The 57455-nt window shown below is 65.6% G+C and carries 50 protein-coding genes (2 of these 50 cut by a window edge); 18 read left to right on the plus strand and 32 right to left on the minus strand.

The genetic code is table 11. The annotated features are described in order from the left end of the window. Window positions 1–506, plus strand: partial view of an Nramp family divalent metal transporter gene (locus tag R2669_RS15100; RefSeq protein ID WP_316900958.1) — the 3' portion only. It extends 790 nt beyond the left edge of the window; only the last 506 of its 1296 coding nucleotides appear in the window; the start codon falls outside the window, past its left edge; the stop codon is at window positions 504–506. Window positions 507–540: 34 nt separating this feature from the next. Here the strand turns inward: R2669_RS15100 and R2669_RS15105 are convergent, their stop codons facing one another. Both R2669_RS15105 and R2669_RS15110 read right to left on the minus strand, forming a co-directional pair. Beyond that, window positions 541–1410 (minus strand): NmrA family NAD(P)-binding protein, encoded by an 870-nt coding sequence (locus R2669_RS15105; RefSeq protein ID WP_147215288.1) that lies wholly within the window; start codon window positions 1408–1410, stop codon window positions 541–543. 138 nt (window positions 1411–1548) lie between these two features. Then, a complete protein-coding gene (locus R2669_RS15110; RefSeq protein ID WP_316900960.1) occupies window positions 1549–2751 on the minus strand; it encodes a DUF2252 family protein in 1203 nt (400 codons plus the stop codon). Window positions 2752–2943: 192 nt separating this feature from the next. On the opposite strand from R2669_RS15110, the gene R2669_RS15115 reads away from it, so the two are divergent. Beyond that, the gene (locus tag R2669_RS15115; protein WP_232039144.1) at window positions 2944–3369 is read left to right on the plus strand and encodes an HU family DNA-binding protein; all 426 of its coding nucleotides are present in this window, start codon (window positions 2944–2946) and stop codon (window positions 3367–3369) included. Between the two features lie 114 nt (window positions 3370–3483). Here the strand turns inward: R2669_RS15115 and R2669_RS15120 are convergent, their stop codons facing one another. The 4 genes from R2669_RS15120 to R2669_RS15135 are packed head-to-tail and all read right to left on the minus strand — an operon-like array spanning window position 3484 to window position 7812. Then, window positions 3484–4116, minus strand: a complete 633-nt coding sequence (locus R2669_RS15120; RefSeq protein ID WP_316900962.1) for a DUF2894 domain-containing protein — start codon at window positions 4114–4116, stop codon at window positions 3484–3486. Continuing rightward, entirely contained in the window at window positions 4103–4756 is a 654-nt protein-coding gene (locus R2669_RS15125; RefSeq protein WP_009239900.1) for an OmpA family protein, read from the minus strand. Before R2669_RS15125 ends, R2669_RS15120 begins: the two co-directional genes overlap by 14 nt. Further along, on the minus strand, window positions 4753–7059 hold the full coding sequence (locus tag R2669_RS15130) for a DUF802 domain-containing protein (RefSeq protein WP_316900964.1): 2307 nt from the start codon (window positions 7057–7059) through the stop codon (window positions 4753–4755). Before R2669_RS15130 ends, R2669_RS15125 begins: the two co-directional genes overlap by 4 nt. 18 nt (window positions 7060–7077) lie before the next feature. Further along, window positions 7078–7812 carry a DUF3348 domain-containing protein gene (locus R2669_RS15135; RefSeq protein WP_316900966.1) on the minus strand — a complete coding sequence of 245 codons (735 nt, stop codon included), beginning with the start codon at window positions 7810–7812 and terminating at the stop codon, window positions 7078–7080. A gap of 286 nt (window positions 7813–8098) precedes the next feature. Between R2669_RS15135 and R2669_RS15140 the strand changes: the two genes are divergently transcribed. Next, window positions 8099–9253 (plus strand): methyltransferase, encoded by a 1155-nt coding sequence (locus R2669_RS15140; protein ID WP_430708798.1) that lies wholly within the window; start codon window positions 8099–8101, stop codon window positions 9251–9253. Window positions 9254–9262: 9 nt separating this feature from the next. On the opposite strand, the gene R2669_RS15145 is transcribed toward R2669_RS15140, so the two are convergent. Continuing rightward, entirely contained in the window at window positions 9263–10525 is a 1263-nt protein-coding gene (locus R2669_RS15145; protein WP_316900968.1) for a BaiN/RdsA family NAD(P)/FAD-dependent oxidoreductase, read from the minus strand. Between the two features lie 219 nt (window positions 10526–10744). Here R2669_RS15145 and R2669_RS15150 point away from each other — a divergent pair, with 219 nt between their 5' ends. Beyond that, on the plus strand, window positions 10745–11587 hold the full coding sequence (locus R2669_RS15150) for a class I SAM-dependent methyltransferase (protein ID WP_147215302.1): 843 nt from the start codon (window positions 10745–10747) through the stop codon (window positions 11585–11587). Between the two features lie 44 nt (window positions 11588–11631). Here the strand turns inward: R2669_RS15150 and R2669_RS15155 are convergent, their stop codons facing one another. Beyond that, on the minus strand, window positions 11632–13104 hold the full coding sequence (locus R2669_RS15155) for a sensor domain-containing diguanylate cyclase (protein ID WP_147215304.1): 1473 nt from the start codon (window positions 13102–13104) through the stop codon (window positions 11632–11634). 566 nt (window positions 13105–13670) lie between these two features. Between R2669_RS15155 and R2669_RS15160 the strand changes: the two genes are divergently transcribed. Next, window positions 13671–15911, plus strand: coding sequence for a M1 family metallopeptidase (locus R2669_RS15160; protein WP_316900972.1), 2241 nt, complete (start codon window positions 13671–13673; stop codon window positions 15909–15911). A 107-nt stretch (window positions 15912–16018) separates the two neighbouring features. Here R2669_RS15160 and R2669_RS15165 read toward each other — a convergent pair whose 3' ends face one another. From R2669_RS15165 to R2669_RS15235, 15 genes are all read right to left on the minus strand, one after another. Beyond that, window positions 16019–16342, minus strand: coding sequence for a P-II family nitrogen regulator (locus tag R2669_RS15165; RefSeq protein WP_147215307.1), 324 nt, complete (start codon window positions 16340–16342; stop codon window positions 16019–16021). Next, on the minus strand, window positions 16339–19488 hold the full coding sequence (locus R2669_RS15170) for an efflux RND transporter permease subunit (protein WP_316900974.1): 3150 nt from the start codon (window positions 19486–19488) through the stop codon (window positions 16339–16341). Before R2669_RS15170 ends, R2669_RS15165 begins: the two co-directional genes overlap by 4 nt. Then, entirely contained in the window at window positions 19485–20705 is a 1221-nt protein-coding gene (locus R2669_RS15175) for an efflux RND transporter periplasmic adaptor subunit (RefSeq protein WP_316900976.1), read from the minus strand. Before R2669_RS15175 ends, R2669_RS15170 begins: the two co-directional genes overlap by 4 nt. Next, window positions 20702–22048, minus strand: coding sequence for a TolC family protein (locus tag R2669_RS15180; RefSeq protein WP_316900978.1), 1347 nt, complete (start codon window positions 22046–22048; stop codon window positions 20702–20704). The genes R2669_RS15175 and R2669_RS15180 overlap by 4 nt, the downstream gene beginning before the upstream one ends. Before the next feature lie 113 nt (window positions 22049–22161). Beyond that, entirely contained in the window at window positions 22162–22689 is a 528-nt protein-coding gene (locus R2669_RS15185; protein WP_316900980.1) for a hypothetical protein, read from the minus strand. A gap of 64 nt (window positions 22690–22753) precedes the next feature. Then, window positions 22754–23155, minus strand: a complete 402-nt coding sequence (locus R2669_RS15190; RefSeq protein WP_147215317.1) for a winged helix-turn-helix transcriptional regulator — start codon at window positions 23153–23155, stop codon at window positions 22754–22756. A 70-nt stretch (window positions 23156–23225) separates the two neighbouring features. Continuing rightward, window positions 23226–24695: an NAD-dependent succinate-semialdehyde dehydrogenase gene (locus tag R2669_RS15195; RefSeq protein ID WP_147215319.1), complete on the minus strand. Its 1470-nt coding sequence runs from the start codon at window positions 24693–24695 to the stop codon at window positions 23226–23228. 27 nt (window positions 24696–24722) lie between these two features. Beyond that, window positions 24723–25811 (minus strand): tartrate dehydrogenase, encoded by a 1089-nt coding sequence (locus R2669_RS15200; RefSeq protein WP_316890793.1) that lies wholly within the window; start codon window positions 25809–25811, stop codon window positions 24723–24725. Window positions 25812–25832: 21 nt separating this feature from the next. Continuing rightward, on the minus strand, window positions 25833–27470 hold the full coding sequence (locus tag R2669_RS15205; protein ID WP_316900982.1) for an ABC transporter ATP-binding protein: 1638 nt from the start codon (window positions 27468–27470) through the stop codon (window positions 25833–25835). Between the two features lie 2 nt (window positions 27471–27472). Further along, the gene (locus R2669_RS15210; RefSeq protein WP_316901474.1) at window positions 27473–28387 is read right to left on the minus strand and encodes an ABC transporter permease; all 915 of its coding nucleotides are present in this window, start codon (window positions 28385–28387) and stop codon (window positions 27473–27475) included. 28 nt (window positions 28388–28415) lie between these two features. Continuing rightward, the gene (locus tag R2669_RS15215; RefSeq protein WP_316900984.1) at window positions 28416–29372 is read right to left on the minus strand and encodes an ABC transporter permease; all 957 of its coding nucleotides are present in this window, start codon (window positions 29370–29372) and stop codon (window positions 28416–28418) included. Window positions 29373–29417: 45 nt separating this feature from the next. Next, window positions 29418–31037, minus strand: coding sequence for an ABC transporter substrate-binding protein (locus tag R2669_RS15220; protein ID WP_316900985.1), 1620 nt, complete (start codon window positions 31035–31037; stop codon window positions 29418–29420). 82 nt (window positions 31038–31119) lie between these two features. Then, window positions 31120–32409: an NAD(P)/FAD-dependent oxidoreductase gene (locus R2669_RS15225; protein WP_316890791.1), complete on the minus strand. Its 1290-nt coding sequence runs from the start codon at window positions 32407–32409 to the stop codon at window positions 31120–31122. Window positions 32410–32442: 33 nt separating this feature from the next. Then, on the minus strand, window positions 32443–33108 hold the full coding sequence (locus tag R2669_RS15230; RefSeq protein WP_147215329.1) for a haloacid dehalogenase type II: 666 nt from the start codon (window positions 33106–33108) through the stop codon (window positions 32443–32445). A 204-nt stretch (window positions 33109–33312) separates the two neighbouring features. Next, entirely contained in the window at window positions 33313–34794 is a 1482-nt protein-coding gene (locus R2669_RS15235) for an aldehyde dehydrogenase family protein (RefSeq protein ID WP_147215331.1), read from the minus strand. 243 nt (window positions 34795–35037) lie between these two features. On the opposite strand from R2669_RS15235, the gene R2669_RS15240 reads away from it, so the two are divergent. From R2669_RS15240 to R2669_RS15265, 6 genes are all read left to right on the plus strand, one after another. Further along, window positions 35038–35925: a GNAT family N-acetyltransferase gene (locus R2669_RS15240; protein ID WP_316900988.1), complete on the plus strand. Its 888-nt coding sequence runs from the start codon at window positions 35038–35040 to the stop codon at window positions 35923–35925. 28 nt (window positions 35926–35953) lie between these two features. Next, on the plus strand, window positions 35954–36886 hold the full coding sequence (locus tag R2669_RS15245) for a 2-hydroxyacid dehydrogenase (RefSeq protein WP_316900990.1): 933 nt from the start codon (window positions 35954–35956) through the stop codon (window positions 36884–36886). Window positions 36887–37042: 156 nt separating this feature from the next. Continuing rightward, entirely contained in the window at window positions 37043–38443 is a 1401-nt protein-coding gene (locus R2669_RS15250; RefSeq protein WP_316900992.1) for an aspartate aminotransferase family protein, read from the plus strand. Window positions 38444–38533: 90 nt separating this feature from the next. Then, window positions 38534–39028, plus strand: coding sequence for an Lrp/AsnC family transcriptional regulator (locus R2669_RS15255; protein ID WP_027679989.1), 495 nt, complete (start codon window positions 38534–38536; stop codon window positions 39026–39028). 49 nt (window positions 39029–39077) lie between these two features. Beyond that, entirely contained in the window at window positions 39078–39797 is a 720-nt protein-coding gene (locus tag R2669_RS15260) for a cupin domain-containing protein (RefSeq protein ID WP_316900993.1), read from the plus strand. A gap of 20 nt (window positions 39798–39817) precedes the next feature. Next, the gene (locus tag R2669_RS15265) at window positions 39818–41143 is read left to right on the plus strand and encodes an NAD(P)/FAD-dependent oxidoreductase (protein ID WP_316900995.1); all 1326 of its coding nucleotides are present in this window, start codon (window positions 39818–39820) and stop codon (window positions 41141–41143) included. A 38-nt stretch (window positions 41144–41181) separates the two neighbouring features. On the opposite strand, the gene R2669_RS15270 is transcribed toward R2669_RS15265, so the two are convergent. Then, window positions 41182–42375, minus strand: coding sequence for an amidohydrolase (locus R2669_RS15270; RefSeq protein WP_316900997.1), 1194 nt, complete (start codon window positions 42373–42375; stop codon window positions 41182–41184). Further along, window positions 42372–43070, minus strand: a complete 699-nt coding sequence (locus R2669_RS15275; RefSeq protein ID WP_316900999.1) for an HAD-IA family hydrolase — start codon at window positions 43068–43070, stop codon at window positions 42372–42374. The genes R2669_RS15270 and R2669_RS15275 overlap by 4 nt, the downstream gene beginning before the upstream one ends. A gap of 324 nt (window positions 43071–43394) precedes the next feature. Between R2669_RS15275 and R2669_RS15280 the strand changes: the two genes are divergently transcribed. The 4 genes from R2669_RS15280 to R2669_RS15295 all read left to right on the plus strand — a co-directional run bounded on the left by R2669_RS15280 (window position 43395) and on the right by R2669_RS15295 (window position 45609). Continuing rightward, window positions 43395–43724 (plus strand): DMT family transporter, encoded by a 330-nt coding sequence (locus tag R2669_RS15280; RefSeq protein WP_024541774.1) that lies wholly within the window; start codon window positions 43395–43397, stop codon window positions 43722–43724. A gap of 19 nt (window positions 43725–43743) precedes the next feature. Next, entirely contained in the window at window positions 43744–44388 is a 645-nt protein-coding gene (locus R2669_RS15285) for an FMN-dependent NADH-azoreductase (RefSeq protein WP_316901001.1), read from the plus strand. Between the two features lie 74 nt (window positions 44389–44462). Continuing rightward, window positions 44463–44900, plus strand: coding sequence for an Rrf2 family transcriptional regulator (locus R2669_RS15290; protein WP_316890776.1), 438 nt, complete (start codon window positions 44463–44465; stop codon window positions 44898–44900). 97 nt (window positions 44901–44997) lie between these two features. Continuing rightward, window positions 44998–45609 carry an NAD(P)-dependent oxidoreductase gene (locus R2669_RS15295; protein ID WP_316901003.1) on the plus strand — a complete coding sequence of 204 codons (612 nt, stop codon included), beginning with the start codon at window positions 44998–45000 and terminating at the stop codon, window positions 45607–45609. A gap of 36 nt (window positions 45610–45645) precedes the next feature. Here the strand turns inward: R2669_RS15295 and R2669_RS15300 are convergent, their stop codons facing one another. After that, window positions 45646–47133: an ATP-binding protein gene (locus R2669_RS15300; RefSeq protein ID WP_316901004.1), complete on the minus strand. Its 1488-nt coding sequence runs from the start codon at window positions 47131–47133 to the stop codon at window positions 45646–45648. Continuing rightward, window positions 47130–47807, minus strand: a complete 678-nt coding sequence (locus R2669_RS15305; protein WP_004631528.1) for a response regulator — start codon at window positions 47805–47807, stop codon at window positions 47130–47132. Before R2669_RS15305 ends, R2669_RS15300 begins: the two co-directional genes overlap by 4 nt. 234 nt (window positions 47808–48041) lie before the next feature. Here R2669_RS15305 and R2669_RS15310 point away from each other — a divergent pair, with 234 nt between their 5' ends. The 3 genes from R2669_RS15310 to R2669_RS15320 all read left to right on the plus strand — a co-directional run bounded on the left by R2669_RS15310 (window position 48042) and on the right by R2669_RS15320 (window position 51790). Next, window positions 48042–49361, plus strand: a complete 1320-nt coding sequence (locus tag R2669_RS15310) for an Nramp family divalent metal transporter (protein ID WP_316901007.1) — start codon at window positions 48042–48044, stop codon at window positions 49359–49361. A 141-nt stretch (window positions 49362–49502) separates the two neighbouring features. Continuing rightward, window positions 49503–50603 carry a GGDEF domain-containing protein gene (locus tag R2669_RS15315; protein WP_316901009.1) on the plus strand — a complete coding sequence of 367 codons (1101 nt, stop codon included), beginning with the start codon at window positions 49503–49505 and terminating at the stop codon, window positions 50601–50603. A 53-nt stretch (window positions 50604–50656) separates the two neighbouring features. Continuing rightward, window positions 50657–51790, plus strand: a complete 1134-nt coding sequence (locus tag R2669_RS15320) for a mechanosensitive ion channel family protein (RefSeq protein ID WP_316901011.1) — start codon at window positions 50657–50659, stop codon at window positions 51788–51790. On the opposite strand, the gene R2669_RS15325 is transcribed toward R2669_RS15320, so the two are convergent. The 5 genes from R2669_RS15325 to R2669_RS15345 form a co-directional block, all read right to left on the minus strand. Further along, entirely contained in the window at window positions 51780–52667 is an 888-nt protein-coding gene (locus R2669_RS15325) for a hypothetical protein (RefSeq protein ID WP_316901013.1), read from the minus strand. The genes R2669_RS15320 and R2669_RS15325 overlap by 11 nt on opposite strands. A gap of 2 nt (window positions 52668–52669) precedes the next feature. Continuing rightward, the gene (locus R2669_RS15330) at window positions 52670–54385 is read right to left on the minus strand and encodes a DUF2334 domain-containing protein (RefSeq protein WP_147215356.1); all 1716 of its coding nucleotides are present in this window, start codon (window positions 54383–54385) and stop codon (window positions 52670–52672) included. A gap of 23 nt (window positions 54386–54408) precedes the next feature. Beyond that, window positions 54409–54861: a hypothetical protein gene (locus R2669_RS15335; protein WP_147215358.1), complete on the minus strand. Its 453-nt coding sequence runs from the start codon at window positions 54859–54861 to the stop codon at window positions 54409–54411. Between the two features lie 9 nt (window positions 54862–54870). Continuing rightward, window positions 54871–56130: a non-hydrolyzing UDP-N-acetylglucosamine 2-epimerase gene (gene wecB, locus R2669_RS15340; RefSeq protein ID WP_316901016.1), complete on the minus strand. Its 1260-nt coding sequence runs from the start codon at window positions 56128–56130 to the stop codon at window positions 54871–54873. Window positions 56131–56377: 247 nt separating this feature from the next. Further along, window positions 56378–57455, minus strand: the 3' portion of a protein-coding gene (locus R2669_RS15345; protein WP_316901018.1) for a bacteriophage N4 adsorption protein A. The gene runs 656 nt beyond the window's last position; only the last 1078 of its 1734 coding nucleotides appear in the window; its start codon lies beyond the right edge, outside the window; the stop codon is at window positions 56378–56380.

The following is a 57455-nucleotide window of genomic DNA, read 5'->3' on the forward strand; positions in this document are numbered from 1 at the left end:
CGCTGGCCGCCGCAGGCTGCATCAACCTCGCCATGGTGGTGGTATCTGCGGGCGCGTTTCACGGCACACATGCGGAGGTGGCCGGCATTGAGGATGCCTATGTCACGTTGGCGCCGTTGTTCGGCGCATCTGCCGGGCTGGTGTTTCTGGTTGGGTTGATCGCGTCGGGGTTGTCCAGCTCCGTGGTCGGCACACTGGCGGGGCAGATGGTGCTCCAGGGCTTCCTGCGCGTGCGCTTGCCGGTGTGGGTGCGCCGGCTGATCACCATGGTGCCGGCGTTCGTCGTCATCGGGGCGGGCATGGATGTCACGCGCGCACTCGTGCTCAGCCAGGTGATTCTGAGCATGGTGGTGCCGTTTCCCATGGCGGCATTGATCTGGTTGGCACGCCGGCCCGACCTGATGGGACAGCATGCCGCCGGTCACCGCCTGGTTCTACTGGCGACGGTGAGCGCCGTGCTCGTGGCAGGATTGAACGGCGCGCTGCTCGTCCATCTCATTGCATAGCGCGGCGCGCCGGGCGCGCATGCCGGCGCGTCAATCACGCGTAGGCCGCCTGTACCGCCGCCGCTGCAATGAAATCTGCCAGAGAGACATGGCCGCGCACAACGTCGCCCGGCTTGTCGAAATCCTCGTCCAGGGTCACGGCCGTCATCCGCACATAGGCGCGGGCCGCTTCGTCGGAGAAGCCGAGACCTTTGTAGACCGCCTCCCAGCGGTCTCGCGGCACAACGTCCACCGTCACGCCACGGCCGAGCGTGCGCGACATGGCCTGCGCAACATCCTGCGGCGTGTAGCGCTGCGGGCCCTCCACGTAGCGCACGCCCACATCGTCGAGCGGCGCGAGAAGCCGTGCGGCGGCCGCCTCGCCGAGGTCTGCGGGGGCCACCATCGGCATCGGCATGTCGGCGGGAAACATGCTCGGCAGCTTGCCTGTCTGCGCAACTGTTTCCAGCAGGCCTGCCCAGTTGGTCATGTAGTAGGCACCCCGGTTGATGGCTGCCGGGATGGGCTGGCGCCGCAACCCCTCCTCAAGCTCCCACAGCGTGGAAAGGTCGCCGATGCCCTGTCCCGGGCGCGCCCCATAGGTGGATGCGGCCACCACTTTCTCCAGGCCGGAGTCCTCCAGCGCAGCCAGAATGTTGGCGATCGTCCGGCGCTCCGTCGCGTCGGTGTCACCGGCAGTATCGGCAGGCGGGTTGAGGAGGAATGCACGTCGGCCGCGTCGGAATGCCGCCCTGAGCGAGTCGACGTCCTCCGCATCGGCCATCGCCACCGATGCGCCTTTGTCCCGCCAGCGACCTGCGCGCTCGGGCCGCCGCGTCAGGATCGTTACGTCCTCACCGGTCGCCAGCAGCGTCTGCGCAACCGCAGCCCCCACATGTCCGGTTGCACCCATCACCACGTACATCGCGCCTCCTGTTGATGTCTGGACCGCGGCTGGACTGCGCCCCTGGGCCGGCGGGCGCCGTCCGCCATCGTCGCCTCACGACGGCCTGGAAGCCTCGCCAGCAGCGTTTGTGCCCGTCGATGCAAGCGACGCGGCGGATCAGCCGGCCCACGCGCGGCAGTGTTCGAGATACTGCCGCTCGTGCAGCCCAAGCAGATCGACGATCGAGGACCAGAGCCAGAATGGCGCATCGATGGAACGTCCATGACGCGCCCTCAGCTCACGGTGCCATGCCCTGGCGACATCCCGCGGCATCTGGCTGCCATGGGCCAGGCCGACGATATTGCCGAGGTAGGCAGCCAGGACCGTGGCATCTTTCTGCTCCAGCTTGTCGACCGACAGCTTCAGGTCTTGCGGTTGCAGCTCACGCATGAAAAAGCTGCTGCCCAGCATGCGCCCCCACGCCATTCGGTCTCCAAGGTCGGGAGACAGACGGCGCGCGCCAGTGACCACGCGCTCGGCGTTGATCCTCGGCATCTGGCCGGCAGACGCACTGGGCGCTGCGGCCTTTCCTGCCTCCTTGATGTCAATCAGCCGATACCGCGGCCCGCGATCCTGCTCGACTGCCAGCAAGACGGCATAGCGCCGCTGCCCGAGCGAGCTGCAGCCTTTGACCCAGTACGCCGCATCCACGATGCTGACAGACGCTTCGCCGGGCATCTCGTAAAGGCGTGCGATCAGGTCCAGCACCTCATGCTCGCTCACCAGCAGTTTCAGTTCGCGCCGTTCCTCTCTTGAGAGCGGCCAGAAATGGCGCCCCAGCGGAATGGTGGGAGACGTGTCGTCAAGCCGCTCCCTGGCCAGTTGTTTCCACGTACGCGCGGTCGCCGCCTTCATGGCGGTGCGCACCGATGCGGGGCGCGGAGGCAAATGCACGGCGGCATCCGGGTCGATGCCGTGGAGGTAGCCCGCCATCAGCGCTTCCACCATTCTTGCCGTCACGATGCCCGGCAGGTCGGATCCCCGCGCGGCCGTGGCCAGCGACACACCAAGCCGAATCAGGTCGAGCGCCGGATTGCCCAGCACCGTCTGGTCCAGATCCCGGATTTGTATGCGCGTGGCGCCAGAAGCATCGCCGATCGGGCCGAGGTTGCCGACATGGCAATCGCCGCAAATCCAGATGGTGGGCCCCTCGGGAAACGTGTGCGACTGCACCTCGCCCAGCCACTCGTAGAACTTCACGGTACTGCCGCGAACGTACGCATGGGTGGAGCGCGTCATCTTGGATTGGCGCAGCCGGGCGAGCACGGGCGCGCGGTTTTTGGGGCGCACCGCGCTCTGCGACGATTTTTGTTGGGGCATGTCTGTGCTGAACCTGGGATGCTCAGCGGGGGAATACACGCCCCAAACCGCATGCAATAAGCGTTCCGCGGCCTCAAAACAGCGTAGATAACGCTTCCACGGCGCTCAACCTTTGCTATGCTTGCTCGAAGCGCGCTGCACAGGCGTCGCTTCCATTGAATGGTCAACTTTACCCAACCATCTATTTTCACTATGGCCACCAAAACCAAGACCGCTGCCAAGACCGCTGCAAAGAAGGCCTCGCCGGCAAAGAAGGCCGCGCCAGCAAAGAAGCCTGCTGCAACGACGCCGACTCTCAAGCCCTTGAAGGACACGTTCACCAAGGCGAGCCTGGTGAGCCATCTGGCTGAACAGGCTGCCGTCGACGCCAAAGCGGTGAAGGCGGTGCTGCTCCATCTGGAGAACACCATCGTGGCTTCGCTGCACAAGAAGGGCGCTGGCGAATTCACGCTGCCGGGCCTGTTCAAGGTGACGTCGGTCAAGGTGCCGGCAACCAAGCGTCGCTTCGGCAAGAACCCCTTTACCGGCGTGGACCAGTGGTTCGAAGCCAAACCGGCAACCGTGCGCGTCAAGGTCCGCGCCTTGAAAAAGGTCAAGGACGCAGCCATCAACGGCTGATCGCCAGCGCAAAGAAAAAGGGAGCCTTGGCTCCCTTTTTTGCGTGCTTGCCGGTCGGAAGACGCTACAGGCGCAGACCAATCGGCGTGGCCGAATGGCGCTGTGCTGTGATGCTTAGCGCGCCTTCCGCGCCGTCTTTCCGCCGCTGCGTGCCGCATCCTGGCCACCGGCGGCGCCGTCTCCGCTCATGCGTTCCAACCACGAAAGCGCGTCCACATACGACAGAAACTGCCGCAGATAATCGGGCGACACCTCGCGCATCAACAGCAATGACCGATGCACGAGACTGCTCGAATTCAGCGGACCGGCATTCACCGGCACTTTGTCCAGGGCGTCCCGCAACTGTTTCTCGGCGCTGACGCGGGACCACGTGTCGCGCACGTCTTCAAGAATCTTCAGCTCCGGCAATGCACGCGGATGAGGCCCAGACCCGCCATCCGCAGCCTTGCCGACATCCGTGCGTTGCCGGCCGGCAATATCACGCAGCAGTTCGGCCAATGCGCTATCGGCACGCGCTTTTGCGTCGCTCGCGCCGGACGTTGCCGTCGTGCGATCGACGTCTTCCGCGTAGGCCGCGATCAGCTCGTCGAGCCGCGCGTCGAGAAGGCGCCGCGCCTCGCCGGTTTGTCCGGCCGTACGCCGATGCAATGCCTCGATGAAGCAGAAGCGCACGCGGTCAAGCTGGTCCGCGCCGCTTGCGCGCCAGCTGTCGAGCGTGGCCCGCGTGGACGCCTCAATGCGGCTCACGACGTCCACCGTTGGAAGCAGCCTGCCTCGGCACAGGTGCGATTTCCACACGCCGGTTCTTGGCGCGCCCGACGTCGTCTGCATTGGAACTCACCGGCTGCTGCGATCCAAACGCTGCCGCGAACACGCTCGACGCCGGAATGCCCTCGTCGATCAACGCACGCGTCACCGTCAAGGCGCGCTTGGCGGACAGCTCCCAGTTATCGGCAAACAGCCGGTTACCGGCACGCACCTGCTGGTCGTCGGAAAAGCCGCTCACCATGAGGATTTCTTCACGCGAGGTGAGATACGCCGCCAGGGGCCCCGCCAGGCTCTTCATCAAGGCGCGGCCTTCCGGCTGCAACTGATCGGAGTTGATCGCGAACAGCACATTGCCGTTGATGCCGATGCGCCCGTTGACGAGCGTCACGCGCCCGGCGGCCAGCGGGCCGGCCAGCGCCTGCTCCAGCGTCTTGCGGCGCTGGGCTTCGGCCTCGCGCTGCTTGACCTCGTTCTCCAGCTTGGACGACAGCTCCAGCTGCACGCCGATCACACCGACCAGAATCAGCACAAACGCGCCCAGCAGCACCGACATCAGGTCGCCAAACGCGGCCCAGACCGGCGCCGTGGCCTCGATGCCACCGTCGATCTCGTCGTTCATGCCGCTTCGGCCCCGGCCAGCGCGCGCTGGTCACCCAGGCGCTGCAGGTCTTCGAGGATCTGCTTTTGGGACAGCATGCTCAGGTCGATCACCTCACGCGCCTGGGCCACGTAGTAGGCAAGCTGTTCGTCGCTGCGGGTGAGCGACTTGTCGAGCGCGGCTTCGATGCGCTGCAACTGGGCTGCAAGCTTGTCGTTCGACTCGCCAAACAGCTGCACGGCCGCGCTAAACGCCTCGCCCAGGCTCGCCACCTCCACCGCACTGCCGGTCACCTGCGCAGCCACCGCGCCAAGCTTGCCGGTCTCCGCTTCCACCCGATCGGTGAACCGCACGCCAACGCGCTCCAGCAGATCTGCAGACGTCGCCACGAGCGCATCCACCGCCGTGCGCTGCTCGGTCGACGCATGGTTGACGGCGTCGAGCAGCGTTTCCAGCGTACCCAGCAGGCGCGCACGCTCGTCCAGCATCGCGGTATCGCGCACCATGCTGTCGGACAGCTTCTGGCGCAGTTCGGCCACCACTTCGGCCGCGGCCTTTGGCGCTTCCGACGCGGCTTGGACCAGGCGCGAAATCTCGCCGATCGTGTCATTGGCGTGCGCCTGCGTTTGCGCGGAAATGTCGCGCGCGGTCTGCGCCAGTGCGTCGCAAATCTGCTGCTGGCGGCTCGCTGTATCGGCGCCTGCCTTCTCCCATGCCTGGGTCAGTTTCTCGCCCATGGCGCCGAGGGCCTCGGTCCAGGCGGCCAGACGTTGTGCGTCTCGTGCTTCCAGTGCAGATTGCAACGCGGCTTGCGACTGACGCGATGCGTCCTGCTGCGCGGCGATATCGCGCGCGGTCTGCGCCAACGCATCGCAGATGTCTTGTTGACGGTTCGCCGTATCGGCGCCGGCCTTCTCCCACGCCTGGCTCAGCTTTTCGCCCGTTGCGCTGAGCGCCCCGGTCCAGGCCGCCAGACGTTGCGCGTCTCGTGCTTCCAGTGCGGCTTGCAGCGCCGTATGCGACTGGCGCGACGCGTCTTGCAACGACACGGCGTGCTGCTCGAACGTGGCGGCAGCCGCTTCCAGCGCGCGCTGGTTCTGGGTGGCCAGCTCGGCGTGGGCGTGTTCCTGGCGGGCCAGCGCATCCCGCCAAGCGGTGGACAGGCCGCCTGCGGTGGCATCCAGGCGCTCGGCAACGCCATCGATCAACCGTGCCGAGCGTTGCTCGAATGTCACGGCAAACCGGTCCAGCGACGTGCCGACCTGCCCCACCAGCGCCTCACTCGAGCGTTGATGCGCCGACAAGGCGTTGTTCCAGATGCCGGAGACCGCCTCCGCCGTCGCCTCAAAGCGTGACGACAAGCCATCCAATTGACGCTGCACGGCATGCGTGACCGTCTCCTGCAGCGCGGCCGATTCACGCGCGAGGCCCGCCATCGTCGTTTCCACCACAGGCTGCAGCGCCGCGCTGGCAACGCGCGCGCTTTCCGCTGCGCTGTCCTTCAACGACTGGCCGACCGAAGACGCAAGCTGGCTGTAGGCCACTTCCGTCTTGTCGAGAAACGCTTGCTGGGCGGCGATCTGCCGCTCGCTGCTGGCTGCGCCCTGCTGCTCCAGCGACACCATCATCGCCTGCAGGCGGTCAACCAATGCGGGCATCACATCGGCTTGCCGCTGCAGAAGCTTGAACGTCTCTTCACGCTGATGCGCGTGCGAATAGATGCGCAGCGTGGTGGCGATCTTCGCGTCGAGCGCCTGGACTGCCTGCAAGCGCTCGCGCCGGCACAGCGCCGACAGCAGCCCGAGCATGGCCGACGTTGCCACACCGGCAATCGAGGTCCCGAACGAGAATCCCAAACCCTTGATCGGGGCGGCCAGCGAAGCGCGGATCGCCTGCAGATCCGTCGCGCTTTCCAGCGCCGCGCCCGTGCCTTTGAGCGTCACCACCATGCCGAGCAGCGTGCCGAGCATGCCAAGCAGCACCAGCAGGCCCACCAGATACGGTGTCAGTGCGGGCGCCGGCAGCGCAACGCGCTCGCCTTCCACGCGCAGGCGCACGGCATTGCGCACGCTGGGGTGCAGTGGCTCCAGCCACGCCGCCAGATTGGGCGGTGGCTCCGTCAGCCCCGCCACGGCCTGCGTGACGGTGCCCGTCGCCTGACGATAGCGGCGCAGCTCCAGCGCGCCTGCCACATAGGCGGCACCGATCACGAGCGTGACGGCCAGCGCGAGCAGGTTTCCACCGACGACGTAGCCGACGGCAATCCATCCCAAGGCCGCCAGCCCGACAGAAAAAACGATGAGATTCAGGTGATGTCTGGACATGAATGGTGTCTGTCCCGCTTAGCAGGGGCGAAGGGCTGCGAGCAACCCGTCGATCGGTTGAAAACGAACATCAAGCTCGGCCAGGAGCACGCTCTGCATATCCTTGCGGAACGCGTCCAGCCAGGCGCGGGATGTGAATGGGGTGGCCTGGCCCTCTGCGGATACCTCGGCCTGCCGCTGCTGCTCGGCCGCGCGCAGGCGCTCGAAGTACGGCCCCAGCATCGACGGAATGGCCCCCAGCAACGAACGTTCGCGGTCGGCGAGCGCCTGCTCCATGCTGGCATCCAGCACCGCAAGCCGCGCGAGGTCGGGCGTCCTGGCAGCCAGCAGGCGTCGCAGGCGGCCACGCAGGTCGCTAATCTCCAGCTCCATCGTCTGCTGCATCAGCACGTAGCGCTGCCGGAAATCGGCATAGTCAACCACCACCGGCACCGCCGGGTTCTGGATCGGTGCGCGTGGCCCGGGCCTGGCGTCCGGCGCGCAGCTTGACGCGATGGATTTCGTCAACGCCGCGCGGACACGGCTACCAATCGTCTCGGCGTCCGGCCCGACGGGCCGCGTGCTGGAGGCACCGGCGGGCGGTGCCGCGCTCAATGCCGACGAAAGCGTGATGGCATCCGTCCAGCTGAGCCATTGGCTCAACCGGTCAGAAAGGGGCTGCGCAGATGCGGAAACGTCGACGTCCGTCAGGCGAGCAAGAATGCGGATCAGCGCGGGGCCGCTGAGCGCCCTGCGTTGCTGGGCGTGCGCCATGCTACGAGTGCCGAAAAAAGGCTGGAGTTTACACTGCCTGCCGGGTCGGACTGGCGTCTTTGGGTGGCAAAGAAATCACTTGCCCAGAAGAATCGCAGCGGTCAATCGGCTCGCGGGCGATACGGGGCGACGTCCGTCAGCGCATAGCGTGGCATCGGGCCTTTTCTGACCGAAACGGCATCAGTGCAGCGCCGCGTCGGTTGCCCGCCCACATTTGTGCGATCAGGCCGACAGCGGTATCGTGTCGCCCACTACCGCACCCTCCCCGCCTTCCGCCCATTTCCCCGTGACCGACCACCCTACCCTGACCTGGACCGACGACCGCCCTGAAGCCAGCAGCGACGCCGTCCATACCGCCCTCTGGCGCTCCGAAGCCGGCAACCCGCCGCCCAAGCGCGTGGTCATCGCAGATGATCGGACCCCCGCCGATACCGCCTACCGCCTCGCCTGCGAAGGCACCGCGTTGCTCTGGCAAGGCGATTTCCAGAACGCGCGCCAACTCCTGCAGGCCATGTCCCGCCGCATCGATCGCAAACCCGGCAAGGCGCGCAAGGAACCCGCCTCGCCCATCGACGCGTTCAACCTGCATCGACAGGCGCAATCGCAGCGCGCCCGCACGCTGGGCATGCTGCTGATTCCGCTGGATGCGGATTACACGATCCCGCTGCGCCGCGCACCCGACATGCGCGAGGCCTGCACGGAAGCCTATGGCACGAGCAACGCCGCTTCAGTCGTCTCGCTGCGTGAACTGCTTGGTTTGATCGGCGCGCATGAGTGGCGCAAGAAGGGGGTCGAGATTCCCGCGCTCGGTGGTGAGCGCATTCACCCGCACTACGGCGTGTTCTCGCCGGTGCGCGGCGAGTACATCGATCTCGTGGCGAATGCACCGTTGCCTTCGAAAACCCTGGCGTTCGATATCGGCACGGGCACGGGCGTGCTCGCAGCGGTGCTCGCCAAACGCGGCGTGAAGCACGTCATCGGCACCGATCAGGACCCGCGCGCGCTGGCCTGTGCGCGCGATAACGTTGCACGCCTCGGTTTGCAGACTCAGGTCGACGTTGTCGAAGCGGATCTGTTTCCCGAAGGCCGTGCGCCGCTGATCGTGTGCAACCCGCCGTGGCTGCCGGCGCGGCCCAGCTCGCCTATCGAGCGCGCCGTCTACGATCCGGATAGCCGCATGCTGCGCGGCTTCCTGGATGGCCTGGCCGCCCATCTGGAGCCGAATGGCGAAGGCTGGTTGATCCTGTCGGACTTTGCCGAGCATCTTGGCCTGCGCACGCGCGATGCCCTGCTGGCGATGATCGACGCTGCCGGCCTGCAGGTGGTGGGCCGGGAAGACATCAAGCCGAAGCACCCGAAGGCGTCCGATGAAAACGACCCGCTCTATCGCGCGCGGGTTGCCGAGGTCACGTCGCTGTGGCGCCTGAAGGCGCGCCAGTAAAGCAGTGAATCAGCGCGCCATCGTCGCCAGGTAGTCGAGGACGCCCTGCCCCGCAGCGGCGCCGCTCGCAAAACACGCCGTCAGCAGATAGCCGCCCGTGGGCGCTTCCCAGTCGAGCATCTCGCCGGCGCAGAACACGCCCGGCAGACGCTCGATCATCAGCTTTGCATCCAGCGCTTCAAATGCCACGCCGCCTGCGGTGCTGATCGCCTCGTCGATGGGCCGCGTGCGTGTAAGTCGCAACGGCAACGCCTTGATGGCCTTCGCGAGTTGGGCCAGATCGGCAAACGCTTCCTTGCTCAGGCACTCGCGCAGCAAGCCGAGCTTCACGCCCGTGATATTCAGCTTGCTTTGCAGATGGCTCGACATCGAACGCGCGCCGCGCGGGCGCATCAGTTCATCCGTCACACGTTGCGCGCTCCAGCCTGGCGCAAGGTCGAGCCAAATCGTGGTGCCGCCCTCTGCGGCCAGCGCATCACGAATCGGGGCTGACAACGCATAGACGAGGCTGCCTTCAATGCCGGTCTGCGTGACGACGAACTCGCCCTGGCGGAATTGCAGCGCACCGCCATCGCCCGACGGCAAACCGATGGCGACCGACTTGACGGGCTGCCCCGCAAATCGCTCCTGGAAAAACGCGCTCCAATCGGCGTCGAACCCGCAATTGGCAGGCTGCAAGGGCTGCACCTGCACGCCGCGCGCCTCCAGCAGCGGCACCCAGGCGCCGTCGGAGCCTAGGCGCGGCCAACTGCCGCCGCCCATGGCCAGCACCACCGCATCGGCTTGCACCAGCCGCTCAACATCGGCGGTTTCAAAGCGCAGCACCTGCGCGTGGTCTGACGGTTCCGCCCACCCCACCCAGCGATGCCGCATGTGCAGCTGCACGCCCGCCTCGCGCAGCCGGTGCAACCATGCGCGCAGCAAGGGCGCGGCCTTCATCTCGGTCGGAAAGACACGTCCCGAACTGCCGACAAACGTATCGATGCCCAACCCATGGATCCACGCACGCAGGTCGTCGGGGCTGAAGCGGCCAATGAACGGCGCCAGCGCCTCGCGCCGCGTGCGATAGCGACCGAGAAACGCGTCGATCGGCTCCGAATGCGTGATGTTCATCCCGCCAATGCCCGCCAGCAGAAATTTGCGGCCGGCCGAAGGCATGGCGTCGAACACTTCCACACGCACGCCGTTGCGCGACAGGACTTCAGCAGCCATGAGCCCGGCGGGGCCGGCGCCGATGACGGCAACGAGAGGGGCGTTGGATGTTTCGGACATGCGGGGAGGAACGGATCGAATCATGCGGGGCAGGCAAGCGGGGCGCTATTGTCACATCCTCATCGGGCCCGGGCAAACGAGGGCACGCATGACGTGGCTTGGGGTGCGCTTGCCGTCGCCCACCCCGCTTTTCGGTAAACTGGCGCCCTCTTTCCGTTTTTCTCCGCGCCGCCGCACCGATCCCATTCCGTGCGACATGTCGCCCAGGCTGTCCTGACGATGTCCAACAAGACCCACGAAATCCGCCCCAACCAGTCGATCGAACTGCTCAAGGAACTGCACATCCTGACGCGCGACGGCAAAATGAACCAGGACAGCCGCCGTAAGCTCAAGCAGGTCTATCACCTGTTCCAGTTCATCGAACCGCTGATGGCCGACGTGCAGCAAGCCAAGGGGCATGTCACGCTGGTCGACCACGGCGCGGGCAAGTCGTACCTCGGATTCATCCTGTACGACCTGTTCTGCAAGGAGCAACCGGGGGATGGAACCTCGCACATTTACGGCATCGAAACGCGCGAAGAACTGGTCACCAAGTCGACCGAACTTGCCGCCCGGCTCGGCTTCAAGGGGATGTCGTTCCTGAACCTGTCGGTTGCGGAGTCGATTACCTCTGACCGACTGCCCGCCACGATCGACATCGTGACCGCACTGCATGCCTGTAATACCGCCACGGACGATGCGATCCGCTTCGCGCTGGAGAAAAAGGCGCAGTACATCGTGCTCGTTCCGTGCTGCCAAGCGGAGGTGGCCGGCGTGCTGCGCAAGAACAAGGGCAAGTCGCTCGGCAATGCGCTGACGGAAATCTGGCGCCACCCGCTGCACACGCGCGAATTCGGCAGTCAGGTCACCAACGTGCTGCGCTGCCTGCAGCTTGAAGCGCACGGCTATCAGGTCAGCGTGACGGAACTCGTCGGGTGGGAACACTCGATGAAGAACGAGCTGATCATCGCGCAGTACAAAGACCTGCCGCGCCGCCGCCCGACCGAGCGGTTGAACGAGGTGATCAGCACGCTCGGGCTGGAAGAACTGCACGAACGGTTCTTTGCACCGGCGGGCGCCTGAAGCGAGAAGAGGCAGCCGCGCACCGGATGCGCAGATGGCCGCCGTTATGCCGGGCGCCGGCCTTCGTGCTGCACCCGCTTGTCTTCGTACATCGCGACATCGGCTTCGCGCAACGCTTCTTCCAGACGCCCGCCTTCGTGGCAGGTAGCGCAGCCCATGGAAAACCCAAGCTCCGCGCCCGGATAGAACTGGTTGTTGAGTTCGACCAGCTTGCGCAGACTCTCCACCAGCGCCGCACCGGCCTGCGCGTCGGCGCCGGGCAGCAGCACCGCAAACTCGTCACCGCCAATGCGCGCAGCGTGTGCAGGTTTGTCGATGGCCTTGCCGAGCACCTCGCCGGCGCGCCGCAGTAGCGCATCGCCTGCGGCGTGGCCGAGCTGGTCATTCACGCTCTTCAGGTCGTTCAGGTCGATCATGATGACCGTCACGGGGAACGGGCCCTTGCGCTCCAGCCGGTTGATCTCGTCCACGTAGAACGAGCGGTTCTTGAGCTTGGTCAGCACGTCGTGCTTGCCGAGATATTCCAGATACGACTCGGCCTTCTTGCGCGCGGTGATGTCGGTCAGCGCCAGCAGCACCATGTCCCAATCCTGCTCGCGCCCCGGGAAGACAGAGAACTGCAGGTGGATGTTCAGCGGGTTGCCATCGAGCCCATAGTTGACCACCTCGCGCTGCTGGAAGAGCCGGCCGTCCCACAGGTCGATCAGCTGCTCGCGAAAGTGCGAGCGCATGTCGTCGCGAAAGACTTCCGGCAAGCGGCCCAGCAAGTCGTTGCGGTTGCGCGCCTTGAACATCTCCAGCGTGAAGCCGTTGACATCGAGCACCTGGATCTCCTGCATGCAGCGCTCGACAAACTCGGGGTGCACGTCGGTAAAGGTGCGGAAGTCGGTGATGCCCTGCATGCGCACTTCGTCCAGCAGCATCTTGATGGTGCTGAAGTTCTCGACCCACAGCGACACCGGCGCATGTTCGAACACGCCGCGCGCGTAGAGCTGGCTGGCCGCGGCACGGCGGCGGGCGTCTTCGAGTTCGGTGATGTCGTCCACGGCCACCAGCACGCGGTCCCACGGCTGCTCGTGGTCGGGCAGAACAACGCCCTTGAGCAGAATGTCCAGACGGCGGCCGTTGAGCGTGTAATTGACGCTGCGGCTCTCGAACGACGGCTCGCCAGACCACAGCTGCACGAGTTCGCCCACGTGGGCTTCGAGCATGTCGTCGCGCAGTACGTCAGCCAGGCGCGCGGTGAGCGTTTCGGCATTCGGTGCCGCGTACATCGACAACGTACGCCGGTTCACGCGCAGCACCTTGATGCAGGCCGAACACGCCGCCACGCGTGAGACGTCTTCTTCCAGAAAGCGCTGCAGGTCGGTCACGCCGGCGGCGCGCCATTGCGCAAAGAGACGGTGCAGATCGCTGTAGTCCTCCAACCACAATGACGTGGGGGTGACATCAAAAAAGTCGATCAGGTTGACACCCACAGCCGCTGGGCTGCTGACGCTATCGGACGCGGATTGCATGAATCGCTCTACGGAAGACAGAAAACACTTTGCAACCTTGCGAGCGTACCGGTTTTGTGTAAAACCGCGCACAGCGCAGGCCTCATCCGGAAGGATTACCCCCAGGCAGGCGATACCGGCTCTGCTGCTGCGGCGCAATACCCAGCCGAATACCCGGAAAGTTCCCGAACGCGATTTTTGAACTCCGCGCCGTATTCAGTTTTGTTTTATCGGACGTTGTAAAAATATCCGCCGCGATTTTTAAGAGAGTTTCATGAAGCGCCAAACGCATTTCATTTTTTCAACGCGCTTTGCAGAAGTCACCCAGCATCCGCGGAGGCGCCCGCAGACTAGCCGCTGCGCATACCAAAAACTGCAAATTCGGCGGCCGATTCTCTCGCACGTGATTTAAAAAACTTCGTCTCGATTCGCGGGCCGTTTCCTCCAGAATCCGTGCATCCCGTGCGCGGGCTGTGATTTGCACCGCGCAAGAAGCGGGTAATTCCTTGTCCCGATTCTGCGGCCTGCCCCCCACTTTTCTTTTGAGCCCTGGGCCGCCGATTCGTTTCCACCTCAGGAGAAATGCAATGCGGGATTCGACAACCTTCCGTCGTACGGCCACGACACGCACCGGACGCGCGCACAGCGCCCGGACACGTCGCTCGTTCAAGCTGGCACTCGTGGCGCAGGCCGCGGCAGCGCTGATTCTGGCCGCGTGCGGCGGCGGCGGAGATGACGCGCTCACCCCGTCCGGCGGCAAGCTGGACGCCAACGGCTCGCAGCAGCAGGGCAATACCAATACCGGCAACACCAATGCGCCGGCACCGGCGGTCGACGCATCCGTGCCCCCGGTGGAACTGCCGGACTACATCAAGCCCGTCAATTACAAGCTGTGGTTCCGCCCGAGCGCAGACCTGAACAGCTTCTCGGGCCGCGCCGACGTGGAGATCAAGGTCACCAAGCAGACCGGCGCCGTGACGCTGGCCGTGCGCGACCTGAAGCTCGACGCCTCGCGCCTGACGCTCACGCCCACCTCGGGCGGCGGTGCATCGCGCGTGCTCGTGCCGATTCCGCAATCGCAAGGCGCCTTCTATGACCTGCGCGACCCGACCGGAGACATCAAGCCCGGCAACTACGTGCTCCACATGGAATGGACGGGCACGATCAACTTCACGAAGGCCGAGGGCATCTTCAAGCTGGGCCTGCAGGCCGCAACGGGTCAGAGCTCCGACGCCATCGTCACGCAGGGCGAATCGAACTTCGCACGCGAGTGGTTCCCGAGCTGGGATGAGCCGGCCTTCCGCAACACCTTCGAAGTGACGGCGGAAATTCCGGGCGACTGGAAGGCCGTGGCCAACGGCAGGCAGACGAGCGCCACCAAGCTGCCGGACGGCTATCAGCAGGTGTCGTTTGCCAAGACGCCGTCAATGCCGGCGTACCTGCTGTTCTTCGGCGGCGGCAAGTTCGACATTCTGGAAGACCAGTTCACCAATCCGCTCGATGGCAGCAGCATGCGCCTGCGCTGGTGGGTGCCGCCCGGCGAGGCGCACTCTGCGGTGGCCGGCATGCAGTTCACGAAGGAAGCGCTGAACCACTACTACAACTACTTCCAGATCCCGCTGCCGTTCGACAAGATGGACACCATCGTCGCCAACGACAGCTACGACAACAAGAATGCCGGCTTTGGCGGCATGGAGAACTGGGGCGCCATCTTCGAATTTGCCGACCAGGTGCTGGTGCCGCCCGATGGCGCACCGACCACCGTCCACTCGATGGGCAAGGCGCGCTCGTTCGTCGTGGTGTCGCATGAACTGGCACACCAGTGGTTTGGCGATCTCGTCACGCTGGATTGGTGGGACGACATCTGGCTGAACGAATCCTTCGCCAACTGGTTCGAGAACGTCACCAAGATCGCGCTGCACCCCGAGTTCCAGGGCAACACGTGGGCCGACTATGCGGCCGTCAAGCAGCGCGTCTACACCTTGGACCTGCAGCCGACCGCTGTACCGGTGCAGCACAACCTGAGCGATGCCGGCTCGATGGACTTCCTCGACCGCTTTGCCTACAACAAGGGCGGCCATGTCCTGCAGATGCTCGAGAACTACGTCGGCAAGGACGCCATGCGCAAGGGGCTGCAGAGCTACCTGAACAAGTACAAGTTCGGCAATGGCACGCCACCGCGCCTGTGGGCAGAGCTGGAAGCCGCCAGCGGCAAGCCCGTCGGCAAGGTCGGCGACAGCTTTGTGCGCCAGACCGGCGTGCCGCTCGTCAGCATCGACGCGCAGTGCAACCCGGCCACCAACCAGAACGTGCTGACGATCACGCAGAAGGCGTTCCCGAACAAGAACGTCTATTCCGGCTATCAATGGAATATTCCGCTCACGATCGCCTACGGCGATGGGCTGGCGCAGACGCAGACGGTGGTGCTGGACCAGCAGACCGCGCAGGTCACGCTGCCGACGTGCTCGGCCGTGCTGGCGAACCCGACCGGCCTGGACTACTACGTGACCAACTACAGCCCGACGCTGTGGAGCGCACTGCTGGCGCAGGCCGGTTCCATCAGCAATAAGGCGACGACGACCAACATCGCCGGCGATGCGACGCAGCTGTACAACGCACAGATCATCGACAAGGCGCTGTATGACCAGATTGTCGGCATCCAGAACATGCAGCCGGCCGTCGCAACGCTGCGTGCCCAGGCTGTGACGCCGACGGGCTCGTTGCGTCCGCAAGCGGTGCAGCTGCAGCAGATGCAGAACATGGATCGCCCGATCCACAAGTTCCGCTACGAAGGTCTCATGAAGCATCTGACCGACATCAAGCGGTAAGCACCAAAGCAAGCGGGCCGCGTCTCACGATGCGGCCCGCTGCAAGGGTGGCTCCTGATTTCCGGCGGACATAGTCCGCCGTTTTTCATGTGCGCATCACACGATGCTCAACCGGTGCGATGCAGGAACGTCGCCTGAACCACCTCGGTCATCCAGATGGCGCTGTCGCCGGTCTGGCCATGCTCCAGCACCTTGACGGCGCTTTCGAACAGCACGCCGGCCAGCGCATCGGAAGCGACGATCTCGATGCGCACGCGCGGCACGAACTCCGTCAGGTCTTCCTTGATGGAATGCGCGCCACTCTGTGAGGCCGTTGGCGGATAGGCATTCACCTCGCCCACCGTCATGCCGGGAAAACCTGGGCAACTGCGCAGCGCTTCATGCATGCGTTCCAGCAGTTGCGGGCGCACTACGATGCGGATTTCCTTCATGCCTTCGACTCCTCATCAAACCATTTGTACAGCGTGGGCAGCATCACCAGCGTCAGCAGCGTGCAGGTCAGCAGACCGCCGATCACCACGATGGCCAGCGGCCGTTGCACTTCCGAGCCTGGCCCCGTGGCGAACAGGAACGGGATCAGGCCCAGCATGGCCACCGTGGCCGTCATCATCACGGGGCGGAAGCGCATGCGCGCGCCCAGCCGCACCGACTCGGCTACCGACATGCCCTGCTCGCGCAGACTGCGGATCGTGCTGACCAGCACCACGCCGTTGAGCACCGCGATGCCCCATAGCGCCACGAACCCGACCGATGCCGGCACGGAGAGGTATTCACCCGTGACGAACAGGCCGATGATCCCGCCCACCGAGGCAAACGGCAGCACCAGGATGATCAGCGTGGCGTAGCGCACGGAGTTGAACAGCAGGAAGAGCAGGAAGAAGATGGCCGCCACCGTGATCGGCACGATCACCTTCAGGTGACCCATGGCGCGTTCCATGTTCTGGAACTGGCCGCCCCACTCCAGGTAATAGCCCTCGGGCAGCTTGACCTTCTGCGCGACAGCCGCCTGCAGCTCGGCCACGAAGCCGCCCAAGTCGCGGTCGCGCACGTTCACGCCCACCACTACGCGTCGCTTGCCCAGCTCGCGGCTGATCTGCGCGGGGCCGTCGGTCACATCGATGCGGGCGATGCTTTCCATCGGCACCTGTGCACCATTGGGCGCGGCCACGATCAGGTTCCGGATGGCCTCCACGCTGCCGCGATATGCGTCCGGCAGGCGCACCACCGCGCTGAAGCGGCGCTCGCCCTCGAAGATCTCCGTGGCTTCCTTGCCGCCGATGGCGGTCTCGATCACGTTGTGTACGTCGGCTGCATTCAGGCCGTGGCGTGCAATGGCCTGGCGGTCGATCGCGATCTGCAGATACTGCTGGCCAGTGATCCGCTCCACGCGCATGTCCTGCGCACCCTGGATGCCCTGCGCCACCTTGGCAATCGCCTCGGCCTTCTCGCGCAGCGTATTCAGGTCGTCGCCGAACACCTTGATGGCCACGTCGGAACGCACGCCGGTCACCATCTCGTCCACGCGATCGGAAATCGGCTGTGCCATGACGATCTGCACGCCGGGCAGCACCTGCAGCGCCTTGCGCATCGCCTCGGCAATGTCGTCCTGGTTCCAGCCCTTGGGCCACTCATCGCGCGGCTTGAGTGAGACGATCGGCGTCGATTCGTTCTGGCCCTGCGGGTCGGCCGGAGACTCGCCGCGGCCCACGCCGGAGACCGCCGACTTCACGCCCGGCACCTGCATCACCAGGCGCATGGCTTCCATCTCCATGCGGATCGACTCTTCGAGCGAGATGTTCGGCGCGCGGTTGATGCCGGGCACCACCGAGCCTTCCTTCATCTCCGGAATGAACGCCGTGCCGAGGAACGGCATCAGCGCGCCGGTGGCCAGAAACACGGCCACGGCCACGATGACGGTCTTGCGGCCGTTGTTCAGGCTCAGCTCCAGCAAGCGCAGATACGGCTTCTTCATCTTGCGGATCAGCCACGTGTCATGCGCGTCGTGCTCGGCGTGGGGGTCGTCGCTGTGCTCACCTTCCACGTGCTTGTGCACCTTGGGCTTGAGCAGATACGACGACAACACCGGCGTCAACGTGAGCGACAGCACCAGCGAGAAGAACAGCGCAATCGCAATCGTGAAGGCCAGCGGCGCAAACATCTTGCCTTCCATGCCCTCCAGCGTCATCAGCGGCAGGAACACCAGGATGATGATGCCCACGCCGAAGATCACGGGCGTCGCCACTTCCGTCACGGCGTGGAGGATCACGCGCGCGCGGCTCTCGTTCGGATCGCGCGGCTTGGCGAGGTGCGCAAAGGCGTTTTCCACCACGACCACCGAGCCATCGACCATCAAGCCGATGGCGATCGCCAACCCGCCCAACGACATCAGATTGGCCGAGATGCCAAGCTTGTTCATCGCCATGAACGTCAACAGCGGCGTGAGGATCAGCGTGCCGACCACGATGAGCGATGAACGGATATCGCCGAGGAACAGCAGCAGCACGATCACCACCAGCACCACGCCTTCGGCCAGCACCTTGATGACAGTCTGCAAGGCCGAATCCACCAGCTCCGAACGCTCGTAGTACGGCACGATCTTCAGGCCGTCGGGCAGCATGCCGTCGTTGTTGATGGCCTTGACGCGATCCTGGATGCGGGCGACGACTTCCTTCGCGTTCCCGCCGCGCATCATCATCACGACGCCGCCGACGGATTCCGTCACGCCGTTCTTGACCACCGCCCCCGCGCGCACCGCCGTGCCGATCTTCACATCGGCCACATCGCGAATCGTGAGCGGCGTACCGTTGACCTCCTTGAGCACGATGGCGCCAATGTCGTTGGTGTCGCGCACCAAACCCACGCCGCGGATCAGGTACTGCTCCGCAAAGTGCGGCAGCACGCCGCCGCCGGAGTTGGCGTTGTTGGCGGCCAGCGCCTCGAACACCTGCTTGACCGTCACGTTGTGATGGCGCAGGCGTTCCGGGTTGACGAGCACCTGGTACTGCTTCTCGTAACCGCCCTGCGAGTTGATCTCGGCCACGCCCGGAATGGAGCGCAACAGCGGCCGCACCACCCAGTCCTGCGCAATGCGGCGCTGGGTGAGTTCCTCCACCGAAAGCTCCTTGTCGCCGTCATCCGGTTTGTCGAGCGTGTACTGATACACCTCGCCCAGGCCCGTCGATACGGGGCCGAGCACCGGCGTCACGCCCGTCGGCATGCGCGACTGCACCTCGATCAGCCGCTCCATCACGAGCTGGCGCGCGAAGTACACATCGGTCTCGTCGGTAAAGACGAGCGTGATGAGCGACAGGCCCGGCTTGTTGAGCGAGCGCATCTCGGTCAGCGCCGGCAGGCCGGTCATCGCCATTTCCACCGGCACGGTCACAAAGCGCTCCACCTCTTCCGGCGAGCGGCCCGGCGCCTCTGTGGCGATCTGCACCTGCACGTTGGTCACGTCCGGAAACGCGTCAAGCGACAACTTGCGTGCGGCATCCAACCCGAAGAACAGCAGCACGGCGGCAATCACTGCCACCACGAGCCGTTGCTTGAGCGCGCCGCGAATCAATGCGTCGATCATGCGCCCTCCATCTCGGCGCGCTTGCGCTCGTTGTTCAGATGGAAACCGCCCTCGACGACGATGGGCTGCCCGGCCTGCACGCCGGAAACCACGGGGCGCACACCGTTCGATTCATCGCCGAGCTTGACTGGCGTGAGCCGGTAGTTCGTCTCGCTGGCACGCACGAACACGTAGTCGCGGTTGTCTTCACGTACCACGGCCGAAGTCGGCACTACCACGCGTTCTTCCGGCCGCGACTGGATGAGCAGCGTGGCCAGCATCGACGGCTTGAGCGTGCGCTCTGCGTTGTCCACTTCGGTGCGCACCGTGACCGTCCGCGTTTGCGGGTCGACAATGTCCGACACCCAGATCAGCTTGCCGACAATGCGGTCGCCCGCGCCGGTGTCGATCTCCACGGCCTGGCCCGCGCGCACGCCGGCAGCGGCGTTTTCCGGCACTTCACCCACCACCCACACGCGCGACAGATCGGCCACGGTAAAGAGCTCGTCGGCCGGCTGCACGACCTGGCCGCGTGTCACCTTGCGCTCCACCACCGTGCCGCTGATGCTCGCCACCACGGGCGAGATCGACGACATGCCGCCCGTGCGCATCTTCGCCAACGTGCCGGGCGACACGCCCATCACGCGCAATTGGTCGACGGCCGCGCGCACTTCGGCATCGGCCATCGCCAGTTCGCTCTGACGCTTCTGGAGTTCGGCTGAGCCGATCACGTCGGCAGCCAGCAGCAGCTTGGCGCGTTCCAGCGCGCGCGCCTGCAGGTCGCGCTGCGCGGCGGCCTTCTGGTAGGCGAGCTGCGCGGCGCCAAGCTCGGTGCTGTGCAGCTGCGCGAGGATGTCGCCTGCCTTGACGCTCTGCCCCGGCGTGGCGACCAGCTCCGTCACGCGCCCCGTAACGGTGGCGCCGATGCGCGCCACGCGCTGCTCGTCAAACGCAATCTGCCCCGGCACGCGCAGGCGCTCGGCAATCGGCTGCTTGCCCACCGGCGCCACTTTCAGACGCTGCACCAGCGTGGGCTGTGCAACGACGAGGTTCGGGTCAACGGCCTGTTGCGCGGCCTTGGCATCGTTGGCGGCATCTTTGCCGCAGGCGCCCAGCAACAACATCGCCGCCAGGGCGACGCCGGCCAGCCGGATCGAAGAAGAGAAAGAAGAACGTGCGGTCATGGTCTGGCTGGATTCGTAAGTTCGGGAGGCAACGCGATGGCTGGGGCGTTTCATGGGGCCTCCGGGCGCAGGCGGTCGAGTTCAACCGCGGCGGTGCGCAGGTCCGCGCGTGCGGCAATCAGGTCATTGCGTGCCTGGCGGAAGACGCGCTGGGCATCGAGGTAGTCGAGAATCCCGCGCTCGCCGTGGCGGTATGCGGCTTCGGCCACGCGCAGCGCCGATTCGGCCTGCTTGATGACACCGGATTCGAGCGCACTGACTTGCGACTCCGCAATCTCGTATTGCCGATAGGCCGATTCCACTGCCTGGCGCGTGCGCAACTCGCGGTCGCGCAACAGAGCGCGGGCGCGTTCGCGGGCGGCCACGGCTTCACCGACGGGACCATCGCGGCGGTCGAACAGCGGAATCGACATCACCAGGCCCACGCGGCTGTCCTGCAGATCGGGCTGGCGGTCGACCGACCCGCGCAACGCCAGCGACGGCCAACGCTGGCTGCGCTCGTGCGCGAGACGCGCTTCGGCCTCGCGCACGGCGGCGCGATCGGCTTCCAGCTCCGGATGCGTGGCGAGCACCGTATTGACCAGATCCGCCAGCGGCGGCAGATGCGCGACGGACGGCGTCTCCGCACCGGCATCGACGTCGAACGTGAGCGGCAGATCGGCGCCCACGGCACGGCGCAGTTCAGCCAGCGCCTGCTGCACACGCAGTGCGGCGGCCTGCTCGTTGCGCTGCGCGTTGAGCAGTTCCGCGTCGCCACGAATGAGTTCGTAGCGCGGGGCCTCGCCGGTTTCCACGCGCACGGCCACGCCACGGCGGATCTGCTCGACCAGCGTCACGTCTTCGCGCGCGTTGCGCTGCTCGGCCTCGCGGCGCACCACGTCGTAAAAGCGCAGCTTGAGATCGGCTTCCACATCGCGTGCCTGCGATCGGGCGGTCGCCTGCGACGCTTCGTACGCGGCATCGGCTGCCTGCGTACGCGCGGCGCGCTGCCACGGCAAATCGAGCTTTTGCGTGATCGACACGCTATTGGTGCGGCCTTCCGCCGCACCCGGCATGCGGGCACGTTGGCGGCCGGCCATGGCTTCCACCTCGGGGTTGGGCCACGCGCGCGCGGTGGTGATGCCCGCCTGCGCCGCCTGCACCTGCGCCTGTGAAGCGGCGAGCGCCGGGTGGTTGGCGCGGGCCAGTTCCAGCAACTGCTGCAAGGTGTAGCGCGGCTGCGGGAGCGCCTCGTCGGCGCGGGCGGTGGCGGTCTGGGCACCACGCGGTGAGGGCACCGGCGGCGCTGCATTGGCATGGACGGCCATCGCGGTCAGCACAGCGGAAAGAACAGCACGCCGCGACGCGCGCGCGCCTGCTGTGGGGCGCGGGTTGGCCGCATCCTGATTGGACAACATCCGAAATCATCCTGAAAAAGAAGAACAGGCAAGCGCGAACGCCCAGCCGGTCAACGGGCCGGTTGGCGCAGCACTAGCAACTCAAGGGGATGGTTTCCGGCGAATGCCGGAGATCAGGCGCGTGCGGGCGGGCGCAGCATGGGGGCCGGCGTGGGGCCGGCCTGGAACGGAGGAAGGGAAACACGGACGCGCGCGACACGCAGGCCGGGCGTCAACACCATGGGAGGCGGCGGCAGCCAGAGTTCCGGCGCGTCGCTGGGGTGATCGGGGGCGGCGGCACTGGTCGTGGGCGCGTCGGGCACATCGGGAGCGTGCGCAACCCAATGTTCGACGCTGAAACACTGGCCGGGCTGCTTGACCGCCTTGCCGAGCGCGACCTTGATGGCGCGCTCGAAACCCTTGCTGGGCTCGGCAACCGGCGGAGCATCGCCGGGCATGTCGTCGACCACGGCTTCGATGGCTTCCAGCGCGTCGTCCGCAGCCTGGCCATCGGGAAAATGCGTGGCCGAGAACACCGACACCGTAAACAACAGGCACCAGATCGTGACGATCCACCGCACGCCGCGCACGCGCGACAGCACGCCCCGCGCGGTGGCGCGAGACAACGTCGGCAAGGCGGAGGAAAGATTCGTCACAAACATGGGCCCCGAATACTATCGGAAAAATGCTGCATCTGCACAAAGCGTCCGGCAGATCGCGCGAATGTCAATCGGAATCGACCTGATTTTTCCGAATCCGTTCCATTTCGGGCCAATGCGCGCGCACCCAGTCGTCCAGGCCGACGAGCGTGCGGTTGAGCGATTCACCGAGCGGGCTGAGACGGTATTCGACGTGCGGCGGCACGCTGTCGTAAATGGTGCGCAGGATGAGGCCGTTGGCTTCCAGCTCGCGCAGCGTCTGCGTGAGCATTTTTTGCGAGATGCCGTCGCCCACGCGGCGCAGGAGTTCGTTGTTGCGCACGGGGCCGTTTTCCAGCGCAGGGAAGATGCGCAGCGCCCATTTGCCGGCGACCAGTTCGAGCGCGCGCGTGGACGGGCAGGCTTCCACGGTGCCTTCAGCCGGACTTTCCGGCGTAGACGAAGAGGACGGAGCCAGGTTGTCGGCCATGGGGCCTCCGGAACACGATTGGGATACGCGTGACCGTACCGCCAATCGTGCCGCCCTGCAACGCGCCCCGTCAGTCGAGCTGGCCCTGGCAGACGTACTTGGTGTGGAGATAGTCGTCCAGCCCGTGAACAGAGCCTTCCCGGCCGTAGCCGGATTCCTTCACGCCGCCAAACGGCGCAGCCTCGGCGGCCAGCGCGCCCTCATTGATGCCGACAATGCCGGTCTCCAGCGCTTCGGCCACGCGCCAGATGCGACGCACGTTCTGGCTGTAGAAGTAGGCAGCCAGCCCAAACGGCGTGTCGTTTGCAGCGGCAATCACCTCCTCTTCGGTGGTGAAACGCGTGAGCGGCGCGACGGGGCCGAAGGTTTCTTCGCAGGCGCAGGCCATGGTGGCATCAGCATTGATCAGCACCGTGGGCGCGTAGTAGTTGGCGCCGAGCTGGGTCAGGCGCGCACCGCCGGTCAACACCTTGGCGCCCTTGGCGATGGCGTCCTGCACGTGCCGGTCGATCTTCTCAACCGCACGCGCGTTGATCATCGGGCCGATCTGCGAAGCCAGGTCGGTGGCCGGCCCGACCTTGAGTGCAGCCACGCGTGCGGCCAACTTGGCGGCAAACGCATCGTGCACCGCGTCGTGCACGAACACGCGGTTCGGGCTCACGCAGGTCTGCCCGCCGTTGCGGAACTTCGCTGCCATGAAGCCATCGACGGCGGCGTCGATGTCCGCATCGTCGAACACGACAAACGGGGCATTGCCGCCGAGTTCGAGCGACAGCTTCTTCAGCGTGTCGGCGCTGCGGCGCGCCAGATGCTTACCGACCGGCGTCGAGCCCGTGAACGTGATCTTGCGCACGCGGCCATCGTCCAGCCAAACGTCCACCACCTCCGGCGTCCGCTCGCGCGAGGCGGTGACGATATTGAGCACGCCTGGCGGCACGCCGGCTTCCTGTGCCAGGCGCACGAGGGCGAGCGATGTCAGCGGCGTGTCTTCGGCGGGCTTGCAGACAACGGTGCAGCCCACCGCGAGCGCCGGGGCGATCTTGCGCGCGATCATCGCCGCCGGGAAGTTCCACGGCGTGATGGCCGCCACCACGCCCACCGGCTCCTTGAGTGCAAACATGCGCCGGCCCGGCACGGGCGCAGGAATGACCTCGCCGTTCATGCGCGTGGCTTGTTCGCCAAACCATTCGATGTAGCTCGCGGCGTAGGCCACCTCGCCCTTGCCTTCGGCCAGCGGCTTGCCCTGCTCCAGCGAGATCAGCTTGCCAAGGTCGTCCTGATGCGCCAGCACGAGATCGTTCCAGCGTTTGATGATCTGCGCGCGCTGTTTGGCGGGCACCTTGCGCCACGTCGGGAAGGCGGCATGCGCGGCGTCCAGCGCGGCGCGTGCCTCGTCCGCGCCGGAATCGGGCACGCGCGTGATGAGGTTGCCGGTGGCCGGGTCTGTAACGTCAAGCAGCGGGCCGGCTGCGCTCAGCCATTCGCCGGAAATGTAGTTTGCGCTGCGGATCAGGTCCGCACGATTGAGTGAGAGAGACATGGTGTTCTGTTCCACAGCAAATGAAATTCAGGCACCCGCAACGTGCGCGGCAATCGCCTCGCCCACCTGCGTGGTGTTGGCAGTGCCGCCCAGGTCCGGCGTGCGCGGGCCATCTTTGAGCACGGCTTCGATGGCCGCGACGATGGCGTCGTGCGCCGCACGCCCCGCGCCCTGCCCTTGCGTCAGGAAATCCAGCATCAACGCGCCCGACCAGATCATCGCAATCGGGTTAGCGATGTTCTTGCCGTAGATGTCCGGCGCCGAGCCGTGCACCGGCTCGAACAGCGAAGGGAACGTACGATCGGGGTTCAGGTTGGCGGAAGGCGCCAGGCCAATCGTGCCCGTCGTCGCGGGCCCAAGATCGGACAGGATGTCGCCGAACAGGTTGGTGGCGGCCACCACATCGAAGCGACCCGGCTGCAGCACGAAGCGCGCGGTCAGAATGTCGATGTGCTGTTTGTCGAGCGTGACATCGGGATATTGCTGCGCGACTTCATCCGCGCGCTTGTCCCACCACGGCATGCTGATGGCGATGCCGTTGCTCTTGGTAGCGAGCGTCACGTGCTTGCGCTCGCGGCTCTGCGCAAGGTCGAAGGCGAACTTGAGCAGCCGCTCTGCACCCTTGCGCGAGTAGACCGATTCCTGGATGACGATTTCGCGATCGGTGCCTTCATACATGATGCCGCCGAGCGATGTGTATTCGCCCTCGGTGTTCTCGCGCACGACGTAGTAATCGATGTCGCCGGGCTTGCGGTTGGCGAGCGGGCACGGCACGCCCTCAAACAAACGCACGGGGCGAAGGTTGATGTATTGATCGAACTCGCGGCGGAATTTGAGCAGCGAGCCCCACAGCGAGACGTGATCGGGCACCGTGGCTGGCCAGCCGACCGCGCCAAAGAAAATCGCGTCCATGCCCTTGAGCTGCGCCTTCCAGTCGTCGGGCATCATCTGGCCATGCTGCTGGTAGTAGTCGCAGCTGGCCCAATCGATGGTGTGGCACTCAAGCTCGAAGCCAAAGCGCTCGGCCGCCGCCTGGATGACGCGCAGGCCTTCGGGCATGACCTCCTTGCCGATGCCGTCTCCTGGAATGATCGCGATGCGAAATGCGGGAATCATGTCGTTCCTTTTTTTTCTCTGTTAGATGGAGACCGCCGCGGCATGGGTCACCGTGCGGTCCCGCTCGTCAAGCCAGCCCTGACGCAATTCAGGCACCGAGTTGGCAAGTTGTTCGTAGTACGGATGGTGGGGGCCGCGATCGAAATCGGCACGCGCCACCTGCGTGAGCTTGCGGCCGTGCTGCATGACGACAATCTCGTCGCACACCGCCCGCACCGTATGCAGATCGTGGCTGATGAAGAGGTACGACACGCCCAGATCGCGCCGCAGGTCGGCCATGAGGTTGAGCACCGCTGCGCCTACCACCGTGTCGAGCGCGGAAGTCACTTCGTCGCACAGGATCAGATCCGGCTCGGCGGCCAGGGCACGCGCCAGGTTCACGCGCTGCTTCTGTCCGCCCGAGAGACCGCCCGGCAGCCGTTGGGCCACGCTGTGCGGCAGGCGGACAAGATCCAGCAGCTCGCGAATCCGCCGCTGCAACGCTTCGCCCTTCAGCCCCTTATAGAACTGCAGCGGCCGCGCCAGAATGCGCTCGATGGTGTGCGACGGGTTGAGCGCCGTGTCGGCCATCTGGAAGACGATCTGGATGCGGCGCAACGCGTCGTGTGACCGTTTTGCCAGCAAGGGTTCGAGCGCCTTCCCGCGGAACGTCATGCTGCCCTCGCACGGCGCAATCAACCCCGCAATGGCACGCGCCAGCGTGGTCTTGCCCGAGCCCGATTCACCGATCACGCCAATGGCCTGCCCGCGATAGAGCTTGAAGCTGATGTCGTCGAGGATGCGCGTGGCGGGCTGGCCCTTGGCGTCCACCGCCCCGTAGCCGGCACCCAACCCCTGCACATCGAGCAGCAATTCGCCCTCGCCCAGGCAGTGCTCTGCCGGGCGCGCCTTTGGCCGTGCCGCGGCCAGCAGGCTCTTGGTGTAGTCGTGATCCGGCGTGGCGAGAATGTGCGCGGTGGGGTTGATCTCCTGCATCTGGCCGCCGCGCAGCACCAGGATGTGATCGGCCATCTGCGCCACCACGGCCAGGTCGTGGCTCACGTAGACGGCGGTGGCGCGGCGCTCGCGCACCACGCGGCGGAACGCACGCAGCACTTCGATCTGCGTGGTCACGTCCAGCGCGGTGGTGGGCTCGTCCAGGATCACCAGATCCGGGTCGATGATGAGCGCCATAGCGGCCATGAGCCGCTGCAGCTGCCCGCCCGACACCTGGTGCGGATACCGCTCGCCAATGGTTTCGGGATTGGGCAGCGCCAGTTCGCGGAACAGTTCGACGGCCTTGGCCTCTGCTTGCGCGCGCGACATCGTGCCGTGAATGCGCGCAGGCTCCACCACCTGGTCCAGGATCGTGCGCGACGGGTTGAACGACGCGGCTGCACTCTGCGCGATGTACGCCACGGTGCGTCCGCGCAACGCGCGTTGCTCTGCGGGCGGCAGGTGCAGCACATCGATTTCGCCAATGCGGACGCTGCCCGATGCGATCTCGCAGCCGCGCCGCGCATAGCCCATCAGTGCGAGCGCGGTGGTGGTCTTGCCGGAACCCGACTCGCCGATCAGCGCCAGCACTTCGCCGGGTTGGATGGCAAAGCTGAGGTTGTCTACGAGGGTCTGTTCGCCTGCGGTAATGCGCAGGCCTTCTACGACGACGGACGCACCCATGTTCAACGCCCTCCGCGTTCGCGGGCCCCGGAACGACCCCGGCCCGGCAGGTTATCGATGACGATGTTGACGGCGATCGTCAGGCTTGCAATGGCCAGCGCCGGCACGATGACGGAGGCGCCCGCATCCGGCAGCGCGCCGATGTTCTCGCGCACCAGCGAGCCCCAGTCGGCCGACGGTGGCTGAATGCCGAGGCCCAGGAAGCTCAGGCTTGCCAACAGCAGCACGACGTACACAAAGCGCAGCCCCAGATCGGCCAGCATGGGCCCGAGGATGTTCGGCAGAATCTCGCGCAGCATGATGTACAGCGTGCCCTCGCCGCGCGTGCGCGCCACGGTCACGTAGTCGAGCGCGTTGATGTTGACCGCCAGCGAGCGTGCGATGCGATACGCCCCCGGCACGTAGATGATCGCTGCAGTCAGCACGAGCATCGTCACCGAAGAACCGAAGCCCGCCACCATCAGCAGCGCGAACATCTTGCTCGGGATGGCGGTGAGCGTATCGAGCACGCGGCTCAACGTGGCGTCGACGAGCCCGCCCATCGCAGCGGCAAACAGCGCAAGCACCGTGCCTGTACCGCTCGCCAGCACGGTGGCAACCAGCGCCACGCCCACGGTGTAGCGCGCGCCCTCCACCACGCGGACGAATATGTCGCGGCCGAGGTAATCGGTGCCGAACCAGTGGGCGGCGCTCATGGGTCCGAACACATCGCCGTTGCCGTCGCCGCTGATGATCAGATGCGCGGGCAGCAGCGCGGGGCCGACCAGCGCCGCCAGCACCCAGAACACCAGCACGGCCAGGCCGATGAGGCCCGTGACACCGAAGCTGCTCAGCAGACGCCGTACGGGGTGGCGCGGTGCAGGCGGCGCGGGTGGCGTGCCGGCCGGTAACGTAGGGGAAGTTGGCGTGGTTTCCATCGTCAGGCTCTTGTTCATAGGATCAGCATCAACGGTGGCGCAGACGCGGGTTGGCGACAATGCCCAGCACATCGGCTGTGGTCACGAGCAGCAGGTAACCCGCGCAGAAAATCATGGCGCAGGCCTGCACGAGCGGCATGTCACGCTGCGATACGCCATCCACCATCAACTTGGCGATCCCTGGATAGTTGAAGATCGTCTCGATGATGATCACGCCGCCCAGCAGGTACGACAGCGACAGCGCCACCGCATTGGCGATCGGCCCCACGGCATTGGGCAAGGCATGCGCAAGCACGACGCGCATCGGCGAGGCGCCTTTCAGACGCACCATTTCGATGTACGGCGCTTCGAGCTGGTCGATGACGGCAGCGCGGCTCATTCGCATCATCTGCGCCACGATCACGCAGCACAGGCTCAGCACCGGCATGGCAAAAGCCTGCAGCATCTGGCCGAGCGATTCGATGTCGTTGACGTACGACAGCGCGGGCAGCCAGCGCAGCTTGACGGCAAACACCAGCACCGCCAGCGTTGCCACCAGAAACTCCGGCACCGACACCACGGCCACGGAGGCGGTCGATACCACCCGGTCGAACCAGGAGCCACGCCAGACGGCGGAGGCAACACCGAGGCTGAGCGCAATCGGCACCGAGAACAGCGCCGTCACCGCCGCCAGCAGGAGCGAGTTCGGCAAGCGGCTTGCCACGAGTTCGGCCACCGGCATCTGCGTGGTGGTCGACTGCCCGAGGTCACCGCGCGCAATGCCGGCGAGCCAATGCGCATAGCGTTGCGGCGCCGGCACGTTCAGGCCCATCTGCGCACGCAGCGCGGCCAGGGCTTCGGGCGTGGCGTCCTGCCCCAACTGTTCTTGCGCGGCGTCACCCGGCAGCACAGCAGTGATGGAGAACACGATGACCGACACCGCCAGCAACGACAGCAACGCCAGCGCCACGCGCCGCATCAGCAGCTTAAGGATGACTCGATTCATGACAGCCCCTTCATCACCTTCGGCAAGAACGCCACCACCGCGCCGTCAGGCATCAAGCCAGACATTTTCGGCAAACGAATAGCCCATCAGGCCGCCCAGCGGGATCGGCGCCAGGCCCTTGAGCTTGGTCGTATGCCCGTCGATGCTGGCGAGGAACAGCGGAATGCCGATGCCCGCCTCCCCATGGATCATCGTCTGCATGTCGGCATACATCTGCTTGCGCTTGGCGACGTCGGTTTCGGCGCGCGCAGCGACGAGCAACTGGTCGAACTTCGGGCTCTTCCAGCGCGACTCGTTCCACGCCGCATCGGACTTGAAGAACTGCGTGAGGATCGTATCGGCGCTCGGGCGTGGGTTGACGTTGCCGAAACCAACCGGGCTGCTCAGCCAGTGGTTGGACCAGTAACCGTCGGCCGGCATGCGTTTGACATCGAGGTCCAGGCCGATGCGCTGTGCGGTCTGCTGCAGCACCAGCGCAATTTCGACCGAATACTGCGCGGCCGGCGAGGCCACCACCGGAATCTTGCCCGTCACGCCCGACTTCTGCAGGTGGAATTTCGCCTTGTCGATGTCGAACGCGCGTTGCGGCAGTTCCTTGAAATAGAAGCGGTTGGTCGGGTCGATCGGCTGGTCGTTGCCCAGCACCGCGTAGTCCAGCGCGATGGTCTTCTTCATTTGTTCGCGGTCGAACAGGTACTTCATCGCCATCACGAAATCGGGATTCGCACCCGGGCCCGTATCCTTGCGCATGATCAGGTCGGAGTACTGGCCCGATTGCGTCGCGAAGATGGCATAGCCGGGCGTGCTCTTCACGCGCGCCACGGCACGCGGGTTGACGGACGCCACCAGGTCCATCCCGCCTGAGAGCAGCGCGTTGACGCGCGCGCTTTCGTCGCCGATGCCGACGAATTCGATCTCGTCCAGATACGGCTTGCCTGGTTTCCAGTAGCCGTCGTTGCGCACGACGACCGTACGCACGCCCGGCTTGAACTCCTTGATCTTGTACGGGCCGGTACCGATGCCGGCGCTGAAATCGGTCGTGCCCTCCTTGACGATATGGAAGTGGAAGGTGCCAAGGATCACGGGCAAGTCCGCGTTCGGAGCGGTCAGCACCACCGTCACCTCGTTCGGCCCGGTCGCCTTGACGCTCTCGATCTGGTCGGCCAGCACCTTGGCCTTTGACGCAGTGGCCGGATCCTTGTGGCGCATGATCGAATACACCACATCCGCCGGGGACAGGGCCTTGCCATCGTGGAACGTCACGCCCTTGCGCAACGTCAGCACCCAGGTCTTGGCATCGGCCGTGTGGTACGACTCGGCCAGCGCGGGGCGCGGCGTCAGGCTGCCGTCCAGCACAAACAGTCCGTTGTAGACCATGTTGCAGCGCACGTAGTCGTTCTGGTTCGACTGCTTGGCCGGGTCGAGCGTATCGGTCGCTGCTGCGGTGGCCGCCGCCACGCGGATGCGCCCACCACGGCGCGGCGTCTGTGCATACGCGCTGACGGCCGTACCGGCCAGGCTGCCGGCGAGCGTGGCCTGCATGCCGCCCGCCATCAGCATCTTCAACACATCGCGTCGCGAGGCACCCCGCTTGAGCGACGCCATCACGCGCTGGCTTTCGGCGGGACCGACAAGGTTCTCGAACTCGTTATGGCTGTCGCTCATGGTGGGGCTCCTGATGGATCTGGTCTGAATGAAATGCGTTGTGATCGTGCGGAACTGCGGAAGACGGCGCTTGCGGCACAGCTTAGGCAAATCGGTCCTTGAGCCGGTAGTACATGCCCACCGCCGGCAAGAACCACGGTGGGCCAAAGTGACCGGGGATGGCGCTCCACGCGCGATCGCGCCACGGGTTGGCCGCAGCGTCGCCGGCCATGACTTCGGCCATGCGCTCGCCCATGTGCACGGACATCTGCGTGCCATGCCCGCTGTAGCCCATGGAATAGAACAGGCCGTCACGCTCCCCCGCATGCGGCAGGCGGTCTTGCGTCATGTCGACGAGCCCGCCCCAGCAGTAATCGAGGCGCACATCGCGCAACTGCGGGAAGGTTTCCGTCAGGCCGGCGCGCAGGATTTCGCCGCTCACCGCGTCCTGCTGTGGGCTGGACACCGCAAAGCGAGCGCGGCCGCCAAACACCAGCCGGTGGTCTGGCGTGAGGCGGAAGTAGTGGTGAATATTCGCCACCGTCACATACGTGCGGCGCGCTGCCAGCAACGCGTGCGCACGCTCCGCACCGAGCGGTTCGGTGGTAACGATGAAGCTGCCGATTGGCACGATGCGCCGACGCAGCCAGCCGAACGTGCCATATCCGCCATGACGCGACGCGCCGGTCGCCAGCAGCACCTGCTTGGCCAGCACCATGCCGCGCGTGGTGTAGATGCGATGAACCTGCCCCTGCACTCGCTCGACGCGTTGCACGCAAGTGCGCGTATGAATCTGGGCGCCCTGGCGTTGCGCCGCCATGGCCAAGCCTTGCGCGAAACGGCCCATGTGCATCTGGCCGCTGCGCTTGTAGAGCAAGCCGCCTTGGAAGCGCTCGCTCTGCACCTCCGCGCGCACGCGGGCAGCATCGAGTATCTCGACATCCCGATCCACACCATCCGCAATCAGCCGGTCCGCGCTGCGTTGCAGGGCGTCCATCTGATACAGCCTGGTGGCGAGCTTCAATTTGCCGTTGCGCTGGAAGTCGCAGGCGATGCCTTCGTCGCGCACAATGCGCTCGACCGTATCCACGGCGGCGTCGTAAGCGTGATACCAGGCGCGGGCGCGGTCCACGCCAACCTTGGCGGCCAGGTCGGCGTAGTCAACGGCCAAGCCGTTGTTCACATGACCGCCATTGCGCCCCGACGCCTCGGGCGCCACCCTTTCGCCCGCTTCCAGCACGACCACGCTGGCGCCGCGCCGGGCCAGCGCCAGCGCCGCCGACAACCCCGTGAAACCGCCACCGACGATCACCACGTCTGCCTGCGCCGGCAGATCGTGCGCGTCCAGCGCCAGCGCGGGCACCGAGTCGTTCCAGTAGGAGTCGAGTTTCATGGAGGTCATGTGGGGCGACGATGGAGACGCGGCTTAGAGACCGACAACACCGGGCAGGCCGCCGATGTCCTGGATCTCGGTGTAACGGTACGCCGGATTGCCGGGGCCGTGGCCGCGGTTGACGAACACCTTGTTGACGATGCCAAGGTCATCGGCCGACATCAGGTCGTAGCGCAGGCTGGACGACACGTGCAGCACGTCTTCCGGGTTGCAGCCGAGCGAATCGAGCATGTATTCGAAGGCCTTCAGGCGCGGCTTGTAGGCCTGGGCCTGCTGCGCGGTGTACACGCGGTAGAACGGCGCACCGAGCATCGCCACGTTCTTCTGGATCTGCGAGTCGTCGGCGTTGGACAGGATCACCAGCGGGATTTCCTTGGCCACCTTGGCCAGACCTGCCGGCACGTCGGCATGCGGGTCCCACGTCGGCACGGCGTCGTAGTAGGCCTGGCCGTCGGTGTCGAAGTACTGGATCTTCCATTTCTTGCACAGGCGGCGCACGGCGTTCTTCAGGACCACCTCGTACGGTTTCCAGTCGCCCAGCACCTCGTCGAAGCGGTAGGCAGTGAAGTCGGCAATGAACTGCTCCATCTGCTCGGCCGGAATGCGATCGGCAAACAGCTCGCGCGTCATCTCGCCCATGCGAAAGCGCGTGAGCGTGCCATAGCAGTCAAAGGTGATGTACTTGGGGCGGAAGGTCATGGTTTGAGGTCCTCAGGTCCTGAAGGCGGCTGCTGTTATGCAGTCTTTGCAGCACGGTTATGACGAAATCATTGAAGCACGCAGCGTCGTAACGGTTGTAGGGAAATGCGCGGTCTCACATGAGAAAGCTGCTGTTTCGGATGGCACTCGCGGCATGCCATGCGGTCTGCACCGCTGGCGTGCCCCGCGCACCGCCAAGGCACGCTAGTGCGTCGCAGCAAAATCGATCAGCACACTTTTGAAGCGCAGGTTGGCCTCCACCGCTTGCCGGCCCAGATCCTTGCCGATGCCCGATTGGTGATAGCCGCCGGTGGGGATGACGAAATCCGCGCTGCGCCCATAGCGGTTGATCCAGACCGTGCCCGCCGCAATGCCGCGCATGGCGCGCAGCGCGCGTCCGATGTCTGCGGTGTGCACGCCGGCGGCCAGACCGTAATGTTCGTGCGCGGCGAGCGCCAGGCCTTCCTCTTCGTCATCGAAGGTCTGCACCGTCAGCACCGGGCCGAAGATTTCTTCCTGCACCGCAGGGTTGTCTGCGCGTACGCCTTCGAGCACCGTGGGTTGGAAATACGCCCCGCCGGGGCCATCGCCAAACAGGCCGCCGCCGCAGCGGACTTGCGCACCGGCGTCGCGCGACCGCTCCACGATGTCGAGAATGCGCCCCGCCTGCGCCTCCGAAATGATCGGCGGCAGCGTGGCGGTGTCGTCCCAGGTGGCGCCGGGCCGCAGCGCGGCAAAGCGTGCGGTGATGCGTTCGATCAATGCCTGGGCAATCTGCCGTTGCACGATCAGACGCGAGCCGGCCACGCACACCTGCCCCGCGTTGCCGGCGATGGCGCCCGCGACTATGCCCGCCAGCCGGTCAATGTCCGGCGCGTCGGCAAAGACGAGCTGCGGACTCTTGCCGCCCAGCTCCAGCGTGACGGGCTTTGGACCATGCGAGGCGCAGGTCGCCATGATGGCGGCGCCGGTGCGTGTCGAGCCGGTGAAGGTCATCTTGGAGATCAGCGGATGCCGCGTGAGCGCGTCGCCCGTGGTGCGGCCGTCGCCTTGCACCACGTTGAACAGGCCCGGCGGCACGCCGGCTTCGATGGCAAGTTCAGCCAGGCGGATGGCGGAATAAGGCGTCAATTCGGAAGGCTTGAGCACGACCGCGTTGCCGGCAGCCAGCGCCGCACCAACTTTCCACGAGACCATCACCAGCGGGAAGTTCCACGGCGTGATCGCGCCCACCACGCCATACGGCTCGGCCACCACCATGCCGAGGTTGTCGTGCCGCGTGGCCGCCACGTCGCCGCCAAGCTTGTCGGCATATTCGGCAAAGAAGCGCAGGCCTTCGGCGGTGAATGGCACGTCCCAGGCAGCAGCGTCGCGCAGCGGGCGCGTGGAACACACGGCTTCGAGCGGCGCCATGTTGGCCACGTCGGCGTCGATCAGGTCGGCCCAGCGGCGCAGCACGCGCGCCCGGTCACGCGGGGCGCGGCGCGCCCAGTCCGTCGTGCGCCAGGCCTGCCAGGCGTCCTGCACGGCGGCGTCGACGATGGAAGCGTCCGCCAGCGGCAATTCCGCATGCACGGCGTTGTCGGACGGTCGCCGCACCGTGATGCGGCCCGTATCGGGTACAAGCCTGCCGCCGATGAAATGGCCGGCGGATACGCGGATGGTCTGGGGGTCGAATTTGGCCACGAAATTTGGGGGGCGCCGAAGCCCGGCACCCATATCGAAATGAGGTCATTGATGCTAGGCAGGAAGGCTCGGCATTTGGTTTCGTAACCGGGGCCGCGACCGCATCGAATTGCGAAACCCACACCCTGCGCAGACGATGCTTGCAAATTGCGGGCAAACCCGAATTCGATCTGGCTCCCGGCGGCGATGTCGTCCAAGATGAGTGCCGGTGCCACCTTCATCCTTCGCCGGAAGGAACCTCCCATGTCTTCCTCGTCCGTACCTGCCCAGACCTTGCCCGCCGACGACGGCGTGGTGCTGCGTCCGATGACCGCCGACGATCTGGCCCAGACGCACGCCCTGTCAGAAGAGCAGCGCTGGCCGCACCGCCCGGCCGACTGGGCGCAGAGTTTTGCGCACGCCGAGGGCATCGTCGCCGAGCGCGACGGCCAGATCATCGCCACCGCGCAACGTTGGCGCTGGGGCCCGCGCCACGCCACCATCGGGCTGGTGATCGTGACGCCCGCCTGCCAGGGCAGGCGCATCGGCCATCGCCTGATGAGCGCGCTGCTCGATGGCCTGGACAACCACACCGTGCTGCTGCATGCCACCGCAGAAGGACGCGGCCTCTATGAGCGACTGGGCTTCGTGCGCACCGGCGAGATCCGCCAGCACCAGGGCATTGCGCAACCCACGCCGCTGATCGCCCTGCCCACAGGCTGGCGATTGCGCCCCGCCGGGCTCAATGAGGCTGAGGACTTGCGCCGGCTCGACGCCCAGGCACGCGGCATGCCGCGCGATGCACTGATCGACGATCTGCTCGCCAGCGCAGACGCCTGCGTCGTGCTGGATGACGACGGCGAGGCACGCGGCTTCGCGATGCTGCGCCGATTCGGGCGCGGCCACGTCATCGGCCCCGTGGTCGCCCCGGACGCCGAGAGCGCCAAGGCGCTGATCGCGCATCTGGCGGGCATCAACGCCGGCCACTTCACCCGCATCGACATCGATTTCGACAGCGGCCTGGCCGAGTGGCTGGAGAGCATCGGCCTGCTGCGCGTGGACGCCCCCACCACCATGGTGCGCGGCGCGCCGCTGACCACGCCGCCCGGCGGGCCTACGCTGTTTGCCATCGTGACGCAGGCGATGGGCTGAACCTCGAACACCGCGCCAACACCGTATCGTGACGACCACTTTCCTCTACAAGTCCGACCCCGTCCGCGGCCGGCAATGGGCCGAGGTGTTCCGCCAGCACGCGCCCGACATCGACTTCCGCATCTGGCCCGACATCGGCGATCCGCTGCGGGTGCGCTTTCTTGCAGCCTGGGAGCCGCCTGCCGATATCGCGACACAGTTTCCGCACCTGGAGGTGCTGTTCTCTTCAGGCGCCGGGGTCGATCAATTCAACTTTGCAGCGCTGCCGCCCACGCTGCCCGTGGTGCGCATGGTCGAGCCCGGCATCGTGCGCGGCATGGTGGAGTACGTCACGCATGCCGTGCTGAGCCTGCACCGCGATATTCCTGCCTACCGCCGCCAGCAGCAGGCCGAGCAATGGCGGCCGCTGCCGGTGCGGCCGGCCAATGAACGCCGCATTGGCGTGTTGGGACTCGGCTCGCTCGGGCAGGCCGTGCTGGCGCAGTTACAGGATTTCGGTTTCGACTGCGCGGGCTGGAGCCGATCGCGCCATGCCATCGACGGCGTGCAGTGCTTTGCCGGGCAAGACGAACAGGCAGCCTTCCTGGCGCGCACCGACATCCTGATCTGCCTGATGCCGTTGACCGATGCCACGCGCGGCGTGCTCAACGCAGCATTGTTTGCGCAGTTGCCGCAAGGCGCCGCGCTGGTGCACGTGGGCCGCGGCCCGCAGCTGGTGAACGACGATCTGCTTGCAGCGCTCGACAGTGGGCAGCTCAGCGAAGCCATGCTCGACGTGACCGACCCGGAGCCGCTGCCTGCGGGCCATGCGTTGTGGCGCCATCCGCGCGTCCACATCACACCGCACATTGCCAGCATGACGCAGCCGCTTTCCGCAGCAGCGGTGGTCATCGACAACCTGCGCCGCTTCACCGCCGGTGAACCCATGGTCGGGCTGGTGGACCGCTCGCGCGGCTACTGAAACCATGCATCAAACGGCGCGCCGCACGATCTGCTGCTGCGCGCCGAACAACAGCAGCACGCTGCGTTCTTCCCGCGCAAAGCAGCACCAAGCCTCAGGCCGCACAGCCTACTCTTGAGTCCATTGATTGCCTTCACTGCACGAACGGACTCTGCCATGACCCAGCTCACCGATCTGCCCCAACTTGCCTCGCTTGACGCCATCGACCGCGCGCACCTGATTCACCCGGTCGCGGCCTGGCGCACCCACGAGCAACGCGGGCCGACCGTGCTGACATCCGGACGCGGTGCGTGGCTGACTGACGCGCATGGCAACGAACTGCTCGACGCCTTTGCGGGCCTCTGGTGCGTCAACGTCGGCTACGGCCAGGAGAGCGTGGTGCAGGCCGCCGCCGAGCAGATGCGCCGCCTGCCCTACGCCACCGGCTACTTTCACTTCAGCAGCGAGCCCGCCATCCGCTTGGCCGACAAGCTCGTGCAGATCACGCCGCGCTCGCTCAATCACGTCTATCTCACGCTGGGTGGGTCCGAGGCGGTGGATGCAGCGGTGCGTTTCATCGTCCAGTACTTCAATGCCATCGGCAAGCCGGCGAAGAAACATTTCATTTCGCTGGAGCGCGGGTATCACGGCTCGTCGTCCACGGGTGCGGGGCTGACGGCGCTGCCGGCGTTCCATCGCGGCTTCGATCTGCCGCTGCCGACGCAGCATTACATCCCCTCGCCCAACCCATACCGCGCGGCCAACCCGGCGGATGCGCAAGGCATCATCGACACTTCGGTGGCGGCATTGCGCGCCAAGGTGGCCGAGTTGGGCGCAGACAACGTCGCCGCGTTCTTCTGCGAGCCCATCCAGGGCTCCGGCGGCGTGATCGTCCCGCCCAAGGGCTGGCTCAAAGCCATGCGCGACGCCACGCGCGAACTCGGCATCCTGTTCGTCGTGGATGAAGTCATCACCGGTTTTGGCCGCACCGGCCCGATGTTTGCCTGCGATGCCGAAGGCGTCGACCCCGACATCATGACGATGGCCAAGGGCCTCACGGCAGGCTACGTGCCGATGGGTGCGACGCTGATTTCCGATCAGATCTACGCCGGCATTGCCGACGGCGCGCCCGCCGGTGTACCGATCGGCCACGGCGCCACATACTCGGCGCACCCCGTGAGCGCGGCGGTGGCGCTCGAAGTGCTGCGTCTGTACGAAGAAGGCGGCATCCTCGCCAACGGCCAGCGCGGCGCGGCCAGTTTTGCGGCCGGGCTCGATGGGCTGCTTGCGCACCCGCTGGTGGGCGACTCGCGCCACCGCGGCCTGCTGGGCGCACTCGAACTTGTGAGCGACAAGGCCACCAAGCGCGGCTTCGATGCCGCACTTGGCCTGCCGAATTTGATTGCCTCGGCTGCCTATGGCAACGGTCTCGTGTTCCGGGCGTTTGGCGACAACATCCTCGGCTTCGCCCCCGCGCTGACCTACACCGAAGACGAGTTCGCACAACTCTTCGCGCGACTGAAAAAGACGCTCGACGACGTGCTGGCCATGCCGGCCGTGCGTGCGGCGCTTGCCTGATGCAACCGGTAGCAACAGGCCCCAACAAGCTGACACAAAAGACACCGGCTGCCGCAGAATCGGATCTATCTCCACGCCTTCGCCCCTGCCATGACCGAAGCTCTCAAGATCGATCGTCTGGACCTGCGCATCCTCGCCCAACTGCAGAAGAACGGGCGCATGACGAACGTGGACCTGGCCGATGCCGTGGGCCTGTCGCCCAGCCCGTGCCTGATCCGCGTCAAGCGCCTGGAGCAAGCCGGCTACATCTCCGGCTACGGCGCGCACATCCGCCTGGAAAAGCTGGGCGACACGCTGACCGTCTTCACCGAAGTCACGCTGTCGGACCACCACCGCGAAACCTTCGTGCGCTTTGAAGCGGCCATCCGCGAGGTGGACGAGGTGCTCGAATGCCACCTGCTCTCCGGCGGCTACGACTACCTGCTGCGCTTCATCACGCGCGGCGTCAATCACTACCAGGAGGTGATTGAAGAGCTGCTGGAGCGCAACATCGGCATTGCCAAATATTTCAGCTACATCGTCATCAAATCGCCGTTCATCAAAACGCACTGTCCGATCGAACGGCTCTTTCCCAACCAACGCTGACGCCCTCGAAACCGAGTCCACTGCTGGATGCGGTGAGGACCAACCCTGCATGACAACCGCCCTGATGCTGCATCGCGCCGACGGCGCCCCAATCTCAACCGCGTTCCGGCCTGCCGCCCTGAACCCCGACGACCCCTTCGCGCAAGAACGGGAGATTGCCTGGGAAGGGCCCAACGCGATGCGCGCCGGCCGGGCGAGCTTTGTCGGCGAACGGGATGTCGCGAGCTTTCCCCATACCGAGACGCTCGCCGTCGTGGAGGGCGAGTTGACGCTCACGGCGCCGGGCTCGGCACCGCACGTGATCGGCCCGGGCGCGGGCGCGGTCATCGCATCCGGCACGGCCGTGCGCATCGAGGCTGCCACGGGCGTTCGATTCGTGTTCTGCGCTGCTGTCATCAACACACCGACCACGCCGGCGCTCATCCCGCTGCACGCCGATGCGGATTTCAAACCCTCGGGCGGCCCGGCGCCGGAAGTGCTGATCGGGCCGGTTCCGCAGTGCCGCAGCGACAACGTCTTCACCGACGAGCCAACGCAATACCGCGCCGGCACCTGGGACTCGACGCCGTATCACCGCATCGTGCGCCCGCATCCGGTCAACGAGTTCATGTACGTGCTTGACGGCGGTGTGCAGTTCGCTGGCCCGGATGGCAGCGTGCTGTCCGTGGGTGCCGGCGATGCCATCTTCGTGCCGCAAGGCGCCGCCATCGGATGGCAGAGCACAAAGCGCGTCGCCAAGTTCTACGTGGTGCAAAACGCCCAGGCCTGAACGAACGAGGAAAGCGAGTCATGTCTCAACCGTTGCGCCACATCGAGAGCGCCTCTTCCCTTCCAGCGCAGGCCGACGTCGTCGTGATCGGCGGCGGCATCATCGGCGTCTTTGCTGCTTACTACCTGGCCAGGCGCGGCGTGTCGGTGGCCGTGGTCGAAAAAGGCCGCATCGGGGCCGAGCAGTCGAGCCGCAATTGGGGCTGGTGCCGACAGCAAAACCGCGATGCGCGCGAGCTGCCGATGGCCACAAAGAGCCTCGAACTGTGGGAGCAGTTTGCCGCCGACACGGGCGAAGATACGGGTTTCCGCCGCTGCGGCCTGCTCTATCTCAGCAACGACGAAGAAGAACTTGCCCGCTGGACGAAGTGGCGCGATTTCGCGAAGACGGCTGGCGTGACCACGCACATGCTGAGCAGCCAAGAAGCGTCCGAGCGGGGGCGGCTCACTGGTCGCGCGTGGAAGGGTGGCGTGTTCTCACCGAGCGACGGCACGGCCGACCCTGCCAAGGCGGCGCCAGCAGTGGCCGCTGCGCTCATGAAGCGCGGCGGCACCGTGCACCAGAACTGCGCTGCACGCGGCATTGAGATCGAGGGCGGCCGCGTGAGCGGCGTCGTCACGGAAGCCGGAACCATCAAGACCCGCACTGTGGTGTTTGCAGGCGGCGCGTGGGCATCGTCGTTCTGTCGCCAATTGGGCATTCGTTTTCCGCAGGCGACCGTTCGCCAGTCCATCGTGCGTGTGACGGGGGTGACCGAACCGGTGCCTGACGCTCTGCACACTGCACGCGTATCCATCACCCGCCGTAGCGATGGCAGTTACAACCTGGCCATCAGCGGACGCGGACGCGTGGACCCGACGGCACAGCTGCTGCGCTTCGCGCCGCAGTTTCTGCCGATGTTCGCCAAGCGCTGGCGCAATGTGTTCCCGGGCGGCCTGGAAGGCATTCGCGCAGGCCACGAAACACTCGCGCGGTGGCGGCTCGATGCCCCTACGCCCATGGAGCGCATGCGCATTCTCGACCCACGGCCCGATGCGGCAGCGGTCAAGCAAACCTACAACCGCGCCGTCGAACTGCTGCCGGTGCTGGGCCGAGCGGGCATCGCCAACGCCTGGGCCGGTTTCGTCGACAACACGCCGGACGGGGTGCCCGGTATCGGCGAGGTGCCGGAGATTCCTGGGTTCATTTTGGCCGCGGGCTTCTCGGGCCACGGCTTCGGTATCGGCCCCGGCGCCGGCCACCTGATTGCCGATCTGGTGACCGGCGAAAAGCCGATCTTCGACCCGGCCCCGTACGACCCGGCGCGCTTCAAGCACTCGGCCTGGGGCAAGGTCGCGGATTTCTAAGGCCGCAATATCGGAAGGGCGACGCGCATGGCCGCAGTTCAAGAAGCAGATGGAACGGCGACCAATGCGCGACGGGCCACCTCGCAGAACCAGCGCACGCCCAGCGGCAACGCGTCGTCGTTGAAGTCGTAACACGGGTGGTGCAGCGGGTATTCGCCATCGGGGCCGGCATCGGCACGTCCCTGCCCGAGCCAGAGATAGGCGCCGGGCTTGCGCTGCAGCATGAAGGCAAAGTCTTCAGAGGTGAAGGCAGCGCGTGGCGCCTCTGCAGCCTCCAGGCCGATCGCCTGCGCCGCATCCAACGCGAGCAGCGCTTCGGCCCGCGTGTTGATGGTCGCCGGGTAATAGCGGCGGTAATCCACCTCTACCTGCGTGCCGCTGCCCAGCGCGATGCCGTTGGCTGTGTCCCGCAGCGCCGCCTCGATGCGATCCTGCGATACCGCATCGAAGCTGCGTACGGTGCCGGTGATGCGCACCTCGGCCGGCAGCACGTTGTGGCTGTGCCCACCTTCGATGCGTGTGACGGACAACACCGCCGATTCGTTTGGATCGATCCGGCGCGACACGATGGTGTGCAGTTGCGCCACCAGCTGGCTGGCGGCGAGGATGGCATCCGGCGTGTGGTGAGGCTGGGCCGCATGTCCGCCACGTCCGCGCACGGTGATGTCGAACCGGTCTGCCGCCGCCATGATCGGGCCGGGCCGTGTCTGCGCATGACCGAGCGGCAGATCCGGCCAGTTGTGCAGCGCATAGACGCTGTCGCACGGAAAACGCTCGAACAGGCCGTCTTCGATCATCCGGCGCGCGCCGGCCTGGCCCTCTTCGGCCGGCTGGAAGATGAAGTGGACCGTGCCGTCCACGCCCGTTCGCGCAAGCTCGCGGGCAGCGCCGATCAGCATGCTGGTGTGCCCGTCATGCCCGCAGCCGTGGTGCTTGCCCTGCATGCGGCTCGCGTGCGCTGTGCGGCCCAGCTCCACCATCGGCAACGCGTCCATGTCGGCGCGCAGCGCAACGCTGCGCGTGCCCCGGCCGCCACGCAGCGTGCCCACCACGCCGGTGCCGCCGATGCCTTCTTCCACCGCCAGACCTAGCACACGCAGCGACTGCGCGACGATGCCCGCCGTGCGGTGTTCTTCGTAGGCGAGTTCCGGATTCGCATGCAGATCGCGGCGCAGGGCCACGAGGTCCGGCAGCAGATCGGCGACCGGCCCGGCAATGTCGTCGCGCTTCATTCTCCAGCCTCGACCGCATCGGCCAACTGGGCGAGCGTATGGAAGTGGTAATCCGGCACGGTGTGCTCGGATTCGATGGTGCCGCCGGAATCTTTCATGCCGTGCCGGCGCTCGATCCAGCAGGTGGTGATGCCGAGGCGTTTCGAGATGCCGATGTCGTGGTACTGGCTCTGCGCCACGTGCAGGTTGTCGGCCTGCTTGAAGCCCCACGCGCCTTCATAGCGGCCGCGTGCATAGGCAAAATACTGCGCATCGGGCTTTTCGCACAGGGCATCGTCGCAGCTGAGCAGCAGGTCGAACGGGGCGCCCAGCGTCCGCTGGAAATGATCGAGCGCCCATGATTGCGCGTTGGTCATGGTGACGAGCTTGAAACGCTTGCCCAACCGCTGCAGCGCCTCCACCGAATCGGGAAACGCCGGCCATTCGGCTACCGAATCGCGAAAGCCGCGCGCCAGCGCATCGGTATCGGGCAAGCCAAGCTGCTGCGCGACGATGTGCCAGCACGGCACCAGGTCGTCGGGGTACCACTCGGTCTGGCCGCGTTTGCGCGCGGCCCGGTAGGCGCCAAGAAAATCCTCGTCGGCGACCTTGCTGTCGGGCACCGCACGGCGCAGGTAGGCGAGCATGCCGCCCTCGAAATCGATCAACGTTCCGACGACGTCGAAAGTCAGCACTTTGAAATCCCGAAGGGCCATGACAACGCTCCTGAATGGTTGAACGCCAGAATGAATCCAAGGGTGGCGGCAAGCCGCCTTGCATGGCGTCTAGCTTAGGAGCAGCGGTGCCGACGATGGTGCCGATCGGGCGCCGCGACACGGCAGCGAATTGCGTTTTTGCCGACGCGGCGCACAGATCGTTTGGTGGGCGCCCGGACGCCCGGATGCCCTGACACCCATACCCGCGCCGCCCATGGTGGTTACCTCCAGGTGCGTACTTGTTGCCGCACCGCACCGTCCTTACTCTGGGTGCATCGCAACGCATCCGCTTGCCGGCCCGGCAGCGGACATCTCGGAGGTCCCATGCTTCAAACCGCCTGGCTCTGGCTGCTGGCAGCCGGGGCTGTGGAGATCGCCATGGCGGTCTCGCTCAAATTTGCGCAAGGGTGGACGCGCCCCATCCCCAGCGTGCTCGGCATCGTGACGGCGCTTGCGAGCGTCTTCCTGCTCACGCATGCCATGCGCGGCCTGCCCGCCGGCACGGCCTACGCCATCTGGACGGGCATCGGCTCGGTGGGCGTGACGGTGCTGGGCATCGTGCTCTTTGGCGAGAGCATGCAGCCCGCGCGCCTGGCCTGCATCGGGCTGGTGATTGCCGGCACGGTGGGCCTCAACTTCTTCAACGCTGCGTAAAACGTATCAGGAGCCCATCATGACCCGCCTGCTTTATATCGAAGCTTCACCCATGAAAACGCTGTCCCACTCCATCGACGTGGCCAAGCATTTTCTCGACGCGTACCGCACCGGGCATCCCGGCCACGAGATGGACACGATCGACTTGTGGAGCCGGGACATCGACCTGCCCGAGTTCGACGCCGACATGATCGGCGCCAAGTTTGCCGTCTTGCGCACCCAGAGCGCGACGCCGGAGCAGCGTGCGCAATGGCAGCGCGCCGTGGCGCTAGCGCAGCGGTTCAACGCGGCCGACCATTACCTCTTTTCCGTACCGATGTGGAATTTCGGTGTGCCGTATCGGCTCAAGCACTTCATTGATGTGGTGACGCTGCCGGGGCAGAACTGGAACTGGTCGCCCGCCACGGGCTATCAGGCGCTGCTCTCGGGCAAGAAGGCGGCGCTCATCTACGCCAGCGCTGGGGCGTACGCCGCACACACGGAGGGTGCCAGCGAATCGCCGGACGATTTCCAGAAGCCCTATCTGCGCCGCTGGCTCCGTTTTCTCGGCATTGAAGACGTGACCGAAATCAGCGCCGCCCCCACGCTCACGGCGCCCGATCTGCTGGCGGCGACCAAGGCCGATGCCAAAGCGCGGGCGGCGGCATTGGGCGCAGCCTTCTGAAATGCACGTCTGATTGCCGGGTTGACTGCGCGCCAAAGTGTATCTAAAATGGTTACACTTTGGCGCCTAACTCCATGTCTACCAGCAGCCGCTTTGCCGTCGCCGTGCATATCCTCACCCTGCTTGCCAGCGCGGAGGGGCCGGTGCCGTCTTCGCTCATTGCTGGCAGCGTGGGCACGAACCCGGCGCTGATCCGGCGTCTGGTGGCGCAGTTGGCGGACGCTGGCTTTGTGACCTCGCAGATGGGCGCAACAGGCGGCGCCACGCTGGCGCGGCCGGCAGATCGCATCACGCTGCTCGACGTCTTTCGTGTGGTGGAATCTCCGGTGCTGATTGCGCTGCCGCCCAACACGCCCAACCCGGCGTGCGAGGTCGGCCGCGAGATCACCGGCGTGCTGGAGCGCGTGACGGAGCGCGCGCAGGCCGCGCTGGAAGCCGAGCTGGCTGCGCAGACCATCGCCAGCATTCTCAGCGAGGTAGGGCACGCGCAGCGCCGCCGCCGTCGGGCCTAGCCGGGCCGCATGTCGGCCTATTTTTTTATCCCTATATGTAACTGAATTAATTACATATAACGTTTCAACCACCCAGACCAACCACAAGGAATTGACCATGAAGATCGCAATCATCGGCGCCACGGGGCGCGTGGGCACCCGCCTGATCGACGAAGCGCTGCGCCGCGGCCACCAGGTGACGGCCATTGCGCGCACCGCCTCGAAGCTGCCGGCGCGTGCCGGCCTGACGACCAAGGATGTCGACGTGGCTGACCAGGCGGCGCTCGTGGCCGCGCTTGCCGGCAACGATGTGGCCTACAGCACCGTGCGTTTCCTGCAGGCCAATGCCGACCAGATCGTGGGGGCGGTGAAGAAGGCCGCCGTGCCGCGCCTGCTGGTCGTGGGTGGCGCCGGCAGCCTCGAAGTGGCACCGGGCGTCGCGCTGATCGACACGCCGCAGTTTCCCAAAGAGTACTTTGAAGAAGCCTCGGCCGGCCGCGATTTCCTCAATGCGCTGCGCAAGGAAACCGAGCTGAACTGGACGTTCGTTTCGCCGTCGGCCATTTTCGAGCCGGGCGAGCGCACGGGGCGCTTCCGCGTCGGCAAGGATTCGCTGCTGGTAGATGCGAACGGCAAGCCGTGGATCTCGATGGAGGACTACGCCATCGCCTTCCTCGACGAAACGGAAAAGCCGGCGCACCCGCGCCAGCGTTTCACGGTCGGTTACTGAGCCGAGGCAGGAGCGAAGGCACGGCCGGTACGCCAATCAATGGCTGGGCGTGTCGGCCATGCCGGGAGGCGCATCATCGGGCTCGATCGGCTCGGGCGCGGAATCCAGCGCAGGCAGGCGGATCACGATCGCGCAGCCCCTGCCTTCTGCGTGCACCAGGCCGTCTTCGATGGCCACCGAGCCATTCCCCAATTCAACGATGCGGCGCACGATCGCCAGGCCCAGGCCACTGCCCTGCGACTGGCTGGTACGCGGGCGGTAGAAACGCTCGAACACGCGATCGCGCTCGTCGGGCGGGATACCGGGGCCGGAATCTTCAATGCGCAGTTCGACCATCGGCGCGCCGGCTTGCTCGATGCGCTTGACGGCCACGCGCACCTCGCCACCGTTGGGTGTTTCGCGTACGGCGTTGTCGAGCACGTTCTCCACCAGCGTCGCGGCGTCTTCATGCGACACCGAAACCCACGCCTGGTTGGCGCCGTCGTACGACAGCGTGATGTTGCGACGTTCGGCGCGCGACGCCTGCTGGATCACGCCGCTGCGCGCGCAGCCGGCCAGGTCGGACAACGCGCCCTGCGCAAGTTGCGCCTCCACGCGGCGGGCGTCCAGACGCGCAATGGCGAGCAGCTTTGCCAGAGACTGCGTTGCGCGCGAGATGCCGCGATCAAATTCGCGCAGCGCGGTCGAACGATCGTCTTCGCTGTCGGAATGCGACACGACGTACGCTTGCGCCTGAATGGCGGCGAGCGGCGTGCGCAGTTCGTGCGCGGCATCGGCAAAGAAACGGCGGTCCGCCTCGATGCCGCGACGCACGCGCGCGAACAAGCCGTTCAAGGCTTCGACCAGCGGTTTCAGCTCCGCATGTTCCACGCTCTGCACGGGGTCGAGGTCGGCGGAGTCGCGCGCCTCGACCTGACGCGTCAGCGTGCGCAGGGGCTTGAGGCCCTGGTGCGCGGCCCAGCCGACCATCACCATCAGCGCGCTCGCCAGGATGGCCAGCGCTACCGCCACTTCCTGGAACAGATCGCGGATGGCGCGCTCGTAGGCCGTCAGCGGCTGCGCCACCGTGGCGGAAATCTTGCCGTCGACGCTGTCGACCGTGTAGCTGCGCCACGGCTTGCCTTCCAGCATGATCTCGACGACGGTGCCGTGCGCCTTGCCGCATGGCATGGTGGGCGCACCGGGCAACGCGGTGATGACGTTGCCGGCGCGATCGCACAGCACGTAGCGGAATTCGCCCGGCAGGATGTTGGGCAGCGACAAGCCCAGTTTGATGTCGGTGAGGCGGCGCAGGAATTCTTCGCGGCGCGGCACGTCATCCATGTTGAGCGTGGTGAGATCCGCATAGGCCTGCGCCGACATGCGCAGATCGCTCACCACCTGGCGGCTGTTGGTGCGCGAGATTTCCAGATGCGCGATGACGAGCTGCACCAGCAGCATCAACACCAGCGCCAGCAGGATCAGCACATACAGGCGAAACGACAGCGAGCGAACCCGCAGGATGGCTGGAACCGCCAGCTTCATTGGGCGGCCCCGCGGTTGCCGCCGATCATGTAGCCGACACCGCGAATGGTCTGGATGGTTTCGTTGCCGAGCTTGCGGCGCAGGTGGTGGATGACGACTTCGAGCGCGTTGGCGCTGACGCTGTCGCCCTCACGATAGAGCGCATCCATCAGCGTTTCGCGCGGCACCCAGCGGTGGGCGCGACGCACAAGTTCAAGCAGCAGCTGATATTCGCGCGGCGTGAGTTCGATGACCTGGCCCTCTTGCGTCACGCGCTTCTGCGAGGGCTCCACCACCAGGTTGCCGACGTTCCACTGATTGGTGCTCTGCCCGGCATGGCGACGCAGCACGGCGCGCAGGCGGGCGATGAGTTCGTCCACGGGAAACGGCTTGACCAGAAAATCGTCCGCGCCGGAATCGAGTCCCTTCAGGCGTTCCGACAGCGCATCGCGCGCGCTCGCAATGATGACGGGCACGTCGCTGTGCGCCGCGCGCAGTTCTTCCAGGAACGTATGGCCCTCACCATCGGGCAAACCCAGGTCGAGCACGATGGCTTCGAAGGTGTTCGTGGTGATCCATTTCTGCGCGTCGACCAGGCGGCGCACCCAGGTCGCGTTGTAGCCGGCCTGACGCAGCGCGCGGGCCAGCGCAGTGCCCAGCGGCAAATCGTCTTCGATAAGGAGGATGGCGTTCATGCGCGGGAATCTCGGCGGCGGTAATGACGGTAAACGGACAACCGGCACCTGGAAAACAGGCGCCGGCGAAGGTCGAAATCTACCGCAACGGACTGAGCTTTGCCTTAAATGTGTGGAGACACGTGACGAGGAAGTCGCCCCACGAACACATACCGGACGCGGCGTCGGGCGTGCAACGCGGTATTTAGCTATCATTCCGAAATTCCGATTGCATTTTCCTTAAAGCCACCGCGCATGTTCCGCCTGCCCACCACCGCCACCGCGCCCTTCTGTCCTTCAGAGGTGCGCGGCACCGTTGCCGTCCCGCCCGGCCTACCGCTGTGGAAGAAGCTGCTGCGCTTTGCGGGGCCCGGGCTGCTGGTGTCGGTCGGCTATATGGACCCGGGCAACTGGGCCACCGACATCGAAGCCGGTTCGCGCTACGGTTATGCGCTGCTATTCGTGGTGGTGCTCTCCAGCCTGGCGGCGATGGTGCTGCAGTGCCTGTCAGCGCGGCTGGGCATCGTCACCGGCATGGACCTGGCGCGCGCGTCGCGCAACCGCTATCAGCCCGGCGCGTTGCGCGTGCAGTGGCTGCTGGCGGAGCTGTCCATCATTGCCTGCGACCTGGCCGAGGTGCTCGGTTGCGCGCTGGCCTTCCACCTCCTGCTGGGTGTGCCGATCCTCTGGGGCGTGGCGCTCACCGCGCTCGACACGCTGATCGTGCTGGGCCTGAAGGGCAAGAACTTCCGCCAGCTGGAAGCCATCGTGCTGGGGCTCATTCTGACGATCGGGCTGTGCTACTTCGTTGAACTGGTGCTCATCAAGCCGCATTGGCCTTCGGTGGCGGCCGGGCTGATGCCGTCGTGGCAGGCCGTGAGCCAGCGCGAGCCGCTGTACCTGGCGATCGGCATCCTGGGCGCGACGGTGATGCCGCACAACCTGTACCTGCATTCATCCATCGTGCAGACCCGCATGACGGCCAGCACGGAAGCCGCCAAGCGCGAGGCCATCGGCCTGTCGCGGCTGGACACCATCGTGTCGCTGGGGCTGGCGCTGCTCGTGAACGGCGCGATCCTGATCCTGGCCGCAGCGGCATTCAACGCGCATGGCCATCAGAACGTGGCGGACATCCAGGATGCCTATCACCTGCTGGAGCCCATCGTGGGGACGGCGCTGGCGGGGTTGCTGTTCGGTATCGCGTTGCTGGCGGCGGGGCAAAGCTCGACCTTTACCGGCACCATCGCGGGGCAAATCCTCATGGAGGGCTTCCTCGATTTGCGCATTCCCTGCTGGCAGCGGCGGTTGATCACGCGGGCCCTGGCGTTGATTCCCGCGTTCATCGGCGTGGCGATGCTGGGCGACCACGCCATCGGCAAGCTGCTGGTCATCAGTCAGGTGGTGCTCGGCCTGCAGTTGCCGTTTGCGATGTTTCCGCTGATCCGCATGACGGGCGACCGCACGCTGATGGGCGTGTTTGTGAGCAGCCGATTCACGTCGTGGCTGGCGTGGACGTTATTCATCGGCATCAGCGTCGCCAATGTGTGGCTGGTGTGGCAGGTGCTGGCAGGCTGATACGCACCTTGCGGGATTCCCGCACTAAAAATCCGCGCACGGGGTGGGCCGCCGCCATTAGAATGCGCGCTTTGTTGCGTAATCCGGCCACGCCCGCGCCCGCATCATCCCGTCGCGTCAGAAGGCCTTTCTTGTCCTGCCTTGAGCGCGAACCTGCCCACCGCCTCCGACCTGCCCGACGCCCGCACGCCCTCGCGTGACTATCAGGCGCGCCATTTCGTGCCGATGATCCTCGCGCTGAGCAAATGCGGCGTGCTCGGTTACGCCTTCGCGATCATGCTCGGCTGGTCGGTCGGGCTGTTGCCTCGGCCCGAGCCGCTGCTTGCGCTGCTCGGGCTGCTGTTGGCGATCGTGGTGATCGCACAGCGGTATCGGCATACCGGCATGTGGGGGCCGCTGGCGCTGACGCACCTGCTGGCAGAGGAAATCGCCATCATCGCGTTCGGTCATCAGGCGGGGCTTCAATGGGTCCTGCCGGCGTTCTACCTGATGCCGCTTGCCACCAGCCCCGCGTGGCTCACCCGACGCGATTTCTGCATTGCCATGGCGCTGTGCACGGCCGGGCCCATCGTCGCGCTACTGATCGCGCCAGAACCCGCCGCGGCAATCCGCCACGGCTGGCTCGGTCTGGTGCTTTATCTGCCGATCTGCATTGCTGCAGCCGCGGTCATTCACCATTACCTGTTGCGCGCGATGGCCCGGCACTTCGCGGCCGAACGCAGCCTGGCCGAGCGCGCCAACACCGACCACCTGACCGGCATGCTCGCGCGGCAGCGCTTCTTTGAACTCGGCAGCTTCGCGGTCGAGCGCGCGCAGCATCATGGCGAGCCGCTGTGCGCGCTGTACCTCGACGTCGATCACTTCAAATCCATCAACGACACGTGGGGACACGCCGCCGGTGACGAAGCGCTCGTCGCACTCTCTGATGCGCTGGCGGGCGTGCTGCGTCCGGGCGATCTGTTCGGCCGTCTGGGTGGCGACGAATTCGCCGTGCTGCTACCCGGCTGCGGACTGACTGGCGCGCTTGCCGTGGTGGACCGGCTCAAGACTGCGGTGGCTGTCACGCAAACGCCCGTGGGGCCGCTGACTGTAAGCGCAGGGGCCGCACCGCTGCGCCCCGGGCAAGACCTTGCGCGCCTGCTGGCCGAAGCCGATCTCGGCCTGATGGAAGCCAAGCGTCAGGGTCGCAACCGCGTGTGTGTATCGACTGACGCCGACCCGGCGGCAGCGCTGCGGCCGTAGCGCAGGCACGCTATGTGCGGCGCAGCATCCGTGTTGTCTGCACGGAGAAACCCATGGAGTGGCTCAACGCCCACACCTTCCTGCGCGTGCCGGCCCGCGATTGGGCCGCCGCCACGTTGACTGTCATCGCCGCGTATGCAGTGCTCTCAAGCGTGTTGCGCCTCATCTGCAACCGCCTTGATGCGCGCGCCCGCCGTACCGGTCATCGCTTTGACATTCTCGTCACCGCAGTGCTGCGCGATACGCATCCGCTCTTCATTGCACTGGCCGCGTTGCTTGCCGGTTCGTACTTCATCGATCTGCCCACGCGCATTGCCAATAAGCTCGACCACATCTGGTTCGTCATCATCGGCTTTCAGATTGCACTGTGGCTCAACCGCGGCGTGAAGCTGTGGGCACGCGACCGGCTGTCGACACAGACCCACGCCACCCGCAACCCGGTGATCACGTCAATGACGGCGTGGGTGCTGCGGTTTGCGTTGTGGTCGATGCTGCTGCTGGCCATCCTCGCCAATGTCGGCGTCAACATCACGGCCTTCGTCGCCAGCCTGGGGGTGGGCGGCGTGGCGGTGGCGCTGGCGGTGCAGAGCATTTTGAGCGACCTGTTTGCGTCGCTGGCGATCGGGCTGGACAAGCCGTTCGAGATCGGCGACTTCATCGTCTTCGAATCGATCGCCGGCACGGTCCAGAACGTGGGGCTCAAGACCACCCGCATCCGCAGCCTGTCGGGCGAAGAGATCATCGCTTCCAACACGGCGCTGCTCAAGAGCACGATTCACAATTACAAACGGATGTCGGAACGACGCATCGTCTTCACCTTTGGGGTGACCTACGATGCGCGCGCCGCGCAGCTGCAGAAGATTCCGGACATCGTGCGCCGTGCCGTGGAAGCCGCGGGCAACACGCGCTTCGATCGCGCGCACTTCAAGGAGTTTGGCGAGAACGCGCTGAACTTCGAAGTCGTGTATTTCGTGACCGATCCGGACTTCAACCTGTACATGGATATCCAGCAGCGCATCAACCTGACGATCCTGGAAGGGCTGGAGAATCTGGGCACCTCGTTCGCCCTGCCCACGCGCACGATCCAGCTGGTGCGCCGTGACGGTGAGCCGGTCGGACCGGAAGAGCTTGCCGACCGCAAATCAACAGGCAGCAGCCAGCGCGTCAATGCGCGGGCTAGCGGCTGACCGCTGCAGGCATGCCGAGAAACGCCGCGTCGAGGCTGCGCCACAGGGGCCTGGAGCGCGGCACCATGTCCTGCCGGAAGTACCACCAGAAATACCCGCCCACAAACCGCGGATGCGTGATCGCAAGCCCGTAGTAATGCGCGACAAGCGCCGCCTTGCGTGCGGCATGCCGCGTACCGACTTCACCAAACCCGAGCGCGGCGTGCGGAAACAGTTCTCCCAGGCGGGCGAACACGGCGTTCCAATCGGGCGGCGCGATCTTGCAGTCGTCTTCATAGAAGCTGATGAACACGTAGTCCAGCCCATCGCGCAGGCGTGGCGGCAGGTTCCGCTGCACCCAATCGAACATCGCCCGTGACGGCTGTTCGGCGCATCCCTCGTTGTAGTAGAGCGTGAGCGCCGTGCGGCTACCGCCCGCTTTGATGACCTCGTAAGCGGCCATCGTCTTGTCGACGACGTCGCGCGTGGTGCCGGTCCAGTCGCCGTTGATTTCGTTGCCGATCTCCCAGACGTCGACGTTGCTGCCGAGCGCGTGCAGGTAAGCGGCGGCGCGCTCGCGCAGTTGCGGCGTGGTGTATTGCTTGAGCGTGGAGGAATCCACGAGCTCACCCATCACATATGCCACGTCGCGGATGGCGGCCACCGGCCCGACGTAATGCGGCGCATCCATGCCCTCATCGAAGACGACGCGCACCGTGGGCGTGCGCGACAGGTGCAACAGTGCATCAACCACAGCAGGCATGTTGTCCACCGCATCCACCGTCACGCCATACAAAGGCACAGGGCCGGGAGGCATGGCGCCCACCGGCCCTGCGGCTTCGGTGGATGCGCTCATGACCAGCATGGCTGCCGCCAGCAACAAGCGCATCCGGCACATCGTCACTTCACCGTGCTCGCATCCGCCCAGGTGTACCCCATGCTGGTGATACCCGTGATGATGGTCTGGAAGTCGGTATAGCCCGGTGTGCCCAGCTCCGGCTCCAGCCAGAACGGATGGAAGAAGAACGAGGCAAAGCCGTCGCGCACCACCTGTGCATACGTCGCATTGGTGAGGATGTCCTGCGCGGTGTACGTCAGGCAGGACGACGGATCGATATTGCAGATGTTGTATTCCACGTTGCCGAGGTTTTCCGGAATGATGCGTTGGTTGTAGTAGTCCTTCTGGATGATGTAGGGGAAGAACTGGCCGACCGAGAAATCATGCCCCGCGGTGCTCGAGTTCAAGGTCTGCGGATTATCGGATGTGTAATACACGACGCGCTGGTAAGTGTTCTTGAAGTACTGCGGCACGGCCTTGATGGACAGCGGAGACGATTGGTAATGCGGCGCCTCCCAGGCAAAGGGCGCATAGCCATTGAGCTGGAACTCCAGCAAGCCCGAAGACAATCGCCCAGCTGCCCATTGCGTCGAGTCCTCGTTCACCGGGCGGTTCTGCGTGGCGAGCCAGAATTCAAAGTCGTTTGCGCTGACCGCGTTGATGAGGTTCGGGATGTTGCTGTACTGGTGCGTGTAGCCGTGCATCAGGATCTTCCCGCCGCGCGGCAGTGCATGATTCAGCGCCGACTTGAGCCCCGTTGCATTGACCAGGTGGATCGTCTGCGACACGCCGCCGTTGTAGACGCCGTTCGGGTCCTTGTACAGCGGGATGGTGGCAATCGAGAACGGGATCTTCTTGCTGTAGAGGTAGTCCGTCAGCGTATTGATGGAGCTGACCGTGTTGGTGGCGTTGACGTCTTCCAGGCGCACCAGCGCGCGGTGCAGCGTAGGCGCGTTGGTACCGAGGATGTCATGCAGCATGTCGCACATCGCAAGGTAGCGGTCACGCGGCCCGATATACGAGAACGGCATGTCGGCCACGTACCAGAAGTTGCCTGAGCGGATGACGTACGGCGCTGTTTCCTGCGTCACGGAATTCTTGATCGTCACCACGCTGCTGGCCTTGGTGGGATCGGCCACCGACGTGACGCCAATGTCCGGATCCGCGCTGACCACGCCCGTCGTGGCATTGAAGGCGTAGTACTTCGTCATGGTCTGGTTCTTGTACGACACCGTATCGAAGAAGCCGGGATTCGGCGCGCTTGCCGACGGTGCGGCGTTCATGCCGCGCAGCCCGACAAAGTTGATGCCGTAACGCGACGTGAACGGATACGCCGTATTCCAGGCGAGCTCCCACAGGTTGTACTTGAACCACACCACGGTCTTCTGCGTGGTGGTCACATCCGAGAGGAACGCCGCCGGTATGGGGTTGTTGTAGTAACTCCCCATGTAGAAGATCGCGGTGTACTGCTCGGTCATGCCGGCCGTGTAGTTCTGCACGGGCAGCAGCGTGATGGTGGTGTTGAAGTGCGCGAGCAGGTTGTACAGCATGATCGCGTACGACTTGCCCAGGTTGGTGTACTGATCGTTTGGCGGCGCGTCGTACAACACCAGCATCGGCGCCGGCGTGCTCGTGGTTGTCGTGCCGCCCACCGTCACACAGATGGTTCCGAGCCCGATCGTGCAGGTGGCCGCCTGCGCTGGCCCTGTCAGCGATAGGCCGAGCAGGCCGCCCGCAAAGACGAGCGCGCACAGGAACTTACGAAGCAATGTCTTCATGATGACTCTCCGACTCATGGCAATCATGGGCGATAGAACGAGCCGTCCGCTTGGCGGTAGAGCCCGAGGTTGAAGTTGGGGCCACGATCGTGGCCGCGGTCTGTACCTGTCGTCTCGTTTTCCGGTATGCCGGGACGGACTTCAGTCATGACCACCGTGCGTGGCGGTGGGACGACCTGTCCGTTCTCATCCATGACGCCATAGCCGTAGGCGCGTCCGCCTCCGGTCACGGGCCGGGGTGTTGCTGTTGCAACAAAGGTGCGCTGCTCGGGTAACGCAGCCGTGGCCGTCGCCTTGGAAGACGCGGGGGGCGGAGCTTTCTTGTCCGTCTCGGCGCCCGGGCTGCGCTGGTCTGTCGCGCCGGTCACGATGGCGGGTATGCCGCCATCCCCGGCTCCCGGCGGCGCGACGATCAGCCAACCGGCGACAAGTGCGGAGGCAACCAACACGCCGCCCCCGATTTGCTTCGCTTTCATCAAAGCCTCCTAGCCGTTCAGGCGGTGCTGTGTTGACGACCCTTGCGCGGTGGCACGCGCCGCTTCCAGATCGATGATTTCGGCCTCGGTGGCCGGTTTGCGAATGAGTTGCGGGCCGCGGGGCAACTTCTGCGGCTGCGTGGTGAAGGCGCGCTTCAGCGCATCGACAATGCGCCGGCAGGCGTGGCCGTCGCCATACGGGTTGTGGGCCTGCGCCATGCGTTCGTATTCAGCGGCGTTGCACAGCAGCGCTTCTGCTTCGTCGACGATGCGTTGCGTATCGGTGCCCACCAGCCGCGCGGTACCGGACGCCACCGCCTCGGGGCGCTCGGTGGTATCGCGCGTCACCAGCACCGGCTTGCCCAGCGCGGGCGCCTCTTCCTGGATGCCGCCGGAATCGGTGACGATCAGGTAGGCGCGGTCCATCAGGTAGACGAACGGCAGGTAGTCCTGCGGCGCAATGAGGTGAACGTTGTCGTGGCCGGAAAGGATGGCGTTGACCGGCTGCTGCACGTTCGGGTTCAGGTGCACCGGATACACGACCTGCACATCCGGATGACGCGCCGCCAGCACGCGCAGCGCCACGCAGAAGTTCTCGAACGGCTCGCCGAAGTTCTCGCGGCGGTGGCCCGTCACCAGGATCATCCGGCGCCCTGCCTCCAGGAACGGATAGCGCGCGGCCATCTGCGCCGACAGGTCGGCATCGTCGTCGAGCCGTTGCTTCACTGCGAGCAGCGCGTCGATGACGGTGTTGCCGGTCAGCGTGACCTGCTCCGGGTCGATGCCCTCGTCCAGCAGGTTCTGGCGCGATTCGGCCGTCGGTGCGAAGTGCCAGGTGGTCACGGAATCGGTGACGCGCCGGTTCAGTTCTTCGGGCCATGGCGACCAGATGTTGCCGGTACGCAGACCCGCCTCCACATGCCCGACCGGAATGCGCCGGTAGAACGCCGCGAGGCTTGCCGCCAGCGTGGTCGTCGTGTCGCCGTGGACGAGCACGGCATCGGGCTTGTAGGCATCAAGCACGCCGTCGATACCGCCCAGCACGTTGGACGTGATGTCGGACAGCGTCTGCCCGGGCCGCATCAGATTCAGGTCAAACTCCGGCACGATGCCGAAGAGTTCCAGCACCTGATCCAGCATCTGCCGGTGCTGCGCGCTCACGCATACCGCCGACGTAAAGCCTGCCTCGGCCTGCAATGCCTGCACCAGCGGGGCCATCTTGATGGCCTCCGGGCGCGTGCCGAATACGGTCAGAATTTTCCCTGTCATGATTCCCCCCAGTCATCTGCATCGGCGCACGCAAAGCGCGACGACGAACGTGTCGCTTCTGACGCCGGCGCAGACTTCGCCATTGAGCGAAGGCCGTGCCAAGCGTCCCGCTTTGACGCGCCATGGCGCAGTGACGCCATCCTGCGGACGTCGCTGCTGTTTCTCTTCGTTACCCGTTTCCCTCGGCGGTCAAAAACGTTTCATCTGCGACACCTCTGACTGGGGTCTGCTTGAATCCGGCGTTGCCTTAGAACCAAAGAATGGCGCGCGCGACCACCCCCTTGGCTCGATCCGCGTGCGTCAATGGCAAGCGGTACTGCACGGTCAAATCCAGCCAACTGGCCGGCGCCGCATACTGCGACTCGCGAAACCAGTAACGGAAGTTGATGCCTGGGCCAACACCCAGGGCCAACCGCTGCCCGATCGCCTTGTTGTCGTGATCGCCTGCCAGCACGACGTGCGGATAGACCGTCAGGCGATCGCTGATCGAGTTGAGCAGCCACGTGTGTCCGTAGCGCATCTCGGTGCTGATGATCATGCGGCCCTGGTTGAGGAAGTACGCGCCCTCCCCGAACACCTGCCAGGTCTGCCAGCGCGGCTTGGTCACTTGCAGGTCGAGGCCCTGGTCGGTCGAAAAACCAATGCGCAGCAGCGTGTCGTTGGTGGTCAGCTGCCCGATGCGGAAGAGACGCTCGGCGGTAAAGACAAGGTTGATGTCCTTGATCGGCTTGTAGCGCGCCCCCACCGAGCCCTGCGCGGTCGGCAGGCCGGTGTTGCCGTTGCGGTCGTACACGCTGTCATAGCCGCGCACGAAGAGTTGGAAGATGCTGCCATCGCGGTAGCCGATGCCGGGCGGCTGCCAGTACACCTCTGCGCCAGCCTGGCCTGCGCTCACGGTGTTGGGCAAACCGAATGCCGATGTTTGATACGCACCAGAGAGCACCACGCCGAAGGTCCGCTGCATCTGCTCGACTTCGCGCCGGTAGCCGAAGCGGCGGTCGGGCGGAAGGCGGTCGTCGCCGTTGCCACCGGTGTCGCTCTTCGCATCGGCATCGGCGTGGTCGAGGCTTTCCCGGAAGAGCTTGATGGCGGTCGGGTTGTCGCCCAGGCGCTTGGCTGCGTAGGCGGCATCGGCGTAGTGCGTCCAGTTGCCCTGCCCCGTAGCAAATCCGCGCTGGAACGCAGCCAGCGCTGCGCGGTCGTCACGCGCGCGCAAGTGGCTGTAGGCTTCGTTCAACTCGCGCTGGCCGACCACGCGCGGGTCATTGGCGGACGCCGCGTCGCCCTGCCCTTCGGGCGCCATCGCCTGGGCAAGCAGCGCCTTG

This window comes from Ralstonia edaphi (assembly GCF_958350185.1).
GTDB classification, from domain to species: Bacteria; Pseudomonadota; Gammaproteobacteria; order Burkholderiales; family Burkholderiaceae; genus Ralstonia; species Ralstonia edaphi.

What these genes read in the sequence shown, in the direction of transcription:
- R2669_RS15105 (WP_147215288.1), bottom strand. Translation starts at nt 1,410, where the DNA reads ATGTACGTGGTGATGGGTGCAACCGGACATGTGGGGGCTGCGGTTGCG.
- R2669_RS15110 (WP_316900960.1), bottom strand. Translation starts at nt 2,751, where the DNA reads ATGCCCCAACAAAAATCGTCGCAGAGCGCGGTGCGCCCCAAAAACCGC.
- R2669_RS15115 (WP_232039144.1), top strand. Translation starts at nt 2,944, where the DNA reads ATGGCCACCAAAACCAAGACCGCTGCCAAGACCGCTGCAAAGAAGGCC.
- R2669_RS15125 (WP_009239900.1), bottom strand. Translation starts at nt 4,756, where the DNA reads ATGAACGACGAGATCGACGGTGGCATCGAGGCCACGGCGCCGGTCTGG.
- R2669_RS15130 (WP_316900964.1), bottom strand. Translation starts at nt 7,059, where the DNA reads ATGTCCAGACATCACCTGAATCTCATCGTTTTTTCTGTCGGGCTGGCG.
- R2669_RS15135 (WP_316900966.1), bottom strand. Translation starts at nt 7,812, where the DNA reads ATGGCGCACGCCCAGCAACGCAGGGCGCTCAGCGGCCCCGCGCTGATC.
- R2669_RS15145 (WP_316900968.1), bottom strand. Translation starts at nt 10,525, where the DNA reads ATGTCCGAAACATCCAACGCCCCTCTCGTTGCCGTCATCGGCGCCGGC.
- R2669_RS15150 (WP_147215302.1), top strand. Translation starts at nt 10,745, where the DNA reads ATGTCCAACAAGACCCACGAAATCCGCCCCAACCAGTCGATCGAACTG.
- R2669_RS15155 (WP_147215304.1), bottom strand. Translation starts at nt 13,104, where the DNA reads ATGCAATCCGCGTCCGATAGCGTCAGCAGCCCAGCGGCTGTGGGTGTC.
- R2669_RS15160 (WP_316900972.1), top strand. Translation starts at nt 13,671, where the DNA reads ATGCGGGATTCGACAACCTTCCGTCGTACGGCCACGACACGCACCGGA.
- R2669_RS15165 (WP_147215307.1), bottom strand. Translation starts at nt 16,342, where the DNA reads ATGAAGGAAATCCGCATCGTAGTGCGCCCGCAACTGCTGGAACGCATG.
- R2669_RS15170 (WP_316900974.1), bottom strand. Translation starts at nt 19,488, where the DNA reads ATGATCGACGCATTGATTCGCGGCGCGCTCAAGCAACGGCTCGTGGTG.
- R2669_RS15175 (WP_316900976.1), bottom strand. Translation starts at nt 20,705, where the DNA reads ATGAAACGCCCCAGCCATCGCGTTGCCTCCCGAACTTACGAATCCAGC.
- R2669_RS15180 (WP_316900978.1), bottom strand. Translation starts at nt 22,048, where the DNA reads ATGTTGTCCAATCAGGATGCGGCCAACCCGCGCCCCACAGCAGGCGCG.
- R2669_RS15185 (WP_316900980.1), bottom strand. Translation starts at nt 22,689, where the DNA reads ATGTTTGTGACGAATCTTTCCTCCGCCTTGCCGACGTTGTCTCGCGCC.
- R2669_RS15190 (WP_147215317.1), bottom strand. Translation starts at nt 23,155, where the DNA reads ATGGCCGACAACCTGGCTCCGTCCTCTTCGTCTACGCCGGAAAGTCCG.
- R2669_RS15195 (WP_147215319.1), bottom strand. Translation starts at nt 24,695, where the DNA reads ATGTCTCTCTCACTCAATCGTGCGGACCTGATCCGCAGCGCAAACTAC.
- R2669_RS15200 (WP_316890793.1), bottom strand. Translation starts at nt 25,811, where the DNA reads ATGATTCCCGCATTTCGCATCGCGATCATTCCAGGAGACGGCATCGGC.
- R2669_RS15205 (WP_316900982.1), bottom strand. Translation starts at nt 27,470, where the DNA reads ATGGGTGCGTCCGTCGTCGTAGAAGGCCTGCGCATTACCGCAGGCGAA.
- R2669_RS15210 (WP_316901474.1), bottom strand. Translation starts at nt 28,387, where the DNA reads ATGGAAACCACGCCAACTTCCCCTACGTTACCGGCCGGCACGCCACCC.
- R2669_RS15215 (WP_316900984.1), bottom strand. Translation starts at nt 29,372, where the DNA reads ATGAATCGAGTCATCCTTAAGCTGCTGATGCGGCGCGTGGCGCTGGCG.
- R2669_RS15220 (WP_316900985.1), bottom strand. Translation starts at nt 31,037, where the DNA reads ATGAGCGACAGCCATAACGAGTTCGAGAACCTTGTCGGTCCCGCCGAA.
- R2669_RS15225 (WP_316890791.1), bottom strand. Translation starts at nt 32,409, where the DNA reads ATGAAACTCGACTCCTACTGGAACGACTCGGTGCCCGCGCTGGCGCTG.
- R2669_RS15230 (WP_147215329.1), bottom strand. Translation starts at nt 33,108, where the DNA reads ATGACCTTCCGCCCCAAGTACATCACCTTTGACTGCTATGGCACGCTC.
- R2669_RS15240 (WP_316900988.1), top strand. Translation starts at nt 35,038, where the DNA reads ATGTCTTCCTCGTCCGTACCTGCCCAGACCTTGCCCGCCGACGACGGC.
- R2669_RS15250 (WP_316900992.1), top strand. Translation starts at nt 37,043, where the DNA reads ATGACCCAGCTCACCGATCTGCCCCAACTTGCCTCGCTTGACGCCATC.
- R2669_RS15255 (WP_027679989.1), top strand. Translation starts at nt 38,534, where the DNA reads ATGACCGAAGCTCTCAAGATCGATCGTCTGGACCTGCGCATCCTCGCC.
- R2669_RS15260 (WP_316900993.1), top strand. Translation starts at nt 39,078, where the DNA reads ATGACAACCGCCCTGATGCTGCATCGCGCCGACGGCGCCCCAATCTCA.
- R2669_RS15265 (WP_316900995.1), top strand. Translation starts at nt 39,818, where the DNA reads ATGTCTCAACCGTTGCGCCACATCGAGAGCGCCTCTTCCCTTCCAGCG.
- R2669_RS15270 (WP_316900997.1), bottom strand. Translation starts at nt 42,375, where the DNA reads ATGAAGCGCGACGACATTGCCGGGCCGGTCGCCGATCTGCTGCCGGAC.
- R2669_RS15275 (WP_316900999.1), bottom strand. Translation starts at nt 43,070, where the DNA reads ATGGCCCTTCGGGATTTCAAAGTGCTGACTTTCGACGTCGTCGGAACG.
- R2669_RS15280 (WP_024541774.1), top strand. Translation starts at nt 43,395, where the DNA reads ATGCTTCAAACCGCCTGGCTCTGGCTGCTGGCAGCCGGGGCTGTGGAG.
- R2669_RS15285 (WP_316901001.1), top strand. Translation starts at nt 43,744, where the DNA reads ATGACCCGCCTGCTTTATATCGAAGCTTCACCCATGAAAACGCTGTCC.
- R2669_RS15290 (WP_316890776.1), top strand. Translation starts at nt 44,463, where the DNA reads ATGTCTACCAGCAGCCGCTTTGCCGTCGCCGTGCATATCCTCACCCTG.
- R2669_RS15295 (WP_316901003.1), top strand. Translation starts at nt 44,998, where the DNA reads ATGAAGATCGCAATCATCGGCGCCACGGGGCGCGTGGGCACCCGCCTG.
- R2669_RS15300 (WP_316901004.1), bottom strand. Translation starts at nt 47,133, where the DNA reads ATGAAGCTGGCGGTTCCAGCCATCCTGCGGGTTCGCTCGCTGTCGTTT.
- R2669_RS15305 (WP_004631528.1), bottom strand. Translation starts at nt 47,807, where the DNA reads ATGAACGCCATCCTCCTTATCGAAGACGATTTGCCGCTGGGCACTGCG.
- R2669_RS15310 (WP_316901007.1), top strand. Translation starts at nt 48,042, where the DNA reads ATGTTCCGCCTGCCCACCACCGCCACCGCGCCCTTCTGTCCTTCAGAG.
- R2669_RS15320 (WP_316901011.1), top strand. Translation starts at nt 50,657, where the DNA reads ATGGAGTGGCTCAACGCCCACACCTTCCTGCGCGTGCCGGCCCGCGAT.
- R2669_RS15325 (WP_316901013.1), bottom strand. Translation starts at nt 52,667, where the DNA reads ATGTGCCGGATGCGCTTGTTGCTGGCGGCAGCCATGCTGGTCATGAGC.
- R2669_RS15330 (WP_147215356.1), bottom strand. Translation starts at nt 54,385, where the DNA reads ATGAAGACATTGCTTCGTAAGTTCCTGTGCGCGCTCGTCTTTGCGGGC.
- R2669_RS15335 (WP_147215358.1), bottom strand. Translation starts at nt 54,861, where the DNA reads ATGAAAGCGAAGCAAATCGGGGGCGGCGTGTTGGTTGCCTCCGCACTT.
- wecB (WP_316901016.1), bottom strand. Translation starts at nt 56,130, where the DNA reads ATGACAGGGAAAATTCTGACCGTATTCGGCACGCGCCCGGAGGCCATC.